52 protein-coding genes and 1 tRNA gene are annotated in these 51,211 nt (G+C 42.3%); 23 read left to right on the top strand and 30 right to left on the bottom strand.

Annotation, left to right across the window (positions count from 1 at the left end; genetic code table 11):
• The 3 genes from WKF69_RS01765 to WKF69_RS01755 form a co-directional block, all read right to left on the bottom strand.
• Window positions 1–716: inner membrane CreD family protein (locus tag WKF69_RS01765; protein ID WP_340379030.1), on the bottom strand; the 716-nt coding region annotated here is incomplete at its 3' end.
• A gap of 52 nt (window positions 717–768) precedes the next feature.
• Window positions 769–1,068 (bottom strand): transcriptional regulator, encoded by a 300-nt coding sequence (locus tag WKF69_RS01760; RefSeq protein ID WP_340379028.1) that lies wholly within the window; start codon window positions 1,066–1,068, stop codon window positions 769–771.
• Window positions 1,065–1,685 (bottom strand): hypothetical protein, encoded by a 621-nt coding sequence (locus WKF69_RS01755; protein ID WP_340379026.1) that lies wholly within the window; start codon window positions 1,683–1,685, stop codon window positions 1,065–1,067. The genes WKF69_RS01760 and WKF69_RS01755 overlap by 4 nt, the downstream gene beginning before the upstream one ends.
• 38 nt (window positions 1,686–1,723) lie before the next feature.
• Here WKF69_RS01755 and WKF69_RS01750 point away from each other — a divergent pair, with 38 nt between their 5' ends.
• Both WKF69_RS01750 and WKF69_RS01745 read left to right on the top strand, forming a co-directional pair.
• A complete protein-coding gene (locus WKF69_RS01750) occupies window positions 1,724–1,873 on the top strand; it encodes a hypothetical protein (RefSeq protein WP_340379025.1) in 150 nt (49 codons plus the stop codon).
• Window positions 1,874–1,964: 91 nt separating this feature from the next.
• The gene (locus tag WKF69_RS01745; protein ID WP_340379023.1) at window positions 1,965–2,366 is read left to right on the top strand and encodes a hypothetical protein; all 402 of its coding nucleotides are present in this window, start codon (window positions 1,965–1,967) and stop codon (window positions 2,364–2,366) included.
• Window positions 2,367–2,427: 61 nt separating this feature from the next.
• Here the strand turns inward: WKF69_RS01745 and WKF69_RS01740 are convergent, their stop codons facing one another.
• From WKF69_RS01740 to gap, 3 genes are all read right to left on the bottom strand, one after another.
• Complete coding sequence (locus WKF69_RS01740) at window positions 2,428–3,618, bottom strand: phosphoglycerate kinase (RefSeq protein ID WP_340379021.1); 1,191 nt, start codon at window positions 3,616–3,618, stop codon at window positions 2,428–2,430.
• Window positions 3,619–3,716: 98 nt separating this feature from the next.
• Window positions 3,717–4,148 carry a GNAT family N-acetyltransferase gene (locus tag WKF69_RS01735; RefSeq protein WP_340379019.1) on the bottom strand — a complete coding sequence of 144 codons (432 nt, stop codon included), beginning with the start codon at window positions 4,146–4,148 and terminating at the stop codon, window positions 3,717–3,719.
• Between the two features lie 12 nt (window positions 4,149–4,160).
• On the bottom strand, window positions 4,161–5,162 hold the full coding sequence (gene gap, locus WKF69_RS01730; RefSeq protein WP_340379017.1) for a type I glyceraldehyde-3-phosphate dehydrogenase: 1,002 nt from the start codon (window positions 5,160–5,162) through the stop codon (window positions 4,161–4,163).
• Between the two features lie 262 nt (window positions 5,163–5,424).
• Between gap and WKF69_RS01725 the strand changes: the two genes are divergently transcribed.
• On the top strand, window positions 5,425–5,634 hold the full coding sequence (locus WKF69_RS01725) for a hypothetical protein (protein ID WP_340379015.1): 210 nt from the start codon (window positions 5,425–5,427) through the stop codon (window positions 5,632–5,634).
• Here WKF69_RS01725 and WKF69_RS01720 read toward each other — a convergent pair whose 3' ends face one another.
• The 7 genes from WKF69_RS01720 to WKF69_RS01690 all read right to left on the bottom strand — a co-directional run bounded on the left by WKF69_RS01720 (window position 5,635) and on the right by WKF69_RS01690 (window position 10,827).
• A complete protein-coding gene (locus tag WKF69_RS01720) occupies window positions 5,635–5,973 on the bottom strand; it encodes a hypothetical protein (RefSeq protein ID WP_340379013.1) in 339 nt (112 codons plus the stop codon). It lies immediately after the preceding gene.
• Between the two features lie 38 nt (window positions 5,974–6,011).
• Window positions 6,012–7,100: a DNA topoisomerase IB gene (locus WKF69_RS01715; RefSeq protein WP_340379011.1), complete on the bottom strand. Its 1,089-nt coding sequence runs from the start codon at window positions 7,098–7,100 to the stop codon at window positions 6,012–6,014.
• A 167-nt stretch (window positions 7,101–7,267) separates the two neighbouring features.
• Window positions 7,268–8,263 (bottom strand): GTPase ObgE, encoded by a 996-nt coding sequence (gene obgE, locus WKF69_RS01710; protein WP_340379009.1) that lies wholly within the window; start codon window positions 8,261–8,263, stop codon window positions 7,268–7,270.
• A gap of 170 nt (window positions 8,264–8,433) precedes the next feature.
• Complete coding sequence (locus tag WKF69_RS01705; protein ID WP_340379007.1) at window positions 8,434–9,006, bottom strand: adenylate kinase; 573 nt, start codon at window positions 9,004–9,006, stop codon at window positions 8,434–8,436.
• Window positions 9,007–9,217: 211 nt separating this feature from the next.
• Window positions 9,218–9,291 (bottom strand) — tRNA-Arg (locus WKF69_RS01700).
• 88 nt (window positions 9,292–9,379) lie between these two features.
• Window positions 9,380–10,288 (bottom strand): SDR family oxidoreductase, encoded by a 909-nt coding sequence (locus tag WKF69_RS01695; RefSeq protein WP_340379005.1) that lies wholly within the window; start codon window positions 10,286–10,288, stop codon window positions 9,380–9,382.
• A 287-nt stretch (window positions 10,289–10,575) separates the two neighbouring features.
• Window positions 10,576–10,827 carry a hypothetical protein gene (locus tag WKF69_RS01690; RefSeq protein ID WP_340379003.1) on the bottom strand — a complete coding sequence of 84 codons (252 nt, stop codon included), beginning with the start codon at window positions 10,825–10,827 and terminating at the stop codon, window positions 10,576–10,578.
• Between the two features lie 379 nt (window positions 10,828–11,206).
• On the opposite strand from WKF69_RS01690, the gene atpD reads away from it, so the two are divergent.
• From atpD to leuB, 12 genes are all read left to right on the top strand, one after another.
• A complete protein-coding gene (gene atpD, locus WKF69_RS01685) occupies window positions 11,207–12,712 on the top strand; it encodes a F0F1 ATP synthase subunit beta (RefSeq protein ID WP_340379001.1) in 1,506 nt (501 codons plus the stop codon).
• Between the two features lie 82 nt (window positions 12,713–12,794).
• The gene (atpC, locus tag WKF69_RS01680) at window positions 12,795–13,043 is read left to right on the top strand and encodes an ATP synthase F1 subunit epsilon (RefSeq protein WP_340378999.1); all 249 of its coding nucleotides are present in this window, start codon (window positions 12,795–12,797) and stop codon (window positions 13,041–13,043) included.
• A 582-nt stretch (window positions 13,044–13,625) separates the two neighbouring features.
• A complete protein-coding gene (gene ilvD / locus WKF69_RS01675; RefSeq protein ID WP_340378997.1) occupies window positions 13,626–15,305 on the top strand; it encodes a dihydroxy-acid dehydratase in 1,680 nt (559 codons plus the stop codon).
• 78 nt (window positions 15,306–15,383) lie between these two features.
• The gene (ilvB, locus tag WKF69_RS01670) at window positions 15,384–17,120 is read left to right on the top strand and encodes a biosynthetic-type acetolactate synthase large subunit (protein ID WP_340378995.1); all 1,737 of its coding nucleotides are present in this window, start codon (window positions 15,384–15,386) and stop codon (window positions 17,118–17,120) included.
• Window positions 17,121–17,179: 59 nt separating this feature from the next.
• Window positions 17,180–17,815 carry an acetolactate synthase small subunit gene (ilvN, locus tag WKF69_RS01665; RefSeq protein WP_340379049.1) on the top strand — a complete coding sequence of 212 codons (636 nt, stop codon included), beginning with the start codon at window positions 17,180–17,182 and terminating at the stop codon, window positions 17,813–17,815.
• Window positions 17,816–17,871: 56 nt separating this feature from the next.
• Entirely contained in the window at window positions 17,872–18,927 is a 1,056-nt protein-coding gene (gene ilvC, locus WKF69_RS01660; protein ID WP_340378993.1) for a ketol-acid reductoisomerase, read from the top strand.
• Between the two features lie 88 nt (window positions 18,928–19,015).
• Window positions 19,016–20,020, top strand: coding sequence for an aconitase family protein (locus tag WKF69_RS01655; protein WP_340378991.1), 1,005 nt, complete (start codon window positions 19,016–19,018; stop codon window positions 20,018–20,020).
• A gap of 52 nt (window positions 20,021–20,072) precedes the next feature.
• Window positions 20,073–21,581: a 2-isopropylmalate synthase gene (locus WKF69_RS01650; protein WP_340378989.1), complete on the top strand. Its 1,509-nt coding sequence runs from the start codon at window positions 20,073–20,075 to the stop codon at window positions 21,579–21,581.
• Between the two features lie 96 nt (window positions 21,582–21,677).
• Window positions 21,678–23,084 carry a 3-isopropylmalate dehydratase large subunit gene (gene leuC, locus WKF69_RS01645; RefSeq protein ID WP_340378987.1) on the top strand — a complete coding sequence of 469 codons (1,407 nt, stop codon included), beginning with the start codon at window positions 21,678–21,680 and terminating at the stop codon, window positions 23,082–23,084.
• Between the two features lie 32 nt (window positions 23,085–23,116).
• On the top strand, window positions 23,117–23,713 hold the full coding sequence (gene leuD / locus WKF69_RS01640; protein WP_340378985.1) for a 3-isopropylmalate dehydratase small subunit: 597 nt from the start codon (window positions 23,117–23,119) through the stop codon (window positions 23,711–23,713).
• A gap of 48 nt (window positions 23,714–23,761) precedes the next feature.
• On the top strand, window positions 23,762–25,255 hold the full coding sequence (locus WKF69_RS01635; RefSeq protein WP_340378982.1) for an alpha-isopropylmalate synthase regulatory domain-containing protein: 1,494 nt from the start codon (window positions 23,762–23,764) through the stop codon (window positions 25,253–25,255).
• Between the two features lie 92 nt (window positions 25,256–25,347).
• Window positions 25,348–26,409 carry a 3-isopropylmalate dehydrogenase gene (gene leuB / locus WKF69_RS01630; protein ID WP_340378980.1) on the top strand — a complete coding sequence of 354 codons (1,062 nt, stop codon included), beginning with the start codon at window positions 25,348–25,350 and terminating at the stop codon, window positions 26,407–26,409.
• An 84-nt stretch (window positions 26,410–26,493) separates the two neighbouring features.
• Here the strand turns inward: leuB and WKF69_RS01625 are convergent, their stop codons facing one another.
• The 5 genes from WKF69_RS01625 to WKF69_RS01605 form a co-directional block, all read right to left on the bottom strand.
• Window positions 26,494–26,892, bottom strand: coding sequence for a GxxExxY protein (locus WKF69_RS01625; protein WP_340378978.1), 399 nt, complete (start codon window positions 26,890–26,892; stop codon window positions 26,494–26,496).
• A gap of 210 nt (window positions 26,893–27,102) precedes the next feature.
• Window positions 27,103–28,098 (bottom strand): ABC transporter ATP-binding protein, encoded by a 996-nt coding sequence (locus WKF69_RS01620; protein WP_340378976.1) that lies wholly within the window; start codon window positions 28,096–28,098, stop codon window positions 27,103–27,105.
• Between the two features lie 174 nt (window positions 28,099–28,272).
• A complete protein-coding gene (locus tag WKF69_RS01615) occupies window positions 28,273–29,082 on the bottom strand; it encodes a hypothetical protein (protein WP_340378974.1) in 810 nt (269 codons plus the stop codon).
• Window positions 29,083–29,178: 96 nt separating this feature from the next.
• Complete coding sequence (locus tag WKF69_RS01610) at window positions 29,179–29,946, bottom strand: hypothetical protein (protein WP_340378972.1); 768 nt, start codon at window positions 29,944–29,946, stop codon at window positions 29,179–29,181.
• A complete protein-coding gene (locus WKF69_RS01605) occupies window positions 29,927–30,496 on the bottom strand; it encodes an RNA polymerase sigma factor (protein WP_340378970.1) in 570 nt (189 codons plus the stop codon). Before WKF69_RS01605 ends, WKF69_RS01610 begins: the two co-directional genes overlap by 20 nt.
• An 820-nt stretch (window positions 30,497–31,316) precedes the next feature.
• Between WKF69_RS01605 and WKF69_RS01600 the strand changes: the two genes are divergently transcribed.
• Genes WKF69_RS01600 through WKF69_RS01590 form a run of 3 tightly spaced genes read left to right on the top strand, consistent with a single transcriptional unit; the run spans window position 31,317 to window position 32,918 of the window.
• The gene (locus WKF69_RS01600) at window positions 31,317–32,213 is read left to right on the top strand and encodes a J domain-containing protein (protein ID WP_340378968.1); all 897 of its coding nucleotides are present in this window, start codon (window positions 31,317–31,319) and stop codon (window positions 32,211–32,213) included.
• Window positions 32,214–32,217: 4 nt separating this feature from the next.
• Window positions 32,218–32,517: a chaperone modulator CbpM gene (locus tag WKF69_RS01595; protein WP_340378966.1), complete on the top strand. Its 300-nt coding sequence runs from the start codon at window positions 32,218–32,220 to the stop codon at window positions 32,515–32,517.
• Between the two features lie 38 nt (window positions 32,518–32,555).
• Window positions 32,556–32,918, top strand: a complete 363-nt coding sequence (locus WKF69_RS01590; RefSeq protein ID WP_340378964.1) for a DUF1304 domain-containing protein — start codon at window positions 32,556–32,558, stop codon at window positions 32,916–32,918.
• On the opposite strand, the gene WKF69_RS01585 is transcribed toward WKF69_RS01590, so the two are convergent.
• Window positions 32,908–34,041, bottom strand: coding sequence for a hypothetical protein (locus tag WKF69_RS01585; RefSeq protein ID WP_340378962.1), 1,134 nt, complete (start codon window positions 34,039–34,041; stop codon window positions 32,908–32,910). The genes WKF69_RS01590 and WKF69_RS01585 overlap by 11 nt on opposite strands.
• A gap of 408 nt (window positions 34,042–34,449) precedes the next feature.
• Here WKF69_RS01585 and WKF69_RS01580 point away from each other — a divergent pair, with 408 nt between their 5' ends.
• Complete coding sequence (locus tag WKF69_RS01580; RefSeq protein ID WP_340378960.1) at window positions 34,450–34,827, top strand: GxxExxY protein; 378 nt, start codon at window positions 34,450–34,452, stop codon at window positions 34,825–34,827.
• A gap of 61 nt (window positions 34,828–34,888) precedes the next feature.
• On the opposite strand, the gene hemJ is transcribed toward WKF69_RS01580, so the two are convergent.
• The 10 genes from hemJ to lspA all read right to left on the bottom strand — a co-directional run bounded on the left by hemJ (window position 34,889) and on the right by lspA (window position 44,880).
• Complete coding sequence (gene hemJ / locus WKF69_RS01575; protein ID WP_340378958.1) at window positions 34,889–35,425, bottom strand: protoporphyrinogen oxidase HemJ; 537 nt, start codon at window positions 35,423–35,425, stop codon at window positions 34,889–34,891.
• A gap of 113 nt (window positions 35,426–35,538) precedes the next feature.
• Entirely contained in the window at window positions 35,539–36,564 is a 1,026-nt protein-coding gene (hemE, locus tag WKF69_RS01570) for a uroporphyrinogen decarboxylase (protein ID WP_340379047.1), read from the bottom strand.
• 14 nt (window positions 36,565–36,578) lie between these two features.
• A complete protein-coding gene (locus tag WKF69_RS01565) occupies window positions 36,579–37,094 on the bottom strand; it encodes a tetratricopeptide repeat protein (protein ID WP_340378956.1) in 516 nt (171 codons plus the stop codon).
• A 2-nt stretch (window positions 37,095–37,096) separates the two neighbouring features.
• A complete protein-coding gene (locus WKF69_RS01560; protein ID WP_340378954.1) occupies window positions 37,097–37,801 on the bottom strand; it encodes a response regulator transcription factor in 705 nt (234 codons plus the stop codon).
• Entirely contained in the window at window positions 37,791–38,666 is an 876-nt protein-coding gene (locus tag WKF69_RS01555) for a HAMP domain-containing sensor histidine kinase (RefSeq protein ID WP_340378952.1), read from the bottom strand. Before WKF69_RS01555 ends, WKF69_RS01560 begins: the two co-directional genes overlap by 11 nt.
• Before the next feature lies 1 nt (window position 38,667).
• A complete protein-coding gene (gene hemL / locus WKF69_RS01550) occupies window positions 38,668–40,050 on the bottom strand; it encodes a glutamate-1-semialdehyde 2,1-aminomutase (protein WP_340378950.1) in 1,383 nt (460 codons plus the stop codon).
• Window positions 40,051–40,185: 135 nt separating this feature from the next.
• On the bottom strand, window positions 40,186–41,154 hold the full coding sequence (hemB, locus tag WKF69_RS01545) for a porphobilinogen synthase (RefSeq protein ID WP_340378949.1): 969 nt from the start codon (window positions 41,152–41,154) through the stop codon (window positions 40,186–40,188).
• 4 nt (window positions 41,155–41,158) lie between these two features.
• On the bottom strand, window positions 41,159–42,796 hold the full coding sequence (gene hemC, locus WKF69_RS01540; RefSeq protein ID WP_340378948.1) for a hydroxymethylbilane synthase: 1,638 nt from the start codon (window positions 42,794–42,796) through the stop codon (window positions 41,159–41,161).
• Between the two features lie 67 nt (window positions 42,797–42,863).
• Window positions 42,864–44,090: a glutamyl-tRNA reductase gene (hemA, locus tag WKF69_RS01535; protein ID WP_340378947.1), complete on the bottom strand. Its 1,227-nt coding sequence runs from the start codon at window positions 44,088–44,090 to the stop codon at window positions 42,864–42,866.
• Between the two features lie 274 nt (window positions 44,091–44,364).
• Window positions 44,365–44,880: a signal peptidase II gene (gene lspA, locus WKF69_RS01530; RefSeq protein ID WP_340378945.1), complete on the bottom strand. Its 516-nt coding sequence runs from the start codon at window positions 44,878–44,880 to the stop codon at window positions 44,365–44,367.
• Between the two features lie 297 nt (window positions 44,881–45,177).
• On the opposite strand from lspA, the gene WKF69_RS01525 reads away from it, so the two are divergent.
• Entirely contained in the window at window positions 45,178–46,047 is an 870-nt protein-coding gene (locus tag WKF69_RS01525; protein ID WP_340378943.1) for an alpha/beta fold hydrolase, read from the top strand.
• 103 nt (window positions 46,048–46,150) lie between these two features.
• Here the strand turns inward: WKF69_RS01525 and ispG are convergent, their stop codons facing one another.
• Entirely contained in the window at window positions 46,151–48,304 is a 2,154-nt protein-coding gene (gene ispG, locus WKF69_RS01520) for a (E)-4-hydroxy-3-methylbut-2-enyl-diphosphate synthase (protein WP_340379045.1), read from the bottom strand.
• 208 nt (window positions 48,305–48,512) lie between these two features.
• On the opposite strand from ispG, the gene WKF69_RS01515 reads away from it, so the two are divergent.
• The 3 genes from WKF69_RS01515 to WKF69_RS01505 all read left to right on the top strand — a co-directional run bounded on the left by WKF69_RS01515 (window position 48,513) and on the right by WKF69_RS01505 (window position 50,745).
• The gene (locus WKF69_RS01515; RefSeq protein ID WP_340378941.1) at window positions 48,513–48,986 is read left to right on the top strand and encodes a hypothetical protein; all 474 of its coding nucleotides are present in this window, start codon (window positions 48,513–48,515) and stop codon (window positions 48,984–48,986) included.
• A gap of 514 nt (window positions 48,987–49,500) precedes the next feature.
• Window positions 49,501–50,442 carry an HNH endonuclease gene (locus WKF69_RS01510; protein ID WP_340378939.1) on the top strand — a complete coding sequence of 314 codons (942 nt, stop codon included), beginning with the start codon at window positions 49,501–49,503 and terminating at the stop codon, window positions 50,440–50,442.
• Between the two features lie 15 nt (window positions 50,443–50,457).
• Window positions 50,458–50,745 carry a hypothetical protein gene (locus WKF69_RS01505; protein ID WP_340378937.1) on the top strand — a complete coding sequence of 96 codons (288 nt, stop codon included), beginning with the start codon at window positions 50,458–50,460 and terminating at the stop codon, window positions 50,743–50,745.
• Window positions 50,746–51,211: the final 466 nt, after the last annotated feature.

The following is a 51,211-nucleotide window of genomic DNA, read 5'->3' as shown; positions in this document are numbered from 1 at the left end:
CACGCTTTAACTGAAGTATTTTTTCCCAAATGCATGAAACTCAATTCGCTGCTCCCTCGCAGGTTCATGCCAAAGCTGAAATTCAGGTTGGCATTCTTTAAGCCACCAAGATCGGCAAGCACAACCAGATTATGCTTAAAGAGATTTATTGAAGAGAAATCCGGCTCAACGCTGTAGGAAGAATCGCCAAGTTTTATTACTGGATTGTTTTTCAATCCCTTCAGATCACTCAGTCCAATTACCACCCGTGCCTGCTGCCAGATGACTGAGCCCGGGTCGATGCCCGCTTTTTTGAAGTCAGGCGTCTGAAACCGGCCATGTGTTTTTATCTTCGTATCATAGACCACAGCATCGAATATGCCCCTGTGAAGCACCTTGGGCTGCGTTTCAGATTCTATATTCAGCATTTCGGGCAGGATATAGAAATGAGATAATGCCTCCCTGGAAGCTATCTTTCCATCCTTGTCTTTATCAGTAACCATGTTTTTATAAGGGAGAATTAATATCGGTCCCTGCAAAAGCTGACTGCCTGCCCATTTATCAGAAACCTCTGTGATCACCTCATTCTGACGGCTTTGCCGCTCACTGATGAGATCCCGTATCAATACTGACGGGACTAAAAGCACCAAAGTTAAGCACCCAATCAGCGCCATTTTAATAATTACGGATCCTTTGATCCAGTCGATTAAGGAGTTGTTTTCGTTTTGATTTTCCATTTTTTCAGTTTTAAAAGTACTTTGTTTTTCAAAGTATATAGATAAAAAAATATTACTTCTGTTGGTTGATTAAATTTTCAAGTGCTAGAAGGTGCTTTTTGAAAGCATCTTTTCCCTTTTGGGTAGCGGCGTATTGGGTATTAGGCTTTCGCCCGATGAAAGATTTGGTTATGGTAATATAGTCCTCCTTCTCAAGAGCTTTAAGGTGCGAAGCCAGGTTCCCATCGGTCACCTGCAGCAGATCTTTGAGGGAATTAAAATCGTAGCTGTTGTTTACCGCCAGCACACTCATTATCTGAAGCCTTATCCTGTTCTCAAAAGCCTTATCGAATTGTTCCAGAGAAACTTTCACCTTTCGTATTTAAAATGCAGAATGGTACCATAAATAATATGCAGAAGGCCAAAACCGATCGCCCACAGGATCAAACCATAGCCCGGCAGCACTAAAGCGAGCAAACCTAAGAAAATCTCGCAAAACCCCAGCCATTTTACATCATTATACGTGTAATGGCTTCCCGCAACTAAAGCCAAACCATAAAAAATAAGGCAGGCCGCTGCGACAGTGGTATAATCCCCCTTCATCATCATGATAATAATGAACAACCCGCCGGTAAACAGCGGAACAACAATTGCTGCCAGCAACCTGCGGCTTACAGGATTCCACACGTTCTCGTTTTTCACTTTTGCTTTCCGCACGCTAAACCAGCAGGCTGTAACGACAGAAAAAACAAGTACTGCCAATGCGATCATGAACAATTGCCAAAATATGACCGGTTCGCCTGCATAAGGCCCGTCCGATCCGGTTTCAGTTTTCAGGTTATGCACCAGCAAATATCCAAGCCCAGCCCCCGCAAGGGCATACAAGCCTGCTATGACGCCGGACAGTCCGCTTAGTGAGATAAACTTGGAAGAACGTTCCATCAAGTCTCTGATCGAACTTAATTCTGCATAGACATCCTTTTCTTTCATACAAAAATCACTTTGAAATTCAAAGTAAAATATAATTAATGAGATATGCAAGTAATTTGAACGGGATTTTGCAAAATTCCGGACCATTTGGTTCTATGTGCTCACATAGGGTACAGCTATCCAGCCTTGAAGAAGTGAATACCGGATTATTGCTTTGGCTGAAAGAAACGTACGACAATGCTGAATAATTCTTTTGGCGATGACGCTGGAAGCCAGGCAATTTATCGCAGACAAGTACTATATTTACTTTGTGACAAACTACTATCCCTGAAAAAAAGTATGAAAAATTTAAGTGAAGAGCAAAAATTAAAACGGGCTAAACTCATTGGTTCTGTATACTTTTTATTGCTCGGATTAATAAACTTTGGTGCAACGCTTTACTTTTCAAATATTTATGTCATTGACTACGCGATCCTTTTGTTAGGATGCCTTCCTATACTGATCAATCGTAAACCTTTCTATCTGGGTTTTGGAATAGTCGCGGGATTGATATCTCTTTACATGGCCTTCGCGGGATTGATTTTCAATTTTAATCCGGAAATAAAAACCTCTCAGGTTGCATTCAACATGGGTTACTTGTTGGCATTTTCCATCTTATTTTCGTCTATTTTATTGGTGTATGTTGGATCTGGCTCCATCTATACTAAATTGGCTGCTAAATCTGATCTTAAGCATATCTGATCAAACTATTCCTATGAGAAATAACTCATAGGAACTCCAGATCATCCCACGAATAAAAAACTCAGGAATTTATCGCCTTCACTCCTGGAAGCTCTTTCCCTTCCATATACTCGAGCAATGCACCTCCGCCGGTTGATACATAACTAACATCATCATTAAAACCAAATTTTGCTACTGCTGCAGCAGAATCACCGCCGCCAATAAGTGAGAAGGCACCTTTTTTCGTCGCTTCGACAACCGCTTCAGCAACAGACTTAGTTCCCTCCTGGAATTTTTCCATTTCGAAAACGCCCATAGGTCCATTCCAAAGGATGGTTTTAGACTTCTTAATCACTTTTACAAAGCTTTTGATCGACTCTGCACCAATATCAAGGCCCATCCAGCCATCTTTAATATTATCATTTTTTGCTTTTCCCGTCTTAGCATCTTCAGCGAAAGCATCAGCAATAATTGAGTCAACAGGCAATAAAAGGTTTACGTTTTTCTTTTTCGCTTGTGCGATTAGTTCTGTCGCCAGTTCCAGCTTATCATCCTCTACAAGTGAATTTCCAATCTTGCCACCCTGAGCCTTAGCAAAGGTGTAAGCCATTCCCCCGCCGATGATCAGGTTATCAACTTTCTTAAGCAACTGGTCTATTAATTCGATCTTATCAGAAACTTTAGCGCCACCCATTATTGCTGTAAACGGCCTCTCGGCATGGTTAAGAATTTTTTCGGCATTAGCAAGTTCGCCAGCCATAAGGTATCCGAAGTACTTAGCGTCCGGAAAGAACCTGGCGACAATCGCTGTAGAAGAATGCGCTCTATGCGCAGTTCCAAATGCATCATTCACATATACGTCTCCCAAAGCAGCAAGCTTCTTCGCAAATGCTTCGTCGCCTTTTTCTTCCTCGTTATAGAATCTGAGATTTTCCAGGAGTAAAACCTCGCCGGCCTTTAAGTCTTTAGCAAGCGCTACAGCTTCTTTACCAATACAATCATCGGCAAATTTTACCTTTGTGTTCAAAACAAGCGATAGATGTTTTATAACGTGGCATAATGAATATTTTTTTGTCGGACCATCTTTTGGCCTTCCAAGGTGAGACATTAGAATTACCGATCCACCGTCCTTCAATATCTTTTCAATCGTTGGCACTGCGCCCATGATGCGGTTATCGTCAGTGATATTAAAATGTTCATCGAGTGGAACATTGAAATCAACTCGTATCAGGGCTTTTTTACCCGAAAAATTTATGTAATCGATCGTCTTCATTGTTGGTTGTTAGTTTTTAGTTGTCGGTTGCCAGGTGCATGATTGTCCGGATAAAATTGGGTATGCTTGGTGTACCTCCTAGCTCCTGTTTCTACTTCTTAGTTAATTTTAAGGTACATCACTCTGTGCGGGCCTATCTTAGGCAGTTCAAACTCTTCCGATATAAACTCAAATCCTATACCCTGGTAAAACTTGTACGCGATTTTCCTTGAATTACACCAGAGGTAATTCGCCATTTGCCCCCCCAGGTAAACAATGGAAAAATTTAAAAGTTGGTTGCCAATTCCTTTTCCCTGAAACTCCGGGTGAGTTACCATGCCCCGGAGCTGATATCCTGTTCCAAAAAATCCTTCCATGGGCTGTTTATGAAAGGTCGCTATACTGACAAGCTTTTCATCCTGAACATACCCAACATGAAACGAATCTTTGTCATCATCGCCTTCAAAACCACATAAACTTCTGTCAAGTCCCCATCTTAATTCTGAGCTGCGCAGATCCAGAGTTTGATCGGTGGTGATAAATGTTATCATTGATCGCCCGAATTATCTTATATCAAGTTCGGCAATCTTTACTACAAGGTCTGCCAGGCGATTTGAGTACCCGGATTCATTATCATACCAGCCCACCACTTTAACGAGATCGCCGACCACTGAGGTAAGCTCCGAATCAAAAATGCATGAGTGAGGATTGTCCAGAATATCAACAGAAACAATTGGATCGGATGTATATTCAAGCACACCCTTAAGGAACCCTTCCGACGCCTTTCTGAACGCCAGGTTAATATCTTCTGCAGAGGGAACTGCCTTTAGAATACAAGTAAAATCTGTTAACGAACCATTTAGAACAGGAACACGGATACCTGCACCCCCTAATTTGCCATCCAGGTGCGGAAATATATTAGTGATGGCTTTGGCAGCGCCGGTAGTAGTAGGGATAATAGATGCAGAAGCTGCTCTTGCTCTCCGCAGATCCCTGTGTGGGGCATCGTGAAGGTTTTGATCGCCAGTCATTGAATGAACTGTTGTTATGTAGCCCGTTACTACGCCCCAGTTATCATCTAATACCTTGACCATTGCAGCAACGTTGTTCGTTGTACATGATGCGTTAGATAAAATGCAGGAAGTCAAGTCAACCGAATAATCGTTAACGCCCAATACAACTGTCGGCAGTTCTTTGTCTTCTGAAGGAGCAGAAATAATTACCTGCCTGGCCCCGGCTTTCAGGTGGGCTGACGCAAGTTCAGCTGTAGTAAATTTACCGGTAGATTCAATAACAAGATCGACACTCAATTCCTTCCATGGAAGGTTTAACGGATCCCTTTGAGCGAACACACGAATCAGCTTTCCGTTGACCATCAGACCATTTTCGACCGCACCAACAGTTCCGCTAAATCCGCGATGAACTGAGTCGTACTTAAACAAATGCGCAAGAGTTTTTGTATCGGTGAGATCATTGATTGCGACCACCTCAATACCTGCTTTTTCAAGCAAAGCCCGCAGAGTAATCCTGCCAATACGCCCAAAACCATTTATCGCGACTTTCATATTTTTAATAACGAGAGCCCAAAGTTATCACATTGGATGATAAACAGTAAGTAAAATTGCGCCCCACATACCATAATCTGTTTTTTATTGGTTCGAGGGTAAGTTAACCACGAATCATTCACGTTTATTTTTTAATTTTTATGATCACGTAAAGATGAATTACTGAGACGGACAAAGTAAACGATATTGTGAGTTCGCTTGCTAAAGCACCGCGGGCAAGATCAAGGGGCAAACATTGCTTCTTTTCGGTTGTTTATATAATATGAATAATGAAAGCGAAAAACCGGAAAAACTCCGTCCACAGGATTCAAAACAAAAAGAGGTAAAGAGTCCTAAAGATGATAACGAGGCTGTAGTGAAACCGGAAGACAGGGTATACACTAAAGACGAGCCAAATTTGCCAAACCCTGCCAAAAGGAGGGAAACCGACGAGCAGCCAGTTCATTCCGTTAAGACTCCTCCTAAGGATTAACTATCTTGTGGATTTTTTCTTAGTTTCCATTAAAAAACACTGATCAAAAAGATCCGGGTCAGGTCCAATCTTATAAGTCTGGATAACCCTCCAACCCATGGCGCCCATATAGTTTAATGCGTGTGCTACGGAATTAAATATTCTAAAATCGCCCTTATCATCCTTAAGAACTGAGCTTTTATCAAAAAATTTTTTCTCCTGCCCGTAGTCAATTTCAATGCTAATCCCCGTAGATTTCCCAAATAACCTAACCTGGCAGTACTGAAAAATACTATCCTGGCTTTGAGAAAACACCACACAAGGCAGCATCAATGCAATAATTATAACAAGAATCTTCATATACAGAAGATGCTTTTACTGTCAAAAAGGTTGCTTGCTTATGCTGCCTTAGTAGCTTTTATTTTTGTGCATGTACTCGACTTCTTTTTTTTCTGAGCCTTAAGAAAGCTTAGCAGGATTTTCTCATCATGATTAAGCCCTTTCTCACTGGTAAAATCGGGGGATCTGGATAACTTTTTCAAATAAGGAACTAACGATCCGTTCTCATACTCTTCCAGTAATGCGGGAAAGACGTAAGATTTTTTACAAATCGCCCTGGTGTTGCCAAGTTTTGCCGCTACCAGATCTATAGCTGTAACAATGATCTTTTTCTTAAGTGTTGCATTATCCGGATAATCGAATTCTGCCAGATGTTTCATGGTATGCATGGTGCCGGCCCAGGTCCGAAAATCTTTTGCTGTAAAATCGCAGCAGCTAATTTCTTTTATATAATTATTCACCTTCCCGGAATCTATTGACTTTCTATCGCCATCGGGAGTATAATATTGGAATAGTTCCTGGCCCGGAATGTCCCGGCATTTCTTTACTAGTTTTGCCAGGCTCTTGTCTGAAATATCAATATCATGCAATACCCCCTTTTTACCTTTGAAACTAAGTTTTAGTGAATTGCCGTTGATTTTCACATGCTTATCTCTAAGGGTTGTTAATCCGTAGGAACCATATAATTGCTTGTAAGATTCGTTACCAATTCGAATCAGCGTCTTTTGCATCATATTTACAGAGATTGCCAATACTTTACGCTCGTCCAGCTCCTTTCTCCGTAAGTCTTTCACAATATTTTTTCTGAACTCAGGGAGCCTGTTCCCAAACTCGAGCAGGCGATAATATTTGGTTTCGTTTCGATGCCGGGCCCAATCATGATGGTACTTGTATTGTTTCCTGCCGGCAGCATCAATGCCAGTGGCTTGAAGATGTGCGTTCTTCTTTTCCGCAATCCAGACATTAGTCCAGGCTGGCGGCAAAACCAACTTTTTTATTCTGTCAAGCGTCTTTTCATCGGTTATGTTATCACCCTTTTTATCTAAATAAATGTAGTTTTTGCCAGATTTTTTTCGGCTTATTCCTGCATTGGAGTCGCTTGAGAAAACTAAGCCCGTTTCTTCTAAGGTTTCCTGCTCTGATGTCATGATGGTAAAAGGGAAAAAAGAGGAAATTGTTTAGATGAGGGAGATTTTTGTCAATATGTCAACTGACAGGGCAGATTTGCGTGTTGATCAAATAAATTGCCTCGGGATAATTTATTGAAGATTTTTTGAGGAATAAGTCTGGAAAATTGGCAACAGGTAACTGACAACTATGTGTTAATTACCTTCCACAGCAGATCTTTCAGCTCAAGCAAACCCTTTTGAGCCACCGATGAGATAAATAGTGCCGGAAGGTCGGGCAGGTCAGTTTTCATTTCCGCGATCAGCTCTTCGTCCAGCATGTCTGATTTACTTATAGCCAAAACGCGTGGCTTCTGCATCAGTTCCGGATTGTACTGTTCAAGCTCGTTAAGAAGTATATGGTACTCTTCTTTTATAGTCCGGCTGGTATCGGCAGGAACAAGGAATAACAGGACTGAATTACGCTCGATATGTCTCAAGAAACGTATTCCAAGACCTTTGCCTTTAGACGCTCCCTCAATAATTCCGGGTATATCCGCCATTACGAATGACTTGTTATTTTTATAGGAAACTATGCCAAGGTTTGGAACCAGGGTTGTAAAAGCGTAATCAGCAATTTCAGGCTTTGCAGCCGACACTACTGACAGCAATGTTGATTTACCAGCATTTGGGAACCCTACGAGACCCACATCTGCAAGAATTTTTAATTCAAGCACCATCCATTCCTCTTTACCGGGTTCACCCGGCTGAGAATATCTCGGAGTTTGCTTGGTAGATGTTTTAAAATGCCAGTTACCCAAACCGCCCCTCCCGCCGGAAGTTAATATCTTCGTTTCACCATCCTTAGTGATCTCAAATAGAATCTCGCCGGTTTCAGAGTTCCGGGCGATAGTTCCGAGTGGCACTTCGAGAATTTCATCTTCTCCGGTGCGCCCCGATCTCTGCCCGCTTGATCCGGGTAAGCCGTTCTCGGCAATAATATGTTTCCTGTATTTAAGGTGAAGAAGTGTCCAGAGCTGGCTGTTTCCCTTCAGAGTGATATGGCCACCACGTCCACCGTCGCCGCCATCAGGACCTCCTTTTGAAGTTAAAATATCTCTATGCAAATGCGATGATCCAGCCCCGCCATGGCCTGACCGGCAGCATATTTTTACATAATCAACAAAATTTGAACTCTGAGACATTTTTTATTTGAGAATAAATGTTTTTAATGGCAATAAAGCTTGCATGAGCATGGTCTATTTCGTTTTTTTTTTAACGGCACGGTAAGCTCATGCAGGTTTTATTTTTTAACAGAGAGCAAAATGCATGCTAATTAAAGAAGAGAAGATGCGATCATGAGTACCCTGATTTATTAAAAGGCATCAACAACCTTGCAGATCGATCCGAATATTTCATCTACTGTACCTATACCGTTGATGCTGGTAAACTTATTCTGATCTTTATAGTAGTTAGCTACAGGAGCTGTTTTAGAATTATACTCATCAATGCGTTTGCGAATCACTTCAGGATTAGCATCATCCGGACGACCTGAATCCTTGCCGCGGTTCAAAAGACGCTTTTCCAATTCTTCGTTATCAACAACCAAGGCTACCATTCCTGAGATAGCTGAAGACTTACTTTCCAAGAGCTCATCTAAAGCTTCCGCCTGGGCAACAGTCCTTGGAAAACCGTCAAAAATAAATCCCTGAGCATTTTTATTTGAATCGACCTTGTTGCTAATCATTCCGATCACAACCTGGTCAGGAACTAAAACTCCCTGATCCATGAGTTTCTTCGCCTCAAGGCCTAAATCCGTGCCTTGTGTTATCTCACCTCTAAGTATATCCCCCGTTGATAAATGAACCAGTTTGTATTTTTGAATTAACTTTTCGGATTGTGTTCCTTTACCAGCGCCCGGAGGGCCAAACAAAACTAGGTTCAGCATTCGAATGATCTAAATTTCATTCCTCTGGTATCACCAGTATGGAATGGGTGAAGAAATAGGTTTATTTTAAATTTTAAAAGCCTTTCCGTGTGATGGTCGAAAAGGCTTTTTTACTATGTGCACCTGAAGGTAGTCGAACTCCTAACCTTCCCGATTTGCAATCGGGATGCTCGATCGAATTCTCGCTCGTCTAATCGTGCACTTTTCAATGTGCACCTGAAGGGAGTCGAACCCCTAACCTCCTGATCCGTAGTCAGGTGCTCTATCCAATTAAGCTACAGGTGCCTTTTTTAACGGACTGCAAAAATATGCTTTCTTTTTAAACTAACATAAGTTTTTTGAAAATAGTCGAAATCTCTGCCTTCTCACGTCGTCACAGAGCGCTTTTAAGCTGCTCGTCAATTATCGCCATTCCTTCTTCGAAGGATCTGGGCCGATATCCTAACTCGCTGATGGCTTTATCTAAAATAAAACCTGTTTTTTTGGGCCGCTTTGCAGTTTGATTCAGGCTTTCTGCCGATATGGGATTGATTAACGCCTTATCAAGCCTGTAAAAATCGGCTACCCTTTCAACAATTTCAATAATACTCATCAAATCCTTCCCGGAGATATTAAAAACCCCTGTTGCTTCTTTCTTAACTGCCAGTATACAGCCAATAGCAAGGTCTTCCGCGAGGGTTGGCATCCGCCACTGATCTTTTACCACGTTGATGGGCACTCCCTTCTCTAGCGCTCCCTTTGCCCACAAGACTATATTGCTTCTGCTCATATCGCTAACAATACCATAAACAATGATTGTTCGGAGGATAGCCCAACGGCAGGACGACTCTTTCAGTAATTCTTCTGCATGCAGCTTCGTAAGCCCGTAATAACTCAATGGACTCGGTTCTGCCTCTTCAGGATACGGTCCATTCTCTCCGTCGAATATAAAGTCCGTTGAGATATGAACCAAATGGACATCATACTTTTCGCAAACAGAGACCAGACCGGCCACAGCGTCCACATTTAATGCTTTGCATAAGTCCTTTTCAACCTCGCACGTGTCTACATTGGTCATGGCCGCTGTGTTGATAACAGCATCGGGACGATATTTTTCAATTAGCTCCCCAAATCGATCGGCATCACGTATATCAAACTCTTCATATATATAGCCTGATTTCGCAGGGTGCCTGTTCGCTCCGACAGATGTAGCAATAAGGTCAATCTCTCCATCAAGCAGGCTGATATCCGTCAGTTTTTGACCTAGCAGACCGTTACTACCGGTCACTAAAATTCTCTTCATTAATTATTAACTTATAACCCGAATGCCCTGGATCGTCCGAAAAGTATTGCAGAGTTTCATCATTCAAAGAAACCCAAATTTAATTAAATCGATGATTAAAGTTCCACAACAGACGGCGGGTGCCGATAGTCTGGTTTCCGAAATGAATGATTGGGATGATTGTTAAAGAGAGAGCTATAAAACGAAAAGCCCCCTCTAACCAAGGGAGCTTTTCTAATATTATTAGTTGAGGATTGGCGAGCCAAAATGCTTTGACCATAACCGAAAACCTCATTCCAATTATGAAATTATGCTCTAGTGTTATTGTTACGCGTGATCGCGATTATGATAACAATAAATAGCGCTACTCCAATAACCCACACCCATGGTTGTCCGTACCATACAGCGTCACCGCCAGCGTTTATGTCGACTTCTACCTTATCCGGAGCGGATTGTGCAAATGTTTTAACTGATGCAAGGAAAATGCTTAATGTAGCTGCAAGAGATAAAATGGCCTTTTCAAATAATGAAAGAGATTTAAGCTGATTGTTTGTTTTCATGACGTTTCTATTTAGTTTGGGTTTATATTTCGTTTAATAATAGTTACTACAATTAATTTGGATTTTGGTTTGAATCAGCAGTCCGGATCTGTTTAAGGGAATCCGGATAGCACATCCTGAACGAGATTACCGCTCTGAGCACAGCGCGATATTCATCCCACCCCGACCTCTGAATCGGGCTCCATTTTAATTGAGAAAGTTGATATTAAGACCTCTTGCTGCACTCGCCATACACCCGAAAAAAACGTTTTTAAATTATTGCACAAAAATTCTCAATTAAGTATTTGATTTACGGTGATAAAGAGTATTTTTGCAGACCAAAAAACACCCTTTAAAAAGGGCTTAAATTGTTGATTTAATAAAGTTTTACAAAAATTATATGCCAAACTCTGGAAAAATAGCACAGATCATCGGACCTGTAGTCGACGTTAGCTTCACTGATAATGCACACTTACCTAAAATTTATGACGCTCTTGAAATCGTAAAAGATAACGGACAAAAGATCGTTCTTGAGGTTCAGCAACATCTTGGAGAGGATCGTGTAAGAGCGGTTGCGATGGATTCAACTGATGGGTTAGTTCGTGGAATGAGCGTAACGGATACTGGATCTGCTATTAAAATGCCGGTTGGCGATAAAATTAAAGGGCGTTTATTTAACGTGGTTGGCCAGGCTATCGATGGCATCGATGACGTCGACAATAAAGATGGTTACCCTATCCACAATACACCGCCAAAATTTGATGAGCTTTCTACTGATACTGAAGTACTTTTCACAGGTATCAAAGTTATCGACCTTTTAGAGCCTTATGCCAAGGGAGGTAAGATTGGATTATTTGGCGGTGCTGGTGTTGGTAAAACGGTTCTTATTATGGAACTGGTAAACAACATCGCGAAAGCATATTCAGGTTTATCTGTTTTTGCCGGTGTGGGTGAGCGTACACGTGAGGGTAATGACCTTCTTCGTGAGTTCATCGAGTCCGGTGTAATCAACTACGGAGATGCTTTCAAGCATTCTATGGAAGAAGGCGGCTGGGATCTGGCATCTGTTGATAAAGAAGCATTAAAAGACTCTAAAGCTACATTGGTATTTGGACAAATGAATGAGCCTCCTGGTGCACGTGCACGTGTGGCTTTGTCCGGATTAACTGTAGCAGAATATTTCCGTGATGGTGATGGCGAAGGACAAGGAAAAGACATACTTTTCTTCGTAGATAACATCTTTCGTTTCACTCAGGCAGGTTCTGAGGTATCAGCCCTTTTAGGCCGGATGCCATCTGCTGTAGGTTACCAGCCAACGCTGGCAACTGAGATGGGCTTGATGCAGGAGCGTATCACATCAACAAAACGTGGTTCAATTACATCTGTTCAGGCGGTTTACGTCCCTGCGGATGATTTGACTGACCCGGCACCGGCTACAACTTTTGCTCACCTTGATGCTACAACTGTACTTTCACGTAAGATTGCTGAACTTGGTATCTACCCCGCGGTGGATCCATTGGATTCAACTTCTAGGATCCTGAATGCAGCAACCCTTGGGGATGAGCACTACGGTACCGCGCAACGTGTTAAAGAGATCTTACAGCGTTACAAAGAATTACAGGATATCATCGCCATCTTAGGTATGGATGAGCTTTCTGAAGAAGATAAATTAATAGTTGGACGCGCACGCCGTGTACAGCGTTTCCTTTCACAGCCATTCTTCGTTGCTGAGCAGTTCACCGGTTTAAAAGGTGTATTGGTTGACATTAAAGATACCATCAAAGGGTTCAACATGATTATGGACGGTGAAGTCGATGAATATCCTGAAGCGGCATTCAACCTTGTTGGTACTATTGAGGATGCAGTAGAAAAAGGAAAGAAATTATTAGCTGAAGCTAATGCGTAAGTGATGTGAGAAGTAAGATTTGAGAATTGGGATCTAAACACTCAGTCTCATATCTCATATCTCATGTCTCATATCCCAAAATATGAAACTAGAAATATTAACCCCTGATAAAAAGGTTTTCGAAGGCGAAGTGAGATCAGTAACTGTACCCGGTACAATGGGATCTTTCGAAGTGCTTAAAGACCACGCTCCTATCGTTTCAACTTTAGAAGATGGCAAAGTGATCATCCGTACCGGAAACACTGAAGAAACTATTTTTATAAAGGGCGGCGTAATCGAAGTGCTTAATAATAATATTATGGTGCTTGCAGAAGGAACACAAAACGCTTAAATAAAAACCTTTAGAAAATCCCCTTAGATCAATAGATTTAAGGGGCTTTTTTTATGTCCAAGAATTGCAATAATTCTCCCTACTCGATGACTTTCAGGCAGAATGCAGCTTATTTACTATGCATGCATAGTTTTTTGAACTGAGAACCCAAAACGGTTTTGGTCTACCGATTAGAATTAAATAGAAGTGGTTATTATTTTAACAGAATAAAATTCTTAAATTATCATGGAAACGAAATTAAATTCTTAATGAAAAAATAATTATTAATGCTTGCTATAAATAAACGAAGGCTTTAAATTGAGATGTAAATAAAAACGCGATAGCATGAACGTTTTAAGCACGAAGAGTTTATTAGAAAATGCCCCTCAATTAAGGATCAAGTCACTTGAACTCTTCGTCATTATTATTCTCTTAACTGTCATTCTCATCCCCACTGCATAGGCGAAAGATTTAAAACACTTATTAAAAAAATCAGACGCCTTCTTCTAACCGAAAGGCTTTTTTTTTAAGTTCAAACATGAAAAAAGGATAGCACCTGAGCACTAAGACAACTCAAAGAGAACACACAACCATAACAATTTAATGGAACTTAATAAATATAGCAAGACAGTAACACAAGACCCGACACAACCTGCTTCTCAGGCTATGCTTCATGGTATCGGATTGACCAAAGCGGACCTGGCAAAAGCTCAGGTTGGTATTGTAAGTATGGGCTATGATGGCAACACCTGCAATATGCACCTTAATGATCTTGCTCAGGTCGTCAAAAAAGGTGTTTGGAATAATGATCTGGTCGGGCTGATGTTCCATACTATAGGTATCAGTGATGGTATAACTAATGGCACGGAGGGAATGCGTTTCTCTCTGGTTTCACGAGACCTTATTGCGGATTCAATAGAAACAGTCTGCGGAGGCCACTATTATGATGGATTAATTGCGCTTCCGGGCTGCGATAAGAATATGCCCGGAGCTATCATGGCAATGGGAAGATTGAATCGTCCCTCAATTATGGTTTATGGCGGCAGCATTCACTCAGGCAATTACAAAGGCCAGTCACTTAATATTGTTTCCGCATTCGAGGCTTTGGGTCAGAAAATGGCTGGAAATTTGAATGAAGAGGATTTTCAGGGTATTATAGAACACGCTTGTCCGGGTGCCGGCGCATGCGGCGGTATGTACACCGCAAATACCATGGCTTCAGCAATTGAAGCCATGGGAATGAGCTTACCATACAGCTCATCTTATCCTGCACTTAGCAAAGAGAAACAAGAAGAATGCCTGGAAGCCGGTAAATACATTCGCGTCCTTTTAGAAAAAGATATCAAGCCAAGAGATATCATGACAGAAAAAGCATTTCACAATGCCATAGTTACTGTTATGGTGTTGGGAGGATCTACAAATGCTGTTCTGCACCTAATTGCAATGGCTAAGTCGGTTGGAATAAAGCTCGATCTTGCCGACTTCCAAAAAGTAAGTGATGAAACTTCAGTTATCGCCGATCTCAAGCCTAGCGGTAAATATATGATGGAAGATGTTCACAATATTGGTGGGATGCCAGCAGTATTGAAATATCTTCTAAGCAAAGGCCTGGTTCATGGTGATTGCCTGACTGTCACTGGCAGAACGCTTGCTGAGAACGTAGCCGATGCTGTTGACCTGAACTTCGAGACACAGGATGTTATTCTTCCTTATGAGAATCCTGTTAAAAACACAGGGCACCTGCAAATGTTATACGGCAATCTCGCGCCTCAGGGCTCAGTTGCGAAGATCAGCGGGAAAGAAGGTGAAAAGTTTACAGGACCAGCCAGAGTATTTGACGGTGAATTTGAGTTGATCGCTGGTATTAACAGTGCCAAAGTAAAAGCTGGCGATGTGGTCGTGATCCGCTTCGTAGGCCCCAAAGGCGGTCCGGGAATGTCAGAAATGCTAAAACCAACATCTGCCATATTTGGAGCAGGCTTAGGTTCCTCAGTCGCTCTAATCACAGACGGACGTTTTTCAGGTGGTACCCATGGGTTTGTGGTTGGTCACATTACCCCGGAAGCATTTGAAGGCGGGAACATCGGACTTGTACAAGACAACGATGTTATTGAATTGGATGCAACAAAAAACTCCATCAATCTGATGATCTCCGATGAGGAAATGGCTTCAAGGAGAGCAGCATGGAAACAACCGGAACCCCCTGTTAAGAGTGGTGTATTATTTAAATATTTCAGACAAGTAAAGAACGCCAGCGAGGGCTGCGTTACAGACGAAGCCTGATAGTGATCTTACTCATCAGATGACTTAGAGTCATCATATGAGTATAAAACGAGGATGTAAAAATTTAAAGATATTATTATGGAAATAGCGCAACAGGAATTAGCCAAGTCAGCCGAAACGAAAACAGTTGAAGTTTCTGGTTCTGTAGCTTTACTGGAAGCCTTAATAATCGAGGGAACTGAGGTTATATTCGGATACCCGGGAGGAGCGATCATGCCGATCTACGATGCTTTATACGACTACAAAGAAAAGCTTAATCATATTCTGGTCAGACACGAACAGGGCGGTATCCACGCCGGACAAGGTTTCGCACGTACTTCAGGGAAAGTTGGTGTTGTATTCGCGACCAGCGGTCCCGGAGCTACTAATCTTGTAACGGGTTTAGCGGATGCAATGATAGACAGCACACCTCTTGTATGTATCACAGGGCAAGTATTTGCTCATCTGTTAGGAACAGACGCATTCCAGGAAACGGATGTTATCAATATTACTACACCAGTAACGAAGTGGAACTTTCAGGTAACTGACGCCACGGAAATCCCGGAAGTAATAAGCAAAGCCTTTTACATCGCGAAAAGCGGAAGGCCGGGTCCTGTATTGATCGATATTACCAAGAACGCCCAGATCCAGAAATTTGATTTTAAAGGCTATAGTAAGTGTGATCATATCAGAAGCTACAGACCGAAACCAATCATCCGTAAGGAATATATCCAAAAAGCAGCGGACCTGATAAATTCAGCAAAAAAGCCATTTGTTCTTTGGGGACAGGGGGTAATACTGGGCGAGGCTGAACAAGAATTTAAAGCCTTCATTGAGAAAAGCGGCATTCCATCAGCATGGACGATCTTAGGAGCGGGGGCAATTCCGACCGACCATCCCTTAAATGTTGGTATGCTGGGAATGCATGGTAACTATGGGCCGAACGTTCTTACCAATGAATGCGATGTGCTGATCGCAATAGGAATGAGGTTTGACGACCGTGTAACCGGACGTCTGGATAAATATGCTAAGCAGGCTAAAGTGGTTCATCTGGACATTGATCCGTCTGAGATCGATAAAAATGTGCAGACGACTGTACCGGTTTGGGGAGATTGTAAGGAAACCCTACCAGCTTTAACAGATCTTATCCAGGAAAAAACACACGCAGAATGGCTGGAGAAATTTTCCGACCATACAAGGAAAGAAGTTGAAGCTGTAATCGATGCAGAGCTTCATCCAACATCAGGAGAACTTACCATGGGTGAAGTTATTCACCAGCTTAATCAGCTTACACATGGTGATGCAATTATAGTCACGGATGTTGGCCAGCATCAAATGGTAGCCTGCAGATATGCGAAGTTAAATCAGACGCGCAGTAATGTAACCAGCGGCGGGCTTGGAACTATGGGTTTTGCTTTACCAGCTGCAATCGGCGCCAAGTTCGGTGCTCCAGACCGCACGGTAGTTGCTGTTATCGGCGACGGCGGTTTCCAAATGACTTTACAGGAACTTGGAACAATCATGCAAAGCGGAATTGATGTAAAGATCATGATCCTTAACAACCGCTTCTTAGGAATGGTCCGTCAGTGGCAGGAAATGTTTAACGATCACCGCTATTCATTTGTCGATATTACCAGCCCGGATTTTGTAGCGCTTGCTGCCGCATATGGCATTGCTGGTAAAACCGTGTCAGAACGTGAAAATCTTAACGATTCCTTAGAAGAAATGATCAATCATAAAGGGTCATTCTTACTGGAAGTTATGGTTACTAAAGAGAATAATGTATTTCCAATGGTACCTCAGGGGTGCAGTGTGGCAGAGATCAGGTTGAAATAGAAAGCCCCACCAACCTCCCCAAAGGGGAGGCTAAAAAAAAATATATGGATTCAAATAAAATGAATACTACCCCAGTCCCCCTCTCCTCCGGAGAGGGGCGGGGTGAGGCAAAACAGGAGTACAATATCACTGTTTACACGGAAAATCAGATTGGGCTCCTTAACAGGATAGCAATTATTTTTACCAGAAGGAAGATTAATATAGATAGCCTTAACACCTCTCCTTCCGAAATTGAAAGCATTCACCGCTTTAATATCGTGGTGAACGAAACGGAAGATGTGGTTAGAAAACTATCACGCCAGATAGAGAAACAGGTGGAAGTACTTAAAGTGTATTTCAACACTAATGAAGATGTGATCTGGCAGGAACTGGCTTTGTACAAAGTTCCTACTGATATCATCGCGGAAAAAGCAAGCGTGGAACGTCTGCTTCGTGAAAACGGTGCGCGTGCTGTAGTGATCCGTAAAGATTACACTGTATTCGAAACAACCGGACATAGAGAAGAAACCGATGCCCTTATTAAGATCCTTCAACCGTTTGGCCTGATCGAATTTGTGAGAAGCGCCCGTGTAGCGATCATTAAACATAGTGATGGCTTCAATAGAAAATTACGTGAATTTGAAAGATTAGAGCCGGGAGAGGACGTTTCAGAAAACGAATACCTCAATAATGGTCAGAAGATCTTTACTATGTAAAAACATATTAACAAGAAATTATAAACAAGCAACACAACAAAATAAAAACAAAGAATATGGCAACAATCAATTTCGGTGGAGTTAATGAAGAAGTAGTAACCCGCGAAGAATTTCCCTTAGACAAAGCTCGTGAAGTCTTAAAAGATGAAACTGTGGCAATTATTGGTTATGGTGTTCAAGGGCCGGGACAGGCATTAAATCTACGCGACAATGGGATTAACGTTATCATCGGGCAGCGTAAGGATTCAAAAACCTGGGATAAAGCTATTGCTGATGGATGGGTACCGGGCGAAACTCTTTTCGAAATCGAAGAGGCTGCTGAAAAAGGCACAATCATCCAGTATCTTTTATCAGATGCAGGTCAGATCGCACTTTGGCCTACTATCAAAAAGTATCTAACTCCTGGAAAAGCGCTTTATTTTTCTCACGGATTTGGTATCACTTACAAAGATCAAACAGGTATTATTCCTCCTGCTGATGTTGATGTAATCCTGGTAGCACCTAAAGGTTCCGGAACTTCACTTCGTCGTCTGTTCCTTGCTGGAAAAGGATTGAACTCTTCATTTGCTATCCATCAAGATGTAACCGGCAACGGAAGGACCCGTGCTATTGCATTAGGTATCGGCGTAGGATCAGGCTACCTTTTCGAAACTGATTTCCGTAAAGAAGTTTACTCTGACCTTACGGGTGAGCGCGGTACTTTGATGGGAGCTATTGCTGGTATTTTCGAAGCACAATACAATACACTTCGTACAAACGGGCACTCTCCTTCTGAAGCTTTTAACGAAACTGTTGAAGAGCTTACACAAAGTCTGATGCCATTAGTTGCTGAAAATGGCATGGATTGGATGTATGCTAATTGCTCTACTACAGCACAACGTGGTGCTCTGGATTGGAAAGGAAAATTCCGTGATGCAACCCAGCCTGTTTTCGACGAATTATACAAAAGCGTAGCGTCAGGTAAAGAAGCTGAGCGTACAATTAAACTAAATAGCCAACCGGATTACCGTGTAAAACTTGAAGCTGAACTTAAAACAGTTCGCGATAGTGAAATATGGCAGGCAGGCCAGGCTGTGAGAAGCTTGAGACCTGAGAATCAACCTGAAAAGTAATACGTTGTACGTGATACGTTGTAAGTTGTATGACGTATCGCTTTAAACTTAACGTACAACGTAAAACGTAGAACGTATAACTCAAAAAATGGCATTAACACTGTTTGATAAGATCTGGAATGAACATGTTGTAAGCAGGAGCTCTGGCTTCCCGGATACGTTATTTATTGATACTCATTTTATCAATAAGCTGACAAGCCCGAGAGCCTTTGATTCCTTGCGTAAACGCGATATGCCTGTTTTCCGAACGAAACAAACGGTGGCTATAAACGAACAGGAGTATACTTCGCACATCCCATTAAGCGATCTGGGGCGTTTCCAGTTCGACTTGCTTAGTAGAAATTGCAGCGACTTTGGAATTGAAATATCTGGACAGACTGGAAATTATTATGGCAGCTTAGTCGCCTTGCCGGGACAAATCATTGTGTGTGACCCGGAGAATACCGATAACCTGGGAGCATTTGGAGTCATAGCAATTGGCATCAATGAAGCACAGGTAGAACAAGTGCTGGCGACCCAATGCATCCTGAAACAAAGGCCGAAAAGGATGAAGATAGAAGTGAACGGGAAACTGGAGAAGGGGCTTGGTGTGAAGGACATTAACCATTACCTGATCGATGAAATTTCTGCTGATGGAGCCAGGGGTTATTTTATAGAGTTCGGCGGCGATACTATTCTCAATTTAGATATGGATGGCCGTATGGCTATTTGCAATATGAGCCGGGAAATTGGTGCTGTAGGAGGAATTATAGCTCCCGATGATCTGACATTTGACTATTTAAAGGACTTAGGACTTGGCTCAGAAACCGGTTCTCTGGAAGAATATCGGGAATCATGGAAAACCTTATTTTCTGATGAAACATCGGTATTCGACGAAGTTCTTGAATTTGATGCAGAAGATATCAGGCCTGGGAATTATGGAATAGGCCTTTCTAAATTAATAAATGCTTCCATCCAATCTGGCAACGAGTTATTATCATACGAAAATGCCGGCATCCTGGAGGGATATAATGACACCGACTACATTTTGAGCCAACTGGACCTAATCGAAGAGTTTCAAAGATCAAAGGCAAGCAAAAATCAAATGGTGTAAGCCCTTACTATAAGGTTATCAGTTCTTAAGCTGAAACCGCAATAAAAAAAATATGTTACACGACCCGAACCGAATTTACATTTTTGACACTACTCTCCGTGATGGTGAGCAGGTACCAGGATGCCAGTTATCTACTATTGAAAAAATAGAGATTGGAAAAGCCCTGGAAAACCTCGGTGTCGATGTTATTGAAGCCGGTTTCCCAATCTCAAGTCCTGGCGATTTTCAAAGCGTTGTGGAATTGTCGAAAGCTGTTCGTGAACCCATAATATGTGCTTTAACGCGCGCAAATAAAGGAGATATCGATAGTGCAGCGGCAGCGCTGAAATTTGCAAAACACCCGCGTATCCACACTGGCATCGGGTCTTCCGACATGCACATCAAATACAAATTCAACAGTACCAGAGAAGCTATTCTTGAACGTGCTGTCGAGGCTGTGAAATACGCAAAAAGCTTTGTCGAGGATATCGAGTTTTATGCAGAGGATGCTGGTCGGGCCGACAATGAGTATCTGGCTAAAATGGTAGAGGCAGTTATAGCTGTTGGCGCAACGGTAGTAAATATTCCTGACACAAACGGATATTGCCTGCCAGAGCAGTATGGTTCAAAGATCCTTTACCTAAAAGAAAATGTTAAAAATATAGACAAGGCAATTATCTCTGTTCACTGCCATAATGATCTAGGACTCGCAACAGCAAATAGCATTGCTGGTGTAGAGAATGGCGCTCGTCAGGTTGAGTGTACGATAAACGGTATTGGTGAGCGCGCCGGTAATACATCGCTTGAAGAGATCGTAATGATCCTTAAAACGCATCGCACTTTAAATTATCACCATAAAGTTAACAGCAAACATCTGTATGAATTAAGCGGCATGGTGAGCAGAATGATGCGGATGCCCGTTCAGCCAAACAAGGCTATCGTAGGTAAGAATGCATTTGCTCACAGTTCAGGTATCCATCAGGATGGTGTATTAAAGCATCGCGAAACTTATGAGATCATCAATCCCGAAGACGTCGGCATCGATCAATCGGAGATCATACTAACTGCGCGCAGCGGCCGTCATGCTTTGAAGCATCATTTAGAGCGCTTAGGTTATAGCGTCGACCGGATTGATCTTGACCAGGTCTATGAGCGCTTCCTAACCCTGGCTGATGGAAAAAAAGAAATTAAGGATGATGATATCTTGTTTTTGATGGGAAATGAAACTCAGCAGAACTATAAAAATGGTTTAGCCATTAATTCACTTCAGGTTGTTACTGGCGACCAATCGTCACCCGAAGCGACCATCGATCTTAATTATAATGGCAAGGATCATCAGGCAACGGCGACTGGAAACGGCCCCGTTGACGCCACCATTAAAGCGATTGAAAAGATCATTGGACGCAATTTTAACATTAAGGAATTCAATATTCATGCTATACACAGCGGAAGTGATGATGTGAGCAAGGTGGATATGCGTGTTACCGATAAAGGCAAATCATATATGGGATACGGATTCAGTACCGATATAGTAAGGGCTTCGGCAAATGCATATCTGGATGCGCTGAATAAGTTTGTTTAATAGATCAAGGAACAAAGAGCAAAGATTAAAGACAGTGTACGTGAGAATAGGCGTCAGCCACTTATAACGTAGAACTTATAACTTAAAACTTAAAAAATGAGCAAGACATTATTTGACAAGGTGTGGGACACTCACGTGGTTCGTAAGATAGAAGGGGGTCCTGACGTGTTGTTTATTGATCGCCACCTCATCCATGAGGTTACAAGTCCGGTGGCTTTTTTAGGATTAAAGAGCAGAGGGATCAGGGTTTTATACCCGGAGCGTACTTTCGCTACTGCGGATCATAATACTCCTACCTGGGATCAGCACTTACCCGTTGCAGATCCTCTTTCCGCTAATCAGTTGAAAGCTTTGGAATCTAATTCTAATGAGTATGGAATTAGTCACTGGGGATTAGGCCACCAAAAAAATGGAATTGTACACGTAGTAGGTCCTGAATATGGTATAACCCAGCCTGGAGCAACGATTGTATGCGGTGACTCGCACACGTCAACTCATGGTGCTTTCGGTGCTATAGCTTTCGGGATCGGTACGTCGGAAGTTGAAATGGTGCTTTCTACTCAGTGTATTATGCAGCCGAAGCCTCAAAAAATGAGGATCAATATCAACGGCAAGCTTGGCAAAGGAGTAACTCCAAAAGATGTTGCTTTGTTCATTATCTCTCAGCTTTCAACTTCCGGCGCAACCGGATATTTTGTAGAATACGCTGGTGATGTTTTTGAAAATATGACCATGGAAGGCCGGATGACCGTTTGTAACCTGAGCATCGAGATGGGTGCACGCGGTGGCATGATCGCTCCTGATGAAACCACTATCGATTATGTTAAAGGACGGGAATTCAGTCCTAAGGGAGAAGCATGGGACAAGGCACTTGCCTACTACAAAACACTAAAAACTGATTCAGACGCTGTGTTCGATATAGAATACACATACGACGGCTCAACGATAGAGCCTATGATCACCTACGGAACAAATCCGGGTATGGGGATGGGTATCTCGCAGAATATCCCTGACGCGGAAGACGTGGAAGGCGGTGTTGCTACTTATGAGAAATCATTAAACTATATGGGTTTCCACGAGGGAGATTCTATGATAGGCAAAAAGGTTGATTTCGTATTCGTAGGAAGCTGCACCAATGGCCGTATTGAAGATTTCAGGGCATTCGCATCCATCGTTAAAGGCAAGAAAAAAGCTGATCACATTACTGCATGGTTAGTTCCGGGCTCTCACATCGTGGAAGCTCAGATCAAAGAAGAAGGATTGCTTGACATCTTTAATGAAGCAGGTTTTGTTTTGCGTCAGCCAGGCTGTTCTGCTTGTCTTGCAATGAACGATGACAAGATCCCGGCAGGAAAATATGCTGTAAGTACTTCAAATAGGAACTTTGAAGGAAGGCAGGGTCCAGGTTCACGTACCATGCTTGCAAGCCCGCTGGTGGCGGCTGCCGCTGCGGTAACCGGTGTAGTTACTGATCCAAGAGACCTTATAGAAGAATTAGTTTAATCTGACGGTTCATTCCGTAAAACGATATTAAAATGGCATACGATAAATTCACTGTATTAAGAAGTACGGCAGTTCCTTTAGCAATAGAGAACGTAGATACTGACCAGCTTATACCTGCACGTTTTCTGAAAGCAACTGAACGGGTTGGATTTGGCGACAACCTTTTCCGTGACTGGAGATATAATCCGGACAATACACCAAAAGCAGATTTTGTATTAAACAACCCGCTTTATAGTGGGAAGATCCTTGTGGGAGGTAAAAATTTCGGATCAGGATCTTCAAGAGAGCATGCTGCATGGGCCGTATATGATTACGGATTTCGATGTGTAGTATCCAGCTTCTTTGCTGACATCTTCAAAAATAACTGCCTAAACATCGGCGTACTTCCCGTACAGGTTAGCGCCGAGTTTGCTGACAAGATCTTCCGGGCAATCGAGGCTGATCCTAAAACTGAAATCGAAGTAAGCCTTCCCGAGCAGAGTATTACCCTGCTTGCTACGGGCGAAAAAGAAGCTTTCGATATCAGCCATTACAAAAAAGACAATATGCTTAACGGCTTTGACGATATCGATTATCTTCAAAATATCAAAGGCGAGATTCAGGAATTTGCCGAAAACCTTCCGTTATAAATATCACTAAACTCTAACGCTATAAAAGTGAGAAGGAAAATAGAAATAATGGACACCACACTCCGGGATGGAGAACAAACATCCGGGGTATCGTTTTCCATTACAGAAAAACTGACTATAACTCAGCTGCTTTTGGAGGAACTTAAGGTAGACCGTGTAGAAGTTGCTTCAGCACGTGTTTCTGATGGCGAATTTGCTTCTGTAAAAGCTATTATGGTTTGGGCAAAAATTCATGGTTATACTGAACGGATTGAAGTGCTTGCTTTTGTGGATAATGGTGTTTCTATTGAATGGATGAATAAAGCCGGTGTGAAAGTCCAGAATCTTTTAACAAAAGGCTCATTAAACCATCTCACACACCAGTTGAAGAAAACACCTGAGCAGCATTTCTCGGAAATTGCTAGTATTATAGAATCAGCAAAATCTCATGGCATATCAACCAATGTGTATCTGGAAGATTGGAGCAATGGCATGAGGAACTCGCCGGATTATGTTTACCAGTATCTTGATTTTTTATCCACTCAATCTATTAAAAGGGTCTTGTTACCTGATACACTAGGTGTGCTAACTCCGGCAGAAACATTTGAGTTCATTTCAGCTATTAGAAGCAGGTATCCCGACATGCACGTCGATTTCCACGCTCATAATGATTATGATCTTGGTACTGCGAATGTACTTGAGGCCGTCAAGGCAGGTGCAAATGGCCTCCATGTGACAGTCAACGGGATGGGTGAGCGAGCGGGGAATGTGTCTATGTCGAGTGCTGTAGCTGCGATCTATGACTTCATGCCGGAAGTGGAAATCGGGGTTAGAGAATCGTTTATCTACACGGTTAGTAAACTTGTTGAAAGCTTTTCAGGTATCCGTATTCCAGCTAACAAACCGATCGTTGGAGAGAATGTATTTACCCAAACAGCAGGTATTCATGCAGATGGCGATAACAAGAATAACCTTTATTTTAATGATCTCTTGCCGGAAAGATTTGGCAGAAAGCGCTCCTATGCTCTGGGAAAGACATCCGGCAAGGCGAACATTGAAAAAAACCTACAAGAACTTGGCCTTAAGCTAAGTGAGGAGGACCTTAAAAAAGTAACGCAGCGGGTGATCGAGCTCGGCGACAAGAAAGAAACTGTAACGCGTGAAGACCTGCCTTACATCATATCAGATGTCTTGGATAGCAATTCATATTCAGACAAGGTGATTGTTGAGTCGTACGTACTCACCCACTCGAAGGGCCTTCGTCCTTCAGCAACAATCTCAGTTCGAATAGACGGAGAAGTATTCGAAGAAAATGCGCAGGGCGACGGCCAGTTTGATGCCTTCATGAAAGCGTTAACGAAAGTATATACCAAGAAGGATCTGTGTTTGCCTAAACTGATCGATTATGCTGTTCGCATAGCACCCGGGAGCAATTCCGATGCATTGTGCGAAACGATCATCACCTGGGAAACCCCTTCAAAGAAATTTATAACCCGAGGACTGGACTCTGACCAGACAGTTTGTGCAATTAAGTCCACACAAAAGATGCTAAATATAATTTAGTTGGTAGTTGTTGGTTGGTTAGTTGTTAGACACCTGCCAACTAACTACTAGCAGCGAACTAACTACTAACACCAAACTACTAACCACTAAACATGAAATTAAAAATCGCCCTACTGGCAGGAGATGGAATTGGCCCTGAAGTTATTGACCAGGCAGTAAAAGTATCTAACGCAATCGCCGCAAAATTTGGACACGAAATTACCTGGACACCAGCCATAACAGGTGCCTGTGCCATTGATGAGGTTGGCGAGCCGTACCCCGATTCAACTCACGAAATTTGTATGGCTGCTGATGCGATTTTATTCGGGGCTATTGGCCACCCGAAATATGATAACGATCCCAAAGCGCCAGTCCGGCCGGAGCAGGGCTTGTTAAAGATGAGAAAGAAACTGGGCTTGTTCGCAAATGTGCGTCCAACGTTCACTTTTCCGTCGTTGATCGATAACTCACCTCTAAAAAGAGAGCGCATTGAAGGAACTGACCTGATCATCTTGAGAGAGCTAACAGGGGGCATATACTTTGGTGAAAGAGGCAGAAAAGACAATGGAAATACAGCTTTTGACACCTGTACATATACCCGTGATGAAGTTATCAGGCTGGCTAAACTTGGTTTTGAAATGGCAATGACCCGAGGCAAGAAATTGTGCTGTGTCGATAAAGCAAATGTTCTAGAAACCTCACGCCTTTGGAGAGAAACCGTTCAGGATATGGAAAAAGACTATCCTGAAGTAACTGTTAGCTATGAATTTGTTGATGCTGTTGCCATGCGTTTAGTACAATGGCCAAGTTCATATGATGTTTTAATTACAGAGAACTTATTCGGAGACATCCTGACCGATGAGGCTTCAGTAATTTCCGGATCCATGGGTTTAATGCCGTCCGCATCGATCGGACTTCACACAAGCTTATTTGAGCCTATACACGGCTCTTATCCTCAGGCTGCAGGAAAAGATATTGCAAACCCTCTAGCAACAGTGCTGTCAGCGGCTATGATGTTTGAAGACGCATTTGGATTAAAGGATGAAGCGGAATTAATAAGAGACATTGTTAACCAGAGTCTTGCTGAAGGTATTGTTACGGAGGATCTTTCTGGTGATAAGAAAGCGTATAAGACGAGTGAGGTGGGAGATTGGCTTGCGAAACAAATTTTCTAGATTAGGGTAGGTTGAATTAGGATTCATATGATTATAGGATTTATAAGATGCTTGGTGTCTAAATTCCTATAATCATATTTATTTTTACTTGCTTATGAACCCTTCGTTATCCCTGTGATTGAGATTATAAACCCTTTTGAATTCTAAACTTCTTTTACCAAAATTTATAAGTATTCCAGAGGGGAGTTTAAAGGTTTTGCAATAGTTCATTGTCTGAGCCAGATGAGCATCTTCCAAACTGGGCAAAGCTTTTAATTCCAACATCACCGCATTTTCCACGAAAAAATCTACGCGCCCATAACCTACTTTGATATTATCGTAAAAAATCTGGACGGACATCTCGCGAACGAAATTCAGTCCTTGTTTTTCCATTTCAATTACCATTGACCGTTGGTAAACAATCTCAAAAAAGCCGGGGCCTAGTTTTGAATGGACCTGCATCGCACAACCTATAATTCTGTGTGTCAGCTCATCATATTTCACTATCGATTTTTATTCAATAATATCAAATAGAAACGAAAGTCTAGATCTTAAGCCTTTAACTCAGCATTATGCGTTTTAAATCCTATGAATCTTATAATCTTAAGAATCCTAATCAAGACAATATTTAATCCTAATCAAACTCCAAATACATCTCCAGTATCCGCTTAAAATCCTCTGAATCCTATAATCCTATGAATCTTATTATTTCCCCTAATCAAACTCCAAATACCTCTCAATCACTACCTGCACCCCTTGCCCCTTCTTATACATCCCGGGCTTGGTGTTTATAGCATGGATTCTTATCCCTTTACGCTCCAGCAGCAGATCTTCATAAAATCCTCTAAAAAAGATCTCCTCAATTTCATATTTCTTACTGGTCCAGCTGCTTTTAAGCTGTATCCATTCAGGATAGATCATCACGTTTGCAGCTTTGCTTTTTATTCCCATAGTCTTGGCTTCTTCAGAAGGCAGGGAAAAAGCATTTCCTAATAAACGGGCAGTATAAATGTGAGATGGTTTATCATAAATACTCGCCGGGTCTCCGGACTCGATCAGTTTACCATCTTTTAATATGAACATCTTGTCTGCCAGTGTCAGGCCATCTACCGGATCATGAGAAACCATGATGATAGTGATCCCAAGATCATTGCCAAGGCGTTTAAGATCGGCACGAAATTGTGTTTTTAATACCGCATCCAATTGACTGAAAGGCTCATCGAGTAACAGAACTTCAGGCCTTGTTATGATAGCTCTTGCCAGCGCTACCCGCTGCTGTTCGCCGCCGCTGAGTTCTACAATTCTCTTCTCAGCCAGGGCTCCGATGCCAAGCAATTCCATCATGTCTAATGATCTCTGCTTCTTTTCCTGTACGTTTTCATTTGAGAGCATGCTCTCAATGTTTTCGTAAACTTTAGCATACAGGTTCAGGTTGAAATCCTGGCTCAGCATCTTCATCGAATCGTGGCCAGGTAACAACTTTTCGTGCGGACCGGGAATATGCGCGCCGTTAAAAGTCAGCTCCCCGGCAGTTGGAGCCAGCGTACCAAAAATGAGTTTAAGAAGAGTACTCTTTCCGCTCCCGCTCTCTCCTACTATCGCTACAAATTCGCCTTTATCAATTGTTAGATTGATATCGCTTACTCCCGCATCAAGATCGACAGAGTAATGTTTGCTTACATTCTTTAAACTAATAAATGATTCTGGCATGAACCAAATATAATAAAAAAAGCCCCGTCGTAAACGAGGCTTATCCTATCAATACTCTACCTCTGACCTCTGACTTGCGAAGTTTAATAACCGATCAGAACGAAACTTCGCCAGTCTCTTTTTAAATTTTCAGACTGACGAAGTCACGTGCATGACGGAGATAGACTTCGTAAGTTAAAACCCCAGCATCAATCCAAAAGCTAGATTCTTGAAATCTTTAGGTCCCTGCCCTTCGGCGAAAACATCATTGCCATAATACTTAACATAAACTCCTGTGCCGCCGTAACCAAGTCTTGCGAAAGCCCCGTAACGGAACGGATTAAAGTTATAGTCATCTTTTGATTTATCCTTACCGTTTTCCGAACTAACCTGTTTGATCTTACCGTTTAACAGGAAGCCTACTTCAGGTCCAAAAACAAAGTTCAATTTGTTACCTTTCTTGTCATCTTTAGTCCGCAATTGCACCGACAGTGGGATTCTCAGATACTGGCTTGAAAAGCGGTTCTTTTTGAAATCTATGGTCTCCGTTACATAAGTAAGAGTAGGCTTATCCTTCTGGAAGGTGATGTTCTGTTTCAAACGCATATGATTCCAGTCAAGGCCAGCCCCTGCATATATCTTGAAGTAGCTATTAAAGCGATATCCCATCTGAAAAAATTCAAATCCGAAATTGCTGCTTTTCCATGTTTCGCGTTCAAGATATGAATTGGCAGGAAGCAGAGTAAAGCTTCCGTTGTCCCTGTAAGTGCTTAAACCAAGGTCAAATCGTGCTGCTACGAACTGAACAGAGAATCCTGATGACGGCTTGATCTCTGTTTTGGTTGTGTCTTTTCCATTAGTTCCAAAACGAATAGTGATACTTTTCTTATTGTTGTTTTTAACAGTATCTGCGGTAATCACAAGAACAGTGTCTTTTTTATTGACTTGAGCGAATGCGGGCGCGGTTAAAAATATAACGAGAGCGCTAATTAGTAATCTTTTCATTTGTGTGTGTTTATTCCTTGTTCTTTTTGCCGCGCTGCGGTCTTGGTTCTTGATACCCTGCCTGCCGGCAGGCAGGTTGATACTTGATTCTATTTCCTATTTATTTCTGCTTTTCAATTTTATAAGCCCCAGGTTGATTCCCGATACTTCTGAGCCCTCATCCCCATCTTTAAATTCAATGATCTTATCATCCCTGCGATCAACTTTCGAGATCACAAAGTTCACAAGGCTGCCTACACTTCTAATTCTTTTGGACGGAGGGTGCACCTGTTCCGGGCTAAGATCAACTTCTACAACAGCAGTATTCGCAATCATATCAGATTGGGTAACATCAAGTTGCGACTGATCTCCAGTGTATGTTGGAACTTTAACTTCTTTCCTTGGCTGAACTACTTCCGCGGTATTTCTTCTTGCATTATTTGAAGCTACAGCATCTTGCCTGGGCGCTGCCTCATAGGACTTTTCCGGTAACGTTACCTCTGACGGGGTATTAAAAGATTTCACTTCGGAAGTAGCCAGTTTAGAAAAGTCAAACCCTTTAATTTCAGGCTGGTGCGGATCCAGCATTGCAGCACCCGTTCCGAGATCTGAAATTGGGCTCTCAGGCATATTCTGAACCATCTCCTGCTGCGTTCCCTGCAATCTGATCACTTCTACGGGCCGGTAAAACCATAAGCCTGCTCCAACTACTGCAACTACACTAGCCGCTGCCATCCATAAAACAGGAAAACTTCTTTTCACTTTTCCCTTCTGATCCATCTTTGCAGCGATCTTGCCCCATACATCCCCTGAAGGCTGGAATTCAGCATCTACAAACCGCTGTTGAAATAATTTGTCTAATTCTTTATCCGATATTCGATGCATAATCTGAACCCTCCATTTTAATTATTTTTTCTTTTAATATAGCCCTGGCTCTTGAGAGTTGGGATTTAGAAGCTCCCTCACTTATGCCCAATTGTTCAGCAATTTCTTTGTGTGAAAAACCCTCTATCACATACATGTTAAACACGAGCCGGTAACCGTTTGATAAAGCTTGAACTAACTTCATCAAATCTTTCAGTTCGAGTCCGCTCATATCAAATGTACTTTGCGGCTGGTCATACACCTCGTCGATGTCAACCACATTTAATGTTCTGAGATTTTTGCGATAACTTTCTATGGCCGTATTAACCATAATGCGTCTTATCCAACCTTCAAAAGATCCATCCCCACGGAATTCTGACACCTTTTGAAAAACTTTCACAAACCCCATTTGCAGCACATCTTCAGCTTCATAACTATCCTTCGCAAACCGCATACAAACCCCCATCATTTTTGAAGCCAGAGTTTTGTAAAGATTCTCCTGCGCCTTCCTTTCTCCCCTCTTACAACCCTCTAGTAAACTATCTATAGTAAATTTATGATCCAAATTCATATGCTTTAAAGGTAAGATGTTCGGACGTATGATTTAGTTGCATTGGGGGAGAAAAAAAGTTTAACAATTATTAGCTCAGGAGAATTTGTTCACGTACACGGGAGAAAATGGTAATTAGACTTATTGTGGTGTCGTATAACAGAAAGTTGTTTTATTTACCGTAGGCCAGCAGCTTGGGCATTAAATTAGTCTCGCCCGCTCTTGGCCGCGGAGGCCCAGTTCTTTTTGCTTTAGGTCAAAAAGAACCAAAAACCCCACCGCTGCGTCTGCTGCTTTGGAAGCGTCTGCTGCGGATTGGCTTGTAATTACCGCACCAGCCAAGGCGGGATGACGGTGAACGGAGGCTCAGTGCTGAGGCTTAAGAAACGTACCTATCGCTTGCTGGTGTAGAAGGCCGGCCTGTGGCCTGCAGTAGAACCTAACAAGCGCTTTATTTGGGTTGGACCGTAGGACGGTGGGTAGCTGCCTTTAATAGATTTGCTGCTGGTGCAAGTTGCAGAACTCGCCCTCCTGAGATTTGGCAGTGAAGACGCGTTTTATCCTTTGCAGTAACATTCATCTCTTTCGCTGTCGTTAAGCAATCCGGAAAAGTGTTGTAGATTCTTTCATTATTTCACTGACGTACACACGGCTTGGATTGCACCTTTAGGATAAAGCGGGGATTTGCAACAAATATCAGGAAGGCGCGGGATTTTTGCCTACTTTTTTGCCTGCAGAAAAAAGTAGGTGCCCTTCCGCCGGCATGAGGCGGGAAATTTAAAATATTTATTATCTCCCAAAACTTATAATTTTATAACAACCATATTGACTACTATTACACATGGCTTTCGTTGATTACTACCAGGCACTCGAAATAACTAAATCAGCTTCAGATAAAGATATTAAAGCGGCGTACAGGAAAATGGCCCGCAAATATCACCCTGACGTAAATCCGAATGACAAGGATGCGCAAAAGAAATTTCAGGAGGTCAATGAGGCGAACGAAGTGTTAAGCGACCCTGAGAAAAGAAAAAAATACGATCAGTATGGTAAAGACTGGAAGCATGCAGATCAGTTTCAGGCTGGGCAGCAGTCGCAGCAAAGGCAGCAGCAATCCTGGGGACAACAAGATTTCGGTGGTGGGTTTGGCGGCGGATTTGGCGGGGAAGACTATTCAGATTTTTTTAGTTCTATGTTCGGAAGAGGTAAACAAAGGCAGGCAAATTTTAAAGGACAGGATTTCAATGCGGAACTTCGCCTGAACCTGAGGGATGTTTACACTTCCCAGAAACAAACCCTCACGGTTAACGGTAAGAATCTACGGCTGACTATTCCTGCGGGAATTGAAAATGGGCAGACTATAAAAATAAAAGGCCATGGCGGACAGGGAACCAATGGAGGGCCTGCCGGAGACCTTTTAATTAAGTTTGCTATTGCAAATGACCCTGAGTTCAAACGGGTGGGAAACGATCTGTATAAAACAGTCGAAATTGATTTGCAAAGCGCAGTATTGGGAGGTGATATTACACTTGACACACTCAGTGGAAAAGTAAAGCTCAAAGTAAGTGCGGAAACACAAAATGGAACTAAGGTAAAGCTGAAAGGAAAAGGATTTCCCATTTATAAGAAGGAAACCCAGTTTGGCGATCTCTACGTCACATACTTTGTAAAGATACCTACAGGGCTGACCGATAAACAGAAAGAGTTATTCAAACAGATTTTTGAACTTGGAAAATAACATTATGGTAAGAAAGAAACTGATATCAACAGACGAATTCTGTGTTCATCATAATATAGAGTTCTCGTTTATCCGTAATCTTTGCGAGTTTGGATTACTGGAAACTATCAAAGTGGAAAAAACCGAGTTCATTAATGAAGATCAGCTGGAGAAACTGGAACGAATGCTTCGTCTTCACAGAGAGCTTGAGATTAACGTCGAGGGAATCGATACTATCGATCACTTACTGGACAGGATGCACGATCTGCAGAATGAAGTTACTCAACTCAAGAACCGCTTGCGATTATACGAGGATTTGGACTAGTACCAAATAATTGGCTATATTCATACAAACTCCCGAATATGAACCTAATAGCTAAAATCTTAATAGCCATCGTTGCAATTGAACACCTCTATATCCTATGGCTGGAAATGTTTGCCTGGACCACTGCCGGTAAACGTACCTTCAAATCGATGTCAGCCGATATGTTCGAAAAAACAAAATCGCTTGCTGCAAATCAGGGTTTATATAATGGATTTCTGTCAGCAGGTTTAATATGGTCTTTGGTAATTACAGATGACGCCTGGTCCGAAAATATTGCAATCTTCTTTTTAGGCTGCGTTATCGTTGCTGGCTTATATGGTGCCATGACAGTTCAGAAGTCCATTTTGTTTGTACAAGCGTTGCCCGCTGCCGCTGCCCTTGCCGCAGTGCTTATTTTTTGACCTTGTGCAAGCGGAACTCCTGCTTGTAAACAAGAAATGATGAGTTTGAAAATTCAATCTTCTTTTTCCCTTTAGGGCGGTTAAGGTCCATCATCGGCTCAAACCTGAAATCCAGATACAGGTTAGGGATCAGCTTCTTTTGGTAAGAATACCTTATCATCAATAATTGGCGGTTTGCTTGAGTATAACCCACTTGATTAATATGCTGGGAAACGGACTGATATATGGGCATGCCCTGCGTGGCAATGAATTCGTTCGCATTCCAATAGGTGGCCATCAGCGAACCTAGTTTAGTGTCTATACCGCTATTCAGGAACCAGCCCCCGCCATTCGAATAAGCCTGAACTGATGTGAATGAAAGATCTCTATAATGGGTATAATAGTTTTCCGACCTAAAGGCGTTGACAAAACCTTTCAATGGCACTCTCAATTTAAAACCCATCGCGCCATTAACCAGGGTTTGTAGAGGCGCAGCAACTACATCGATTTGTCCGCCCTGGTGGAAAGCCGTCAGTTGCAAGGGCACCGATAGTCTGATATTGGAATTATCAAGTAAGGTAATTTCCGCAGAAGCGCCGCCAAGTATCTGCTCCTGATCTGGTGACGGCTTGTACACCATCCGCTTCCAGTTGATGAATGCATCCAGAAAAAAGGACTTATTATCTATAATAAACTGGGTGCCATATTCAACCGGCTCTGTGATCTTCTTTTCAAAATCATAAATCGGATCGATCATCCGGTGGTGAATGTTTCCTTCCAGAACCCCGTTGATGAGGGTTGCATTATGTTTCTGATATTTTACTGAAAATAGAGGGAATGTCCGGTAAATTCCGCGACCTCCAAAGTCCTTGCGGAGATGTACTCCTGCCGATATCGATAGTTGCGGGTGCGCATAATAAACCAATTGAGGCTCAAGCTGACCGCCGAACAAGGTGTACCCATCCTGGATCTTGTTGAAATATTCATAATTCCGCATGTAATTGAAATTATGAATGCTCAAATGAAGTTCATCGGTTTTTAAGCTATCGGGACGAATTCGGTATTCAAGGCTGTCGTTTACAATTTGCGCCTGGGAGCTAGTTAGTAACGCGACAAATAATACCAGAAAATAGATTTTCTTCATTAAGCAAATTCAAAACGCTATTCGCCTTAGTGGTAGGGCTGAAGCGCAAATGACAAAGATAGATATAACAGTTTAATGAAAAGGCCCTTTTATAAAAACTCCAATCTCCATACAGGGCGCTAACACTCGCTTAAAATACGATTTAACGGACAGGGTATCGGAGTAGTGGTAACACGAAATCCTCCATAATCATGGGATTCAGTTTTCATTGGAATATGACCTGGACGGAGTTAAAGTTAGCTTTCTAGACGCTCTATTCTAACCGCGGAGAGCGCAGAGTTTTACCTGCCTGCGGCAGGCAGGCGCGGAGTACGCAGAGGTATGATTATCATAGCCGCCGTTAACTAAGAATATTGCACGTCTCTGCGTTCTAACTTGAAAGACTGGCTATTTTAGTCTGATACAGATATGATCGAAAACGAAATCTCTACACGTGTTATCGGGATGGCTATCGAAGTTCACTCCCAATTAGGCCCGGGCTTACTTGAGAAATCATATCAACATTGCCTGAGTCACGAGTTGAAAAAATCTGGGCTTTTCGTAGAAGAAGAAAAGGCGATGCCGTTGATATTTAAGGATGTTAGACTTGATTGTGGTTATAGGATCGACTTGCTCGTTGAAAACAAACTGGTTGTGGAAATAAAAAGTATCTCAGAAGTGAACGATATTCATTTTGCACAAGTTCTCACTTATCTTAGAATGGGCAACTATAAATTGGGTTTGCTATTAAATTTCAATGTATTGTCAATGAAAAATGGCGTCAGACGTGTAGCAAATCACCTTTAGCCTCTGCGAACTCTGCGCAAAACTCCGCGAACTCTGCGGTAAAATAAGCGGCCGTAAAAAACTATCCCTTCAACCGATAATACTTATATATCTTCACCGCCGACATAATGATCATACTAAAAAGCACCAAGCCCACCAGCCCATAGATCCAGTCAATAGCACTTTTAAGGATTACAGTAAACACGATGGCAACGAGGAAGATGGTCGCAAGCTCATTCCAGATCCGGAGCTGAGTTGAAGTCCATTTGAAAATTCCCTGTTTTAACTGTTTGATTATATTCTGGCAGACAAAGTGGTAAATGAGCAGTCCCAGAACGAAGGTCAATTTAACATGCATCCAGGGCATAGAAAGAAGATCCGGATTCAAATAGACCATTCCCACCCCAGCCAGCACAGCAAGAACCATCGCTGGCGTCGTAATGATATACCACAGCTTATGCTGCATGATCTCAAACTGCTTCTGCAGAATGACCTTCTCCTTCTCAGGACGATCATTAGCCTCAACATGATATACAAACAGCCTAACAATATAAAAAAGCCCCGCCATCCAGCTAACGACGAAAATGATGTGGAGGGCTTTGAGGTAGAGGTAGGTCATAGAATTGCTTAAAGCTGAAAGCAAAAGGCTTAAAGCTTATTGATGATTAAATTCACGTTCGTCCTTAAATATCGTAGTTCCCTAGCTTCCAGCTTTACGCCTTTAGCTTTAGTCTAATACTTATACTCCTTCACCACCTCAATCGCATACTTCACATTATCAAACGGAATATCTGGCATAATTCCATGACCGAGGTTAAAGATAAAGCCTTTTTCGCCTTGCATCCTTTCGAACAGGCGATGGATCCTTTCTTTAACCACCCTTTTATCTGCGTAAAGAATATGCGGGTCAAGATTACCCTGTACGGCAATACCTGAAGGCAATTTTTTCTTAATATCAAGCAGATCTGCATTCCAGTCCACCGAGATTACATCTGGTTTCGCTTCTGCCATAAGCGGAGCAAAAACGGAACTTCCTTTACAAAAAGATATTACGGGAATATCCTTGCGGTTTAATTGAGAAATGATCTGCTTATTATAGTTGTGTGAGAATTCGGTATAGTCATCCCAGGATAAAGCAAGCGCCCAGCTATCAAATAATTGAACAGCATTTACACCAGCAGCGATCTGAAGATTCAGATAGTCTACTGTAACCTTGGCAATTTTTGCTAGCAGCTGATGTGCTAGCTCAGGATGGTTGTGGATCAAAAGCTTTGTTAACTTGAAATCCTTTGATGAGCCGCCCTCTACAAGGTAGCTCATAACGGTAAATGGTGCCCCGGCAAATCCGATCAAAGGAATGCTCCCATTGAGCCTCTGCTGGATTACTTTAATAGCGTCCGCAACATACTGGAGCTTGTCATCCACATCGGTAAGCAAAGCATCCACATGCGCCTGGTTCCGTACCGGGTTTGCGAATCTTGGACCTACCCCCTGAGTAAAGCTAAGCTCACCACCCATCGCCTCGGCTGTTACCAGAATGTCTGAAAACAATATCGCAGCGTCAATGTCAAGCAGATCAACCGGAAGCATCGTAACGTCAGCTGCGATCTCCGGCGTTTTACACATCTCAAGGAATGAATACTTGTTTTTTATTTCCCAGTACTCGGGCATAAAACGGCCTGCCTGCCTCATCATCCAAACCGGCGGACGTTCTGTTTCTTTGGAAAATGCTGCGCGTAAAAAAAGGCTGTCTTGTATGTTGTTCTGACTCACTATGCTTTATTAATTTCAGATTCGATCTTTTCAATAATGGTTTTTACCCTTGAGGTAATTTTATATGATTTGGCACGCTCAACATAGGCGGCCGCGCGTTCATATTCTTTCTTACGAAGGCTAAGGTTAGCCAGATGTACAAGCACAATCGCTTTATCGTTCTGGTTCCTTAAAGGAAAATTACTTGCTATTTGGAAGTGTTTTTCAGCCTCTTCGTAATTATGGCGGTGAAGCTCAACGTTCCCATAAATGAATTCATAAAAGCCCCGGCGATGCCGTCCAAGCCTGTCAGGATCTTCGATCTCCTTCAGAAGCTCTTCAGCTCCATCGTAGTTCTTTGCATGGAATTCACGGGCTGCCATTACCACTGTGCCTTCGCGGAAGTATCCCCAGATAAGAAGGGCGATACCAATACCAATAACAGCGGTTATTTCATAGGCGTGCTGGCTTATTGTCCAGCCCAGCAGAAATACGGCAACTCCAATAACCCAAAAGCGGGCCTTTTTAGTGAACATTTTTAATGGGTGTCTGTGAATTTATATCCAACTCCCCGGATTGAATGAAAATATGTAGGATTTTTTTGATCCGGCTCAAAGTACTTTCTGAAAGTCAAAATGAAGTTATCTATCGTACGTGTAGATGGGTAAACATCATAATTCCAGACTGTCTCCAGGATCTGCTCACGCGATACCGCTTCGTTACGGCGTTCAATCAAAAGCTTCAATAACATCGTCTCCTTCTTGGTTAGAGGTGTTACAGTGCCATCATCTTCCTTTAATTCAAACGAGTTGAAGTAGATAGTTTTATCTCCGATCTTATATGAATTTAGTTCCTTCAGATCATCACCCTTCATGCTTCTTCTTACCAGGATACCCACACGCAGTATAAGCTCCTCAAGATTGAAAGGCTTAACCAGGTAGTCATCAGCACCCTTTTTCAAGCCCATTACACGATCTTCACTGGTATTTTTAGCAGTAAGAAACATGATTGGAACTTCTGAATTTTCCAGGCGGATAGTTTCAGCAACCTGAAAGCCGTCAATTTCCGGCAGCATCACATCAAGGATCACGAGATTAAAACGCTCTTCCTTAAATATCTTAAGAGCTTTCTTTCCGTCTGTTGCTGTAGATACTTTGTATCCCTCCAGTTCCAGGTTTAGCTTGATAGCCTCCAGAAGATGATCCTCGTCTTCTACCAGTAAAATTCGTTGTTTAGTTGGCATGTGCGTTGAATATGACTTCGAAAACTGTTCCCGAAGGCTGATTGTTTTTAACTTTAATAGTGGCCTGATGCTTATCAAGCACCTGTTTAACAATAAATAAACCTAAGCCAGTTCCTTTAGTTTTACGTGTATCCTCGCTTCCCACCCTATAAAACTTCTCAAAAATACGTGTTTTTTCCAGATCACTGATACCTATCCCTGAATCGGCTGTTACGAAATGAACCTCTCCATTCTTGCGAAATAGCTCCACCTTAACCTCGGCACAGGGCGGTGAATATTTTACGGCGTTTTCTACCAGGTTAGTCACCATCGAAGTTAGTGCGAACTTATCCCCCACGATCTTAATTCCCTTTTCTACTTCAGACATAATAATCTGGGAACTGCAGGTATGAACCTGGAGCCTGTTGGTGACTTGCTTTACCAGGTCTGAAAAATTAAATTCTTCTTTTGGAAACGAATATGAATTGCTTTCTATCTGGCTGGCCATTAGCATATTCTCCACCAGGTCATCAAGGCGCTCAATATCTTTCAGGGAGTTATTAATGAAACCCTTTTGCTTTTCACGTTCAAGATCCCTCTTCAAAATGGTCTGCAGATATAATTTTATCGATGCCAGGGGAGATTTCAACTCATGCGTGACTGATAAAAGAAAGTTTTTCTGCTGCTGATGCAGCTTACGTTCTTTGCTCAGGGTTTTGTGCATATAATAAGCACCTACAAAAACAATAAAAAGAAAGACAGCTGCCTCTCCCACTATCATGCCTTTACTGTTTGGTCTGGCCGCAAGCAATAACGTCCCCCACCAAACAAGCTGGAAGGTCATGTAGACCACGAGACAATAAAATATGATTAGAGGCCTTCTCATTTCAATCGGCTCTTGCTCCTCGGAACACGAAATCCAAACTTTCGAAAATAGCACGTTTGGCTTTCTCAAGGTCGGTCTTCGAATGCGCAGACGAAACAAACCCTACTTCATAACCTGATGGTCCAAGGTAAACTCCCCGGTTTAATAGCTCGCGGTGAAACACCTTGAATTTCTCCATGCTTGAAGAGTCAATCTCATCAGCAGAACTGATAGTTTCCTGATCTGTAAATGCAAACCAGAAAATTGATGCGATCGAGAAGATCTTAAACTTGTAATTCCTTGCTGTAGCAAAACGCTGTATAGATTCGGTAAATTCCAGAGCTTTATTATTCAGGTCTTTATAAAAACTTGACTTTGACAACTCGGTAAGCTGGGCAATGCCTGCCGCCATGGCAACCGGATTTCCCGATAATGTACCTGCCTGATAAACTGGTCCGTCAGGGGAAATCATCTCCATAATCTCAGCAGAAGATCCGTACATGCCCACGGGCAGTCCGCCCCCTATAATTTTTCCGTAGGTTATAATATCTGGATTGACTTGGTAAAATCCCGCAGCGCCTTCAAAGCCCACCCTGAAACCTGATATAACCTCGTCAAAGATCAGGAGCGTTTTGTTTTTTGAACATATCGAACGAAGGAACTCTAGAAATTCTTTTGTCTGAAGCAGCAAACCATTATTAGCCGGAACAGGCTCAATAATAACTGCAGCGATTTGATCACTGAACTGTTCAAAAGCTGCTTTTACAGCCACTTCACTATTCAGAGGAACAACGATAGTTTCATCAGCGAAAGCTTTCGGAATACCTGCAGAAGATGTCTCTCCAAATGTCACAAGTCCTGAACCAGCTTTCACAAGCAATGAATCAGAATGCCCGTGGTAGCAGCCCTCAAATTTGATGATCTTATCACGCTTTGTATAACCCCGCGCAAGGCGGATAGCCGACATAACGGCTTCAGTTCCCGAACTGGTGAAACGCAGTTTTTGAATGTATTTATTATTCTTTAAGATAAGTTCTGCAAGCTGATTCTCCAATGCAGTTGGTGCACCGAAACTCATCCCGTTTTGCATCACTTCAACAACTTTCTCGCGAACCCCTGCATGGTTGTGTCCCAGAATGAGTGGGCCCCATGAAGCACAAAAATCGATAAACTTATTACCATCCGCATCCCATACAAAACTTCCTTCACCTTTTTGTATGAATAATGGTGTTCCGTGTACGGATTTAAAAGCCCTTACCGGAGAATTAACCCCGCCAGGAAAGTAGGTTTTTGATTTCTCATACAGTTCCGCAGATTTCTCTCTCGAAATATCAGGCTTCCCCGTATAATTCACCGGCACTTCAGCTTCTGATCCTGAAAATATTTTTTTTAATGACTCTAACATTAAGTGGTAAGTTATAAGTTGTAGGTTATAAGTTGCATAGTCTCATAACCCAAGTCTTGTATTTTAATATTTCAACACAGAATTGGACGTTTTGTGGAAAGTCTTGATTCTTGGTTCTTGGTTCCTGGCTCTTTTTCACATCCACCCATTCTCCAAAATCTCCTTCGCATGATAAGTAATGATAATATTCGCCCCAGCTCTACTGAACGCGTACATATTTTCCATTATAACCTTTTGATCATCGATCCACCCCTTTTGAGCAGCAGCTTTTACCATTGAATACTCTCCGGATACGTTATAGCAAGCTACCGGAAGATCGGTATTTTGTTTCAAACGATGAATTATATCTAAGTAAGCAAGTGCCGGCTTAACAATCAGGATATCAGCTCCCTCCTGCTCATCCAGCGCTGCTTCACGCATAGTTTCATGTGGGTTCCTGAAATCCATCTGATACGCTTTACGGTCTCCTTTGCTGGGTGCTGAATCTGCAGCTTCACGGAAAGGTCCATAATAAGCAGATGCAAATTTTATGCTGTAACTCATGATGGAGGTATTCTCCAGGTTGTTCTGATCCAAAACCTTTCTTATCCCTAAAACACGGCCGTCCATCATATCTGAAGGGGCGATCATGTCGGCTCCCGCCTGAGCATGAGTAAGTGCCATTTTTGCCAGTACACCAACCGTTTGGTCATTGTGTACCGTATCATCATGCATGATGCCGCAATGTCCATGTGTGGTATAGGCACAGGTACAAACATCAGTAATGACGAAAATATCATTTCCAAAAGCTGACTTAAGTTCTCTTACCGCATTCGCTACGACCGAATTTCTGTCATAAGCTGAACTTGCATCTTCCGTTTTTTTCTCGCCTACCCCAAAAAGCAGGACTTTATTTATGCCCAGCTTCAGTGATTTTTCTACATCCTTTACTAATGCATCAGAGCTAAAGTGGCTTATGCCCGGCATCGCATCAATACCAAGCACTTTATCCTTGCCAGGAACTACGAAATAAGGATAAATGAACATATCCTTTGAAAGCCGGGTTTCGGCAACCATTTCCCGCACAATTGGCGATTTCCTTAATCTTCTGGGGCGTATCAGCATATTCTTAGTATGAACTATCTCTTCTGCTACTATAATCTAATGCGAAAACAGCTTCGGATAAGCCAACCTCATCGGGAGAGTATGGCAAAGTATATTTTACACCCATCTCATCAAACTTCTTACCGGTAGACTTTCCAATACAGATAACCTGCTGGTCGGGCTCAAGTAAATTATTAACGAAATAAGATTCAACATTTGAAGGGCTTGTGAATATCAGGACATCAGCATAGGACTGGGCTACATCTTCCTCTGGAACCGTCTCGTATACCGTCAGTTCAAGAATCTTCGTTTGTGCCGACAACGCTTTCTGGATCGTTCTCAAAGAGCCTTTTGCACTCGGGAATAACACATTCGTGCCGTTAGCGATCTGTGCAAATTCCTTTGCGATATCCTTTGTATCGATGCCTTCTTCTTCCCCGTTGAAATCAGCAGTTTTGCCGAGGTAGCGAAGAGCATCTTCTGAACCTCTGCCCAATACGCCAAACTTTGCTTTTTTCGGCAGTTGCGGATCCAGCCTGAAGAAATATTCAATCGCATTTCGGCTGCTGAAAAATACCCAGTCCGTATTCCTGAGAATATGTGAATCCAGTTTATTTATTGAAGGGAAGGTTTTAATAAGCGACCGGCCCTCAAGCTCTATTCCATGCTTTTCAAGTGCTGTTCTAAAATAACTGGATTCCGGCAGTTCTCTTGTGATGAATACGTTCTTTGGAAACCTGCGCTCGGGGTCAAATTTAGCAACAATCTTTTCCGCCAGTCCGTTAAGTGTTTTTGACTGCATAAAAAGGCGATCGGGAAATTCATCCCCTTCGCCGGCTTTTGATGTCCAAACCTGATACTGAGCTCCGTCCTTACGGCAATAGCAACCCAGCGGCATATGACATCCACCGTCAAAAAGGTTAAGTACTTTACGTTCCAACCCAATTTGTTCGGCTACATCCTGATGGTTCAAAGGCTGCAGTTTTTGAAAAAGCTCTGTATCGTTTTCACGGATCTGCATGGCAAGCACGCCCTGTGCAGGTGCCGGAATAAATTCTATCGGATCAAGCTCCTCAACATAAAACTCGCTCAGATCGATCCCAAGGCGATGAACACCGGCCTTTGCAATCATGATCGCATCATAATCCTCATCCAGCAATTTTTGGATCCTGGTAGGCACATTGCCTCTCAGTTCTTCAACTTCAAGATCCGGACGAATCGCCAGAAGTTGTGCCTTTCTGCGATTGGAGGATGTACCAACCATTCCGCTGAACTTCACAGACATTTTTTGCTGAATGTCTACACAATCTTTAAGGATGATCAATAATTCTGATGGGTCTTCACGTTCGGAAACCGCAGCGATGATCAATCCGGCAGGATGATTTGTAGGAAGATCCTTATGTGAATGAACTGCAAGATCAATTGTTCCGCTTAACAATTCGTCTTCAAGCTCTTTGGTGAAAAACCCTTTTCCTTCCAGCTTATCAAAGCTCAGGTTTATTATTTTGTCGCCTTGAGTCTTTATGATCTTCAATTCAGAATCAAGGCCAAGTTTTGCGAGTTCGTCTTTAACAAAATTAGCCTGCCATAATGCAAGCTCGCTACCTCGTGTTCCAATTATAATTTTAGAATTTCCGGTTATTCCGGGCATATTATCAGACATGGCATTTGTTATTGTCGGCTATTATCGAGGGGTAAAATTAACCAAAATGACCGGCATCAGATTGGTGTCAGCTATTATTTATCAGGATATCCTTTGCCATGATCATAGGCACACTAATGTACTTTTTCTCCATGTAGTTCATCACCTTGGCCAAAACCTCACGAGAGTTTTCATCCATGCTTTCTATATCCTGCGCGAAAATGCGATTTATGGCTGTATCCTTAATCTCTTTGATTTTCTCAGGAACATCCCTCATAGCAATTTCTACCCGCCGTTGTTTTAGAACAGGTTTGAACTCCTGAATGTTTTGATCAATAATGCGTTCGGCGAAAATCAGTTCTTCATAACGTTCCTGAAGGTTACTATTCGCAATTTCCTGTAAGCTATGTACTTCTATAAATGTCAGCGGATTTTTCTCAACAACGGTGCAGCAAGTGTCATTAGGGACAGCAAGATCTACAATTACTTTTTTGGAAGTATCTCCATTGAGCAGTGACTGATAAATATCGTTGGTAATTACAGGCTCTGTTGCACTGGTGCAGGTTATGATAACATCAAAGCCTTCCTTGTAACTTTTAAGATCTTCCAGATTAAAAGCTTTGCCCCCAAGTTCTTCAGCAAGAACTTTCGCATTCTCAAGCGTGCGGTTAAAGATGGCAAAATTTGAATATTTATGCTTTTGGAGGTATTTGGATAAATTCTTATTGGTTTCACCAGCGCCGATAATCAGAACACGGGCATTTGTACACATCTTCAGTTCGCGCAGCTTGCGATAAGCAAGCGAGACAACTGATATCGGTTTACGTGCGATCCCGGTGTGGGTGTAAACTTCTTTAGCGGTTTTTACAACACGGCTCATGACCAGGCGTAAATAATCGCCGGTAAAACCAGCTACCCTGCAGGTCTCATAAGCTTTACGGACCTGTGCAAGGATTTCTTTCTCCCCAACAACGAGACTTTCCAACGAACATGAAATACGAAGGAGATGGTTGAGAGCTTCGATATCTTCGTAAACCGAAACCTGGCTAACAAAATTATCGATCTGCTCCTGCGGAATACATAGGTTTAGTGTGTGTATAAATTCCTTCACAAACTCGTTATCCAGAATCCGGTCAGCTGTAAACACAAATTCCACCCGATTGCAGGTACCGACGTAAAAGATTTCAGGAATATCGAAACGTTGCTTTACACGCTCGAGGCTGCATTCCAGCGTCTCGTTACAAATCACAAATTTCCCAAGATCCTTGAGGTCTATGTACTTGTGTGTAAATGCAATAACTTTTAAAAACTTCAATTCCCGCTATCCTAAAGTAAAAAACCGGCACAAATGTAATCAATAAGCGATTTTGTCTGTGTCACCTGTTTGTAAACACGGATGTTTAGACTGATTATAAATTAGGTGGAGTTGTACGTTATACGTTGTACGTTATAAGTCTCCTGAACTACGTACCAAGCTTCTACAAACTTTAAGTAAATATGCAAACTATAGCCAGCAAAAAATATTTAAGCACCTCGCAAACATAAAACTTCAGGCGTCTCGCAACGTATAACGTAAAACGTATAACGTACTACTCTTCCATGTCTTGAATACGAAGAATTTGCTGCTTAAGATAAATATCAACCAAAACAACCCCCATCCCGATCATTATCGAAACATCGGCCATATTGAAAATCCCGGTCTGAAATAAGCCAAAATTCATATGCAGAAAATCAGTCACAGAGCCAAAGCGGATCCGGTCGTAGAGGTTACCTGCACCCCCGCCGATAACGAAGCAAAGCCCCGTAACTAAGAGCTTCGACATGTTAGTTTTACCGATCACTAAATATAATCCCCAAAGCATGACCATTACCGGCAACACATTTAGGATCACTAACTTAATAAATCCTGGCATATTACTTCCCAGGCTCAGGAACGCGCCCGTATTTTCCACTCTGGTAAGGGTTAGAAAGTTATCGACAACTCTGATAGTTTCATGGTATTCGATCTTATTTCTTGCGATATTCTTAGTAACCTGATCGCACCCAATGTTGAGCAGGATGGCAGTGAGAATGACGAGATTTCGGAGGAGGAGGCTTATTTTCATTATTGAAATTACTTTACAAAAGTTGAAAACTGAAAACTGAAAGTTGAAGCAGACGACACCTACCTTCCCTTTTCAGTATCAAGTATTTCACTTTAGGTACACCACATTCAGTTTTCAACTTTCAGCTACTACTGCGTCAGGTTCACTATATTCACCTTTCAATTTTCAGCTTTCAGTTACTACTGCGTTAGGTACGCTATATTCAACTTTCAGTTTTCAATTTTCAGTTCTTCAGCCAAACATACAACCTAAAAGCCTCAACCTAAAACGTAATACTCTCTAAAACGTTATCAAGATATGATCATAAAGCAAACATTCACAATAAACGGGGCAGAAGGCAAGCCAATTTTAATGGACCTGACCTATAAAACCGGTAATGAGCGGGCTCCAATGGTTGTTTTCGTGCACGGGTTTAAAGGATTTAAAGACTGGGGTACTCACAATATGGTGGCAGAATATTTTGCTGCACACGGGCTTCGTTATCTAAAATTTAACTTTTCACATAACGGAACCACACCGGAAAGTCCTGAAGACTTTGTTGACCTCGGCGCTTTTGGCGACAATACATTCACCAAAGAGTTTGAAGATTTGGATCATGTGATCAACTTTATAAAAAGCGGTCACGAATTTCCTGCGCCAGTTTCATTAACGCTCATCGGACATAGCCGTGGCGGAGGAACCTGCATTATTCAGACTGCAAAGGACGAACGCGTTGACAAATTAATTACCTGGGCTTCCATTGCGAAATTTAACAGCTTATGGAAAGCAGAAGACGAGGATGAATGGCGTCAGAAAGGTGTGATCTATAACTTTAATACCCGTACAAAACAATACACTCCATTAAAGATCGATCTGCTTCACGACCTGGAAAAACATGCCAGATCGTATGATATTCTCATTGCGGCAGAACGGGTCAACAAACCATGGCTGATCATTCATGGTGACGAAGATATTAATGTAAATATTGATCAGGCCAAAGAGCTGGAAAAGCGCTCCCAGAGTGCGGAACTATTTGTAGTCACCCACGCTAACCATGTATTCGGCTCCGAACACCCGTTTACGAGGGACGACCTGCCCCTGGAGCTTCAATTGGTTTGCGAGAAAAGTATTGAATTTTGCTTCGCTTCGCTCGCAAGGACAATAAATTCAAATCCGAATTCTGAATAGTTTTATAAATGACATTATTGAAACCAGTTGTCTGCAAAACAACGCTTCATAGAGGCTTTTTTTGAGCCCAATGTCATTGTGAGTGAAGCGAAGCAAAACTATGTCATTGCGAGTGAAGCGAAGCAACCGGCTCCACCCAATTCCCATCTTCCCTGATGATCCCAATCAATTCATCAAGCGCATTTTCCGTATTTACGTTTTTCTTAACAACTTCCTTACCACGATAAAGCGTGATCTTTCCAGGCCCTGTACCTACATAGCCATAATCAGCATCGGCCATTTCGCCAGGCCCATTCACTATGCAGCCCATGATCCCGATCTTTAAACCCTTGAGATGGTCGGTACGACTGCGGATCATCTGGGTCGTGATCTGCAAATCAAACAGGGTCCTACCGCAGCTCGGACAAGAAATATACTCTGTTTTTGAGATCCTTGAGCGTGTAGCCTGCAGTATGCCGAAAGAAGTCGTTAATATCGTTTTAGGCCAGATATCCGGTGCATCCAGCCAGATCCCATCGCCGAAACCGTCAAGCATCAAGCCGCCGATATCGGTAGCGGAGTAGAGTTGGAATTTGTCAGCTTCGTTTACCGGTTGGTTGTTGGTTGTTGGTTGTTGGTTGTTGGTAACCCCAGAGTTAACTACCGCGTCATTAGTCCGATTTACAACTGTCAACTGTCCACTGTCAACTGTCAACTCATAATTTCTTTTAATAATAACAGGTACTTCCACCCCCGTTTCTAAAAATCGGAGAAATGCGGCCCTTTGATCATGAAGCCCGCAGATCTCATTCGTTTCTAAAACAAATACCAGCGTATTGTCGAGCAGGATCCGGTCGCAAAGCTCGCCGTCAATATCAGCGTTAGTTATATAAACCAGATTCAATGAAAAATCCTTCTCCTCTGCCTCAACATATTCCTGCAAGGTATACAGGGGGTGACAATTAGCTTTATTCTGAAGCTTCCGCCACGTCGAGTAGTTATAAAGCTGCTTTAAATTGCCCGGAAAACTGAATGAAGGCAGCTCATCTCCCAGGTAAACAAAGTCCGTCGACTGCTCACCCATATTATACTTGTCCAGTATCGGCGAATAGATATAACCTACATCGCTGAGTATCGCAGGGTCTTTTAAATTCTTTGTGGAGAGATCAATAATTACTCGTGGAACCTGGTGGCCGCCGATGAAGGTGTTGAGTTCTGTGGTTTTACGCTTTTCGTAGCTGTATGGGGAGTGGTGGGTTGTTAGTTGTTGGCCTGCCTGTCCGGTAGGCAGGTTGTTGGTTGTTGGGCTGGATGGACTAGCCGCTCCGGGTACGTCTGCCCGTAATTCGTAATTCGTAATTCGTAATTCGCGCAGCCCATAGCGCTCCGCCAACGCAATCGCCACAGGGGCTTCAGCTTCCGGCTCCTCCGTTAAGGACACTCGAATAGTATCGCCTAAACCGTCTTCGAGCAGAGCTCCAATCCCAACAGCCGATTTGATCCTGCCGTCTTCACCATCCCCGGCTTCAGTCACGCCCAGGTGTAAAGGATAGTTCATGCCTTCCTTCACCATGGTTTCAACCAGCAAGCGGTAAGCCTGAACCATAACCTGCGGATTGCTCGATTTCATGGAGATCACCAGGTTATAGTAATTCAGGTCTTCACACATACGCATGAATTCCATCGCCGACTCAACCATTCCCTGAGGAGTATCGCCATAATGGCTCATGATCCTGTCGGATAAAGAACCATGGTTGGTACCGATCCGCATCGCAGTTCCGTATTCCTTACAAACCTTGACTAATGGCGTAAATTTCTTATATATCCGCTCAAGCTCAGCTTGATATTCTAGTGAAGTATACTCGAAATTTTCGAACTTCTTTTTATCCGCATAATTGCCCGGATTGATCCTTACCTTTTCGACTATCCGCGCAGCTTCTTCAGCCGCATTAGGAGTAAAATGTATATCTGCAATTAGAGGAACATTATATCCCCTGTGCTGTAATTCCTTTTTAATAACTCCGAGGTTTCTGGCCTCTTTAATGCTTGGAGCTGTTATCCGGACATACTCACAACCTGCATCCACCATCCGTATCGACTGCTCCACAGTACCGATTGTATCCATCGTATCCGTAGTTGTCATGCTCTGGATCCGGATAGGATTCACCCCGCCCATCGCAATCTCGCCAATCTTAACCTCCCTGGTTAAAAACCGGGAATAGGTGCTTTGAGAGTTACAGTAAATGCCGGGAAGGCTGGAGATGACTGGTTTGTCCATTAACAATTTGGGATGCAATCCACAAAAATAGGGAGAAAAATTGAGAGTGGGATTAGGATTAGGAGGATTATAAGATTCATAGGATTCCGGGCGGAGAGGATTACTAACAGGAAAATCATTCATCCTTTTTTGTATTTTTATCTTAACACTTTTTCACATGGGAAAACTAAGCTTGCGCAACTGTCTTTTATTTTTTTGTCTGATGATAATGAGCATACCAGCGCATGCTCAAAAAATCCTCGCATCTTCAACCGCTAAACATGCGTTCTCTGATCCTAAAACACAGGATGTTTTTAAATTAACCCTTACAGGAAATACGCTACTCAAGTCAAAGGCGACTTTCGAAATTTTTAGTCCAAGGGGAATTCGTTTGTACCATGAGACGTTTGAGGGATTCTCGCTATCCAATGAGCTTGAGATTGATGGCTTCAGCGTAAAACAAGAAGAAGAATATATCCTAAAAAGAGTTAAAGAATTCTTCGATAAGAAAAATTTCCTGACGCCCGCTATAACTCCAAAAGACCCGACCGACACCGACTATTCCGATTTAAAGATCTGGAATGATATCCGTACCGACCGCACAGCAATAGGCTTTTCATACTTATTGAGCTACGAATACAATCGAAAAATCGCCTGGTCTAAAAAGCTGAAGAAGACCGTGGCTTATTGGGGATGCTGCTAACCTCTATTTTGAAAAGCACTCTGGTAAAAAAGCAATTAACGGTTTACGTTTCAACAAACAAATAGCTGCGCTGTACATTTCGTAAATTCGAACAAAGCTGGTTATTATGAAAAAAGGCAAAGGAGACATGCAAAACGACCGGCAATGAGGTGCGGGATCATTTTGTTGACGTCAACAAAATGATCGAATTTGCCAGGCACATTTATTTTCTCTAATGATATTAGTAACGGCTACTTGCTTCGATCAGGTTTAGATGGATCAGTAAGTACTGCTATTAAAGTTTCCATGCACAGCGAATGATTGAAAACAAGAAGGTGATGTGACGAGACAAGTAATTGAACTTCAGAGAAATATTATTAACAACTATTTGGAATGGTGGAAAGTTGTGATTAGGTTTAATAATCTAAATCTCGCATTATAGTCTTCACTTTGATTTTCAAGCACCTTCGTATTCCCTAATACTAAAATAACTTCTTATAGTACCATGAAAAAAATTTAGAATAGATAAATATTAATGAAGTTTTACCTCGGAACAACAGATCACAACTGGTTTAATTATTTGAGCAAGATTTCTCCTGAGGATATCAATTTCTGGCAGCCTGGCGGTGGTACAAATTTCAGAATTCTTCAACAAGGAGAACCTTTTCTCTTCAAATTAAAAGCCCCATATCATGTCATAGGCGGAGTTGGCTTTTTTTCTAGTCATACACTGTTACCCTTGAACATGGCTTGGGATGTGTTTAGAGAGAGAAATGGCTCAAGATCATTCCATGAATTCTCAAAATCCATTCTAGCTTACCGAAATGATAAAGAAACCTTGAATCCCACAATTGGATGCATAGTTCTAACTGATCCTATTTTTTTCCGGCTAGAAGATTGGATCTCCGTTGATCCATATATGAGTAAAACTGGAATAGTGCAAGGGAAAGGGTTTGACACGACTACGTTAGCAGGTATTGAACTGTGGAATCAAATTGACTTGGTCATACAAAAATACTCTAATATTGGTTTAAATATACCCGGCTCACCGCTCAGTTTTTCCGATTCCGAATGGCCCGGGTATGGAAAACCAGGGTTGCACAAACCAAGAATCGGTCAGGGAGCATTTCGCGTTCTAGTTACGGATGCATACAGTCGAAGATGTTCAATCAGTGGTGAAAAAACTTTGCCAGTTTTAGATGCTGCACATATTAAACCTTATAATGAGCAGGGGCCACATCACGTCTCAAATGGAATATTACTAAGGTCTGACATGCACAAGCTTTTTGATTGTGGATACATTACTATTACTAAAGACTACAAGGTTGAAATCAGCAAGGCAATTAAGGAGGAATTTGAGAATGGAAAGGAATATTATCAATATCATGGTAAAGAGTTGTTAAACCTTCCAAATCAAATAATTGAGAAGCCAAATTCTGATTATATTGAGTGGCACAATAATATATTTAAAGGTTAATCATCCGTACCTAACATGGACCTACAACAACAAATCCAAACCTACATCACCACCCAACCCGAACCAAAACGCAGTGACCTCCAGGAGCTGCACCGCCGCATCACCCTTGACCTCCTCCCAGGATGTAAACTATGGTTCTCCGATGGCAAAAACAGCGAAAATAAAATCGTTAGTAATCCCACTATTGGCTACGGATTTCACACCATAAAATATGCTAACGGAAAAACCAGGGAGTTTTTTCAAATTGGCATGAGCGCAAACACAACCGGTATCTCTATTAGTATTAATCAGTATCAAAGATAAAACCTTCTTAGCCCAAACGTTTGGAAAAGACCTGGGCAAGGCAAGCGTGACCGGGTATTGCATTAAGTTCAAAACTTTGAAAGATATAAATGTTGATGTACTTGAAGCGGCAATCCGGTATGGTACTGAGGTGACAAGCGAAAATTAGAATTTTAAGCTCAGGAAAACCAGAAGGCATTTATTGAAAAATTCGAATAGAAAATTTAAGGTTTAACAAAAAAAATTCTATATTCACATAAGCACCCCTGCTACAAAAACCCCAAATCCAACCCCCATTCCTGGCCCCTAAAATTACATTACAGAATCAAGTCTAACACACTCTTTCCTTCGGAGCTTGTTCGGAGGTTCTTCGGAGGTCTTAGGGAAGTTGAAAGGAGCTCATCGGAAATTCTATGACTAACCTGTGACTAAGCACTGACCTACCTCACAAGAATAAAGCAACATTTCTCCGACACCTTTCGTATAA

Origin of the sequence: Daejeonella sp. (genome assembly GCF_037719425.1) — a bacterium.
Lineage (GTDB): Bacteria > Bacteroidota > Bacteroidia > Sphingobacteriales > Sphingobacteriaceae > Daejeonella.
Note: the sequence above shows the minus strand (reverse complement) of the source record. Positions and strands in the feature narration are given on the sequence as shown.

Excerpts from the sequence above, each read along its gene's own strand:
- WKF69_RS01755 (WP_340379026.1), bottom strand. The coding sequence starts at position 1,685 with ATGAAAGAAAAGGATGTCTATGCAGAATTAAGTTCGATCAGAGACTTG.
- WKF69_RS01750 (WP_340379025.1), top strand. The coding sequence starts at position 1,724 with ATGAGATATGCAAGTAATTTGAACGGGATTTTGCAAAATTCCGGACCA.
- WKF69_RS01745 (WP_340379023.1), top strand. The coding sequence starts at position 1,965 with ATGAAAAATTTAAGTGAAGAGCAAAAATTAAAACGGGCTAAACTCATT.
- WKF69_RS01740 (WP_340379021.1), bottom strand. The coding sequence starts at position 3,618 with ATGAAGACGATCGATTACATAAATTTTTCGGGTAAAAAAGCCCTGATA.
- WKF69_RS01735 (WP_340379019.1), bottom strand. The coding sequence starts at position 4,148 with ATGATAACATTTATCACCACCGATCAAACTCTGGATCTGCGCAGCTCA.
- gap (WP_340379017.1), bottom strand. The coding sequence starts at position 5,162 with ATGAAAGTCGCGATAAATGGTTTTGGGCGTATTGGCAGGATTACTCTG.
- WKF69_RS01725 (WP_340379015.1), top strand. The coding sequence starts at position 5,425 with ATGAATAATGAAAGCGAAAAACCGGAAAAACTCCGTCCACAGGATTCA.
- WKF69_RS01720 (WP_340379013.1), bottom strand. The coding sequence starts at position 5,973 with ATGAAGATTCTTGTTATAATTATTGCATTGATGCTGCCTTGTGTGGTG.
- WKF69_RS01715 (WP_340379011.1), bottom strand. The coding sequence starts at position 7,100 with ATGACATCAGAGCAGGAAACCTTAGAAGAAACGGGCTTAGTTTTCTCA.
- obgE (WP_340379009.1), bottom strand. The coding sequence starts at position 8,263 with ATGTCTCAGAGTTCAAATTTTGTTGATTATGTAAAAATATGCTGCCGG.
- WKF69_RS01705 (WP_340379007.1), bottom strand. The coding sequence starts at position 9,006 with ATGCTGAACCTAGTTTTGTTTGGCCCTCCGGGCGCTGGTAAAGGAACA.
- WKF69_RS01695 (WP_340379005.1), bottom strand. The coding sequence starts at position 10,288 with ATGAAGAGAATTTTAGTGACCGGTAGTAACGGTCTGCTAGGTCAAAAA.
- WKF69_RS01690 (WP_340379003.1), bottom strand. The coding sequence starts at position 10,827 with ATGAAAACAAACAATCAGCTTAAATCTCTTTCATTATTTGAAAAGGCC.
- atpD (WP_340379001.1), top strand. The coding sequence starts at position 11,207 with ATGCCAAACTCTGGAAAAATAGCACAGATCATCGGACCTGTAGTCGAC.
- atpC (WP_340378999.1), top strand. The coding sequence starts at position 12,795 with ATGAAACTAGAAATATTAACCCCTGATAAAAAGGTTTTCGAAGGCGAA.
- ilvD (WP_340378997.1), top strand. The coding sequence starts at position 13,626 with ATGGAACTTAATAAATATAGCAAGACAGTAACACAAGACCCGACACAA.
- ilvB (WP_340378995.1), top strand. The coding sequence starts at position 15,384 with ATGGAAATAGCGCAACAGGAATTAGCCAAGTCAGCCGAAACGAAAACA.
- ilvN (WP_340379049.1), top strand. The coding sequence starts at position 17,180 with ATGAATACTACCCCAGTCCCCCTCTCCTCCGGAGAGGGGCGGGGTGAG.
- ilvC (WP_340378993.1), top strand. The coding sequence starts at position 17,872 with ATGGCAACAATCAATTTCGGTGGAGTTAATGAAGAAGTAGTAACCCGC.
- WKF69_RS01655 (WP_340378991.1), top strand. The coding sequence starts at position 19,016 with ATGGCATTAACACTGTTTGATAAGATCTGGAATGAACATGTTGTAAGC.
- WKF69_RS01650 (WP_340378989.1), top strand. The coding sequence starts at position 20,073 with ATGTTACACGACCCGAACCGAATTTACATTTTTGACACTACTCTCCGT.
- leuC (WP_340378987.1), top strand. The coding sequence starts at position 21,678 with ATGAGCAAGACATTATTTGACAAGGTGTGGGACACTCACGTGGTTCGT.
- leuD (WP_340378985.1), top strand. The coding sequence starts at position 23,117 with ATGGCATACGATAAATTCACTGTATTAAGAAGTACGGCAGTTCCTTTA.
- WKF69_RS01635 (WP_340378982.1), top strand. The coding sequence starts at position 23,762 with ATGGACACCACACTCCGGGATGGAGAACAAACATCCGGGGTATCGTTT.
- leuB (WP_340378980.1), top strand. The coding sequence starts at position 25,348 with ATGAAATTAAAAATCGCCCTACTGGCAGGAGATGGAATTGGCCCTGAA.
- WKF69_RS01620 (WP_340378976.1), bottom strand. The coding sequence starts at position 28,098 with ATGCCAGAATCATTTATTAGTTTAAAGAATGTAAGCAAACATTACTCT.
- WKF69_RS01615 (WP_340378974.1), bottom strand. The coding sequence starts at position 29,082 with ATGAAAAGATTACTAATTAGCGCTCTCGTTATATTTTTAACCGCGCCC.
- WKF69_RS01610 (WP_340378972.1), bottom strand. The coding sequence starts at position 29,946 with ATGCATCGAATATCGGATAAAGAATTAGACAAATTATTTCAACAGCGG.
- WKF69_RS01605 (WP_340378970.1), bottom strand. The coding sequence starts at position 30,496 with ATGAATTTGGATCATAAATTTACTATAGATAGTTTACTAGAGGGTTGT.
- WKF69_RS01600 (WP_340378968.1), top strand. The coding sequence starts at position 31,317 with ATGGCTTTCGTTGATTACTACCAGGCACTCGAAATAACTAAATCAGCT.
- WKF69_RS01595 (WP_340378966.1), top strand. The coding sequence starts at position 32,218 with ATGGTAAGAAAGAAACTGATATCAACAGACGAATTCTGTGTTCATCAT.
- WKF69_RS01590 (WP_340378964.1), top strand. The coding sequence starts at position 32,556 with ATGAACCTAATAGCTAAAATCTTAATAGCCATCGTTGCAATTGAACAC.
- WKF69_RS01585 (WP_340378962.1), bottom strand. The coding sequence starts at position 34,041 with ATGAAGAAAATCTATTTTCTGGTATTATTTGTCGCGTTACTAACTAGC.
- WKF69_RS01580 (WP_340378960.1), top strand. The coding sequence starts at position 34,450 with ATGATCGAAAACGAAATCTCTACACGTGTTATCGGGATGGCTATCGAA.
- hemJ (WP_340378958.1), bottom strand. The coding sequence starts at position 35,425 with ATGACCTACCTCTACCTCAAAGCCCTCCACATCATTTTCGTCGTTAGC.
- WKF69_RS01565 (WP_340378956.1), bottom strand. The coding sequence starts at position 37,094 with ATGTTCACTAAAAAGGCCCGCTTTTGGGTTATTGGAGTTGCCGTATTT.
- WKF69_RS01560 (WP_340378954.1), bottom strand. The coding sequence starts at position 37,801 with ATGCCAACTAAACAACGAATTTTACTGGTAGAAGACGAGGATCATCTT.
- WKF69_RS01555 (WP_340378952.1), bottom strand. The coding sequence starts at position 38,666 with ATGAGAAGGCCTCTAATCATATTTTATTGTCTCGTGGTCTACATGACC.
- hemL (WP_340378950.1), bottom strand. The coding sequence starts at position 40,050 with ATGTTAGAGTCATTAAAAAAAATATTTTCAGGATCAGAAGCTGAAGTG.
- hemB (WP_340378949.1), bottom strand. The coding sequence starts at position 41,154 with ATGCTGATACGCCCCAGAAGATTAAGGAAATCGCCAATTGTGCGGGAA.
- hemC (WP_340378948.1), bottom strand. The coding sequence starts at position 42,796 with ATGTCTGATAATATGCCCGGAATAACCGGAAATTCTAAAATTATAATT.
- lspA (WP_340378945.1), bottom strand. The coding sequence starts at position 44,880 with ATGAAAATAAGCCTCCTCCTCCGAAATCTCGTCATTCTCACTGCCATC.
- WKF69_RS01525 (WP_340378943.1), top strand. The coding sequence starts at position 45,178 with ATGATCATAAAGCAAACATTCACAATAAACGGGGCAGAAGGCAAGCCA.
- ispG (WP_340379045.1), bottom strand. The coding sequence starts at position 48,304 with ATGGACAAACCAGTCATCTCCAGCCTTCCCGGCATTTACTGTAACTCT.
- WKF69_RS01515 (WP_340378941.1), top strand. The coding sequence starts at position 48,513 with ATGAGCATACCAGCGCATGCTCAAAAAATCCTCGCATCTTCAACCGCT.
- WKF69_RS01510 (WP_340378939.1), top strand. The coding sequence starts at position 49,501 with ATGAAGTTTTACCTCGGAACAACAGATCACAACTGGTTTAATTATTTG.
- WKF69_RS01505 (WP_340378937.1), top strand. The coding sequence starts at position 50,458 with ATGGACCTACAACAACAAATCCAAACCTACATCACCACCCAACCCGAA.